At 70.9% G+C, this 49,917-nt stretch carries 43 protein-coding genes and 1 riboswitch; of the genes, 25 read left to right on the top strand and 18 right to left on the bottom strand.

Going from position 1 to position 49,917, the window contains the following annotated elements:
- Positions 1–118 precede the first annotated feature (118 nt).
- Positions 119–1,186 carry a tartrate dehydrogenase gene (locus RE027_RS15805; protein ID WP_368809235.1) on the bottom strand — a complete coding sequence of 356 codons (1,068 nt, stop codon included), beginning with the start codon at positions 1,184–1,186 and terminating at the stop codon, positions 119–121.
- A gap of 310 nt (positions 1,187–1,496) precedes the next feature.
- Here RE027_RS15805 and RE027_RS15800 point away from each other — a divergent pair, with 310 nt between their 5' ends.
- Together RE027_RS15800 and RE027_RS15795 are read left to right on the top strand one after the other, a co-directional pair.
- On the top strand, positions 1,497–2,918 hold the full coding sequence (locus RE027_RS15800) for an O-acetylhomoserine aminocarboxypropyltransferase/cysteine synthase family protein (RefSeq protein ID WP_368809234.1): 1,422 nt from the start codon (positions 1,497–1,499) through the stop codon (positions 2,916–2,918).
- Positions 2,915–3,409: a CoA-binding protein gene (locus tag RE027_RS15795; protein ID WP_368809233.1), complete on the top strand. Its 495-nt coding sequence runs from the start codon at positions 2,915–2,917 to the stop codon at positions 3,407–3,409. The genes RE027_RS15800 and RE027_RS15795 overlap by 4 nt, the downstream gene beginning before the upstream one ends.
- Positions 3,410–3,484: 75 nt before the next feature.
- Here RE027_RS15795 and RE027_RS15790 read toward each other — a convergent pair whose 3' ends face one another.
- Together RE027_RS15790 and ilvD are read right to left on the bottom strand one after the other, a co-directional pair.
- The gene (locus tag RE027_RS15790; RefSeq protein ID WP_368809232.1) at positions 3,485–4,963 is read right to left on the bottom strand and encodes an alanine/glycine:cation symporter family protein; all 1,479 of its coding nucleotides are present in this window, start codon (positions 4,961–4,963) and stop codon (positions 3,485–3,487) included.
- 205 nt (positions 4,964–5,168) lie between these two features.
- Positions 5,169–7,004, bottom strand: a complete 1,836-nt coding sequence (gene ilvD, locus RE027_RS15785; protein WP_368809231.1) for a dihydroxy-acid dehydratase — start codon at positions 7,002–7,004, stop codon at positions 5,169–5,171.
- A 226-nt stretch (positions 7,005–7,230) separates the two neighbouring features.
- Between ilvD and RE027_RS15780 the strand changes: the two genes are divergently transcribed.
- The 3 genes from RE027_RS15780 to RE027_RS15770 all read left to right on the top strand — a co-directional run bounded on the left by RE027_RS15780 (position 7,231) and on the right by RE027_RS15770 (position 10,601).
- Complete coding sequence (locus tag RE027_RS15780) at positions 7,231–8,757, top strand: gluconokinase (protein ID WP_368809230.1); 1,527 nt, start codon at positions 7,231–7,233, stop codon at positions 8,755–8,757.
- A 98-nt stretch (positions 8,758–8,855) separates the two neighbouring features.
- Complete coding sequence (locus RE027_RS15775; RefSeq protein WP_368809229.1) at positions 8,856–10,004, top strand: zinc-dependent alcohol dehydrogenase; 1,149 nt, start codon at positions 8,856–8,858, stop codon at positions 10,002–10,004.
- A gap of 15 nt (positions 10,005–10,019) precedes the next feature.
- A complete protein-coding gene (locus RE027_RS15770) occupies positions 10,020–10,601 on the top strand; it encodes a hypothetical protein (RefSeq protein WP_368809228.1) in 582 nt (193 codons plus the stop codon).
- 81 nt (positions 10,602–10,682) lie between these two features.
- Here the strand turns inward: RE027_RS15770 and RE027_RS15765 are convergent, their stop codons facing one another.
- The 4 genes from RE027_RS15765 to RE027_RS15750 form a co-directional block, all read right to left on the bottom strand.
- Complete coding sequence (locus RE027_RS15765) at positions 10,683–11,711, bottom strand: ion channel (RefSeq protein WP_368809227.1); 1,029 nt, start codon at positions 11,709–11,711, stop codon at positions 10,683–10,685.
- Positions 11,712–11,875: 164 nt separating this feature from the next.
- The gene (locus RE027_RS15760) at positions 11,876–13,066 is read right to left on the bottom strand and encodes an acetyl-CoA C-acetyltransferase (RefSeq protein ID WP_368809226.1); all 1,191 of its coding nucleotides are present in this window, start codon (positions 13,064–13,066) and stop codon (positions 11,876–11,878) included.
- Complete coding sequence (locus RE027_RS15755; RefSeq protein WP_368809225.1) at positions 13,063–13,770, bottom strand: CoA transferase subunit B; 708 nt, start codon at positions 13,768–13,770, stop codon at positions 13,063–13,065. The genes RE027_RS15760 and RE027_RS15755 overlap by 4 nt, the downstream gene beginning before the upstream one ends.
- A complete protein-coding gene (locus tag RE027_RS15750; RefSeq protein WP_368809224.1) occupies positions 13,767–14,504 on the bottom strand; it encodes a CoA transferase subunit A in 738 nt (245 codons plus the stop codon). Before RE027_RS15750 ends, RE027_RS15755 begins: the two co-directional genes overlap by 4 nt.
- A gap of 143 nt (positions 14,505–14,647) precedes the next feature.
- Between RE027_RS15750 and RE027_RS15745 the strand changes: the two genes are divergently transcribed.
- Positions 14,648–15,427: an IclR family transcriptional regulator gene (locus RE027_RS15745; protein ID WP_368809223.1), complete on the top strand. Its 780-nt coding sequence runs from the start codon at positions 14,648–14,650 to the stop codon at positions 15,425–15,427.
- Positions 15,428–15,458: 31 nt separating this feature from the next.
- On the opposite strand, the gene RE027_RS15740 is transcribed toward RE027_RS15745, so the two are convergent.
- Positions 15,459–16,214, bottom strand: a complete 756-nt coding sequence (locus RE027_RS15740; protein ID WP_368809222.1) for a 3-hydroxybutyrate dehydrogenase — start codon at positions 16,212–16,214, stop codon at positions 15,459–15,461.
- Between the two features lie 172 nt (positions 16,215–16,386).
- Positions 16,387–16,490: riboswitch (SAM riboswitch) on the top strand.
- Between the two features lie 12 nt (positions 16,491–16,502).
- Here RE027_RS15740 and RE027_RS15735 point away from each other — a divergent pair.
- The 4 genes from RE027_RS15735 (at position 16,503) to RE027_RS15720 (ending at position 22,470) form a co-directional block, all read left to right on the top strand.
- Positions 16,503–17,720, top strand: a complete 1,218-nt coding sequence (locus RE027_RS15735) for a cobalamin-independent methionine synthase II family protein (protein WP_368809221.1) — start codon at positions 16,503–16,505, stop codon at positions 17,718–17,720.
- 50 nt (positions 17,721–17,770) lie between these two features.
- On the top strand, positions 17,771–18,988 hold the full coding sequence (locus RE027_RS15730) for a cobalamin-independent methionine synthase II family protein (RefSeq protein WP_368809220.1): 1,218 nt from the start codon (positions 17,771–17,773) through the stop codon (positions 18,986–18,988).
- A 266-nt stretch (positions 18,989–19,254) separates the two neighbouring features.
- Positions 19,255–20,646: an MFS transporter gene (locus RE027_RS15725; RefSeq protein WP_368809219.1), complete on the top strand. Its 1,392-nt coding sequence runs from the start codon at positions 19,255–19,257 to the stop codon at positions 20,644–20,646.
- A gap of 141 nt (positions 20,647–20,787) precedes the next feature.
- Positions 20,788–22,470, top strand: coding sequence for a thiamine pyrophosphate-binding protein (locus RE027_RS15720; RefSeq protein ID WP_368809218.1), 1,683 nt, complete (start codon positions 20,788–20,790; stop codon positions 22,468–22,470).
- Positions 22,471–22,493: 23 nt separating this feature from the next.
- Here the strand turns inward: RE027_RS15720 and RE027_RS15715 are convergent, their stop codons facing one another.
- Entirely contained in the window at positions 22,494–22,877 is a 384-nt protein-coding gene (locus RE027_RS15715) for a DUF1622 domain-containing protein (RefSeq protein WP_368809217.1), read from the bottom strand.
- A 197-nt stretch (positions 22,878–23,074) separates the two neighbouring features.
- On the opposite strand from RE027_RS15715, the gene RE027_RS15710 reads away from it, so the two are divergent.
- The 4 genes from RE027_RS15710 to RE027_RS15695 all read left to right on the top strand — a co-directional run bounded on the left by RE027_RS15710 (position 23,075) and on the right by RE027_RS15695 (position 26,823).
- A complete protein-coding gene (locus RE027_RS15710) occupies positions 23,075–24,283 on the top strand; it encodes a thiolase family protein (RefSeq protein WP_368809216.1) in 1,209 nt (402 codons plus the stop codon).
- Positions 24,283–25,074, top strand: coding sequence for an enoyl-CoA hydratase/isomerase family protein (locus RE027_RS15705; protein ID WP_368809215.1), 792 nt, complete (start codon positions 24,283–24,285; stop codon positions 25,072–25,074). The genes RE027_RS15710 and RE027_RS15705 overlap by 1 nt, the downstream gene beginning before the upstream one ends.
- A 13-nt stretch (positions 25,075–25,087) precedes the next feature.
- Positions 25,088–25,957, top strand: coding sequence for a 3-hydroxyacyl-CoA dehydrogenase family protein (locus RE027_RS15700; protein WP_368809214.1), 870 nt, complete (start codon positions 25,088–25,090; stop codon positions 25,955–25,957).
- Positions 25,958–26,082: 125 nt separating this feature from the next.
- Positions 26,083–26,823 (top strand): tyrosine-protein phosphatase, encoded by a 741-nt coding sequence (locus RE027_RS15695; protein ID WP_368809213.1) that lies wholly within the window; start codon positions 26,083–26,085, stop codon positions 26,821–26,823.
- A 58-nt stretch (positions 26,824–26,881) separates the two neighbouring features.
- Here the strand turns inward: RE027_RS15695 and RE027_RS15690 are convergent, their stop codons facing one another.
- Positions 26,882–29,938: an NACHT domain-containing protein gene (locus RE027_RS15690; protein WP_368809212.1), complete on the bottom strand. Its 3,057-nt coding sequence runs from the start codon at positions 29,936–29,938 to the stop codon at positions 26,882–26,884.
- Between the two features lie 297 nt (positions 29,939–30,235).
- Complete coding sequence (locus RE027_RS15685; protein ID WP_368809211.1) at positions 30,236–30,646, bottom strand: PaaI family thioesterase; 411 nt, start codon at positions 30,644–30,646, stop codon at positions 30,236–30,238.
- A gap of 156 nt (positions 30,647–30,802) precedes the next feature.
- On the opposite strand from RE027_RS15685, the gene paaZ reads away from it, so the two are divergent.
- Both paaZ and RE027_RS15675 read left to right on the top strand, forming a co-directional pair.
- Complete coding sequence (gene paaZ, locus RE027_RS15680; RefSeq protein ID WP_368809210.1) at positions 30,803–32,893, top strand: phenylacetic acid degradation bifunctional protein PaaZ; 2,091 nt, start codon at positions 30,803–30,805, stop codon at positions 32,891–32,893.
- A 358-nt stretch (positions 32,894–33,251) separates the two neighbouring features.
- Positions 33,252–34,949 carry a gamma-glutamyltransferase family protein gene (locus RE027_RS15675; protein ID WP_368809209.1) on the top strand — a complete coding sequence of 566 codons (1,698 nt, stop codon included), beginning with the start codon at positions 33,252–33,254 and terminating at the stop codon, positions 34,947–34,949.
- 64 nt (positions 34,950–35,013) lie between these two features.
- On the opposite strand, the gene RE027_RS15670 is transcribed toward RE027_RS15675, so the two are convergent.
- From RE027_RS15670 to RE027_RS15660, 3 genes are all read right to left on the bottom strand, one after another.
- Entirely contained in the window at positions 35,014–35,637 is a 624-nt protein-coding gene (locus RE027_RS15670; protein ID WP_368809208.1) for a TetR/AcrR family transcriptional regulator, read from the bottom strand.
- A 109-nt stretch (positions 35,638–35,746) separates the two neighbouring features.
- Entirely contained in the window at positions 35,747–37,090 is a 1,344-nt protein-coding gene (locus RE027_RS15665; RefSeq protein WP_368809207.1) for a phenylacetate--CoA ligase family protein, read from the bottom strand.
- 1 nt (position 37,091) lies between these two features.
- Positions 37,092–37,586: a hotdog fold thioesterase gene (locus RE027_RS15660; protein ID WP_368809206.1), complete on the bottom strand. Its 495-nt coding sequence runs from the start codon at positions 37,584–37,586 to the stop codon at positions 37,092–37,094.
- A 200-nt stretch (positions 37,587–37,786) separates the two neighbouring features.
- Between RE027_RS15660 and paaA the strand changes: the two genes are divergently transcribed.
- The 7 genes from paaA to RE027_RS15625 all read left to right on the top strand — a co-directional run bounded on the left by paaA (position 37,787) and on the right by RE027_RS15625 (position 44,579).
- The gene (gene paaA, locus RE027_RS15655; RefSeq protein ID WP_368809205.1) at positions 37,787–38,803 is read left to right on the top strand and encodes a 1,2-phenylacetyl-CoA epoxidase subunit PaaA; all 1,017 of its coding nucleotides are present in this window, start codon (positions 37,787–37,789) and stop codon (positions 38,801–38,803) included.
- 2 nt (positions 38,804–38,805) lie between these two features.
- Positions 38,806–39,123 carry a 1,2-phenylacetyl-CoA epoxidase subunit PaaB gene (gene paaB / locus RE027_RS15650; RefSeq protein WP_368809204.1) on the top strand — a complete coding sequence of 106 codons (318 nt, stop codon included), beginning with the start codon at positions 38,806–38,808 and terminating at the stop codon, positions 39,121–39,123.
- Positions 39,120–39,947 carry a 1,2-phenylacetyl-CoA epoxidase subunit PaaC gene (paaC, locus tag RE027_RS15645; protein ID WP_368809203.1) on the top strand — a complete coding sequence of 276 codons (828 nt, stop codon included), beginning with the start codon at positions 39,120–39,122 and terminating at the stop codon, positions 39,945–39,947. Before paaB ends, paaC begins: the two co-directional genes overlap by 4 nt.
- Before the next feature lie 13 nt (positions 39,948–39,960).
- Complete coding sequence (gene paaD, locus RE027_RS15640) at positions 39,961–40,500, top strand: 1,2-phenylacetyl-CoA epoxidase subunit PaaD (RefSeq protein WP_368809202.1); 540 nt, start codon at positions 39,961–39,963, stop codon at positions 40,498–40,500.
- On the top strand, positions 40,500–41,660 hold the full coding sequence (gene paaE / locus RE027_RS15635) for a 1,2-phenylacetyl-CoA epoxidase subunit PaaE (RefSeq protein WP_368809201.1): 1,161 nt from the start codon (positions 40,500–40,502) through the stop codon (positions 41,658–41,660). Before paaD ends, paaE begins: the two co-directional genes overlap by 1 nt.
- A 73-nt stretch (positions 41,661–41,733) precedes the next feature.
- A complete protein-coding gene (locus RE027_RS15630) occupies positions 41,734–42,510 on the top strand; it encodes an enoyl-CoA hydratase/isomerase family protein (RefSeq protein WP_368809200.1) in 777 nt (258 codons plus the stop codon).
- Positions 42,511–42,596: 86 nt separating this feature from the next.
- Complete coding sequence (locus RE027_RS15625; RefSeq protein ID WP_368809199.1) at positions 42,597–44,579, top strand: M13 family metallopeptidase; 1,983 nt, start codon at positions 42,597–42,599, stop codon at positions 44,577–44,579.
- 34 nt (positions 44,580–44,613) lie between these two features.
- Here the strand turns inward: RE027_RS15625 and RE027_RS15620 are convergent, their stop codons facing one another.
- The 3 genes from RE027_RS15620 to RE027_RS15610 are packed head-to-tail and all read right to left on the bottom strand — an operon-like array spanning position 44,614 to position 47,375.
- The gene (locus RE027_RS15620; RefSeq protein WP_368809198.1) at positions 44,614–44,997 is read right to left on the bottom strand and encodes a DUF4190 domain-containing protein; all 384 of its coding nucleotides are present in this window, start codon (positions 44,995–44,997) and stop codon (positions 44,614–44,616) included.
- Positions 44,998–45,028: 31 nt separating this feature from the next.
- Entirely contained in the window at positions 45,029–46,564 is a 1,536-nt protein-coding gene (locus tag RE027_RS15615; protein ID WP_368809197.1) for a DUF2142 domain-containing protein, read from the bottom strand.
- Positions 46,565–46,568: 4 nt separating this feature from the next.
- The gene (locus RE027_RS15610) at positions 46,569–47,375 is read right to left on the bottom strand and encodes a carbon-nitrogen hydrolase family protein (RefSeq protein WP_368809196.1); all 807 of its coding nucleotides are present in this window, start codon (positions 47,373–47,375) and stop codon (positions 46,569–46,571) included.
- Between the two features lie 159 nt (positions 47,376–47,534).
- Between RE027_RS15610 and RE027_RS15605 the strand changes: the two genes are divergently transcribed.
- Both RE027_RS15605 and RE027_RS15600 read left to right on the top strand, forming a co-directional pair.
- Positions 47,535–47,921 carry a YidH family protein gene (locus tag RE027_RS15605; protein WP_368809195.1) on the top strand — a complete coding sequence of 129 codons (387 nt, stop codon included), beginning with the start codon at positions 47,535–47,537 and terminating at the stop codon, positions 47,919–47,921.
- Between the two features lies 1 nt (position 47,922).
- Entirely contained in the window at positions 47,923–48,282 is a 360-nt protein-coding gene (locus RE027_RS15600; RefSeq protein ID WP_368809194.1) for a DUF202 domain-containing protein, read from the top strand.
- A 24-nt stretch (positions 48,283–48,306) separates the two neighbouring features.
- Here RE027_RS15600 and RE027_RS15595 read toward each other — a convergent pair whose 3' ends face one another.
- On the bottom strand, positions 48,307–49,593 hold the full coding sequence (locus tag RE027_RS15595) for an adenylosuccinate synthase (RefSeq protein WP_368809193.1): 1,287 nt from the start codon (positions 49,591–49,593) through the stop codon (positions 48,307–48,309).
- Between the last annotated feature and the right edge of the window lie 324 nt (positions 49,594–49,917).

Below are 49,917 nucleotides of genomic sequence, written 5' to 3'. Positions count from 1 at the left end.
CCTCGCCCTCGGCCTCGTCATCTGACCCACACCCACAGGACCCCCGGTCGCCTCGCGGCCGGGGGTCCCGCACGACACCCGACCGCCCGACCCAGCCGGTGCCGGGCGGCCCACCGCCCTACGGAGCGGTGCTGCAGCGGGCCAGCACGGCCTGCGTGAACTCCTCGGTGCTCGCCGTACCGCCGAGGTCCCCGGTGCGGGTGCCGTCGGCCAGAGCCTGCTCGAAGGCGGACTCCAGGTGCCGGGCCGCCCCGTCCTCCCCCAGGTGGTCGAGCATCATGGCGGCGGCCCACATCGTGCCCACGGGGTTCGCGATGCCCTGCCCGGCGATGTCGGGGGCGGAGCCGTGCACCGGTTCGAACATGGACGGGTGGTTCTTCTCCGGATTCAGGTTGGCGCTGGGCGCCACGCCGATGGAGCCGGCGGCCCCGGCGGCGAGGTCGGAGAGGATGTCGCCGAAGAGGTTGGAGGCCACGACGACGTCGAGGCTCCGGGGCTTGAGCACCATCCGGGCGGCCAGCGCGTCGATCAGCACCTTCTCGACCGTCACGCCCGGGTACTCGGCGACCGTGGTCTCGACGACCTCGTCCCAGAAGGGCATGGTGTGGATGATCCCGTTGGACTTCGTGGCCGAGACGAGCCGGCCAGAGCGGTGCTGGGCCAGCTCGGCCGCGTAGCGGGCGATCCGGGTCACGCCCGCCCGGGTGAACACGGACTCCTGGACGGCCATCTCCTCGGGGCGGCCGCGGTAGAGCCGGCCGCCGATCTCGGAGTACTCCCCCTCGATGTTCTCCCGGACCACGACGAGGTCCAGCTCGTCCAGCCCGCGCAGCGGCGAGGTGACGCCGGGCAGGATCCGGATCGGCCGGAGGTTGACGTACTGGTGGAACTCCCGGCGGATCGGGATCAGCAGGCCCCACAGGGTCACGTCGTCGGGGATGTCCGGGGCCCCGACCGCGCCGAGCAGGACGGCGTCGCCGGAGGACAGCTGCTCGATGCCGTCGACCGGCATCATCCGCGCGTGCGCCCGGTAGTGGTCGGAGCCCCAGTCCCGCTCGCGCCAGCGCACCGTGAAGCCGTGCGCGTCCGCCAGGGCGTCGACGCAGCGCAGCGCGGCCGGCATGACCTCCTGGCCGATGCCGTCGCCGGCGATGACGTCGATGGTGTACTGCCGTGTGCCGGTCACAGGGAACCTCCGCAGCGTCGTCCGGACCGCGGAGGCGGGCGCGCTCCGCGACTGGTGCCGAGCATAGCCCGGCGGGACGGGCCGTCGCTCCCGGCTGGCGCTCCGGCACCCGGGGCCGCAGAATGGAGGGCAGCCATCCCGAGCGGCCGAGAGACCTGGATCGACGACGCCGCAGCAACCGTGGTCGACGTCGCAGACCGCACGGTGCTACCGCCAGGACCGATGGGGCAGCGCACTCCCGGGCCGTTCGCCGGGACGCCTCTCCGCACGGGACCGACCAGCGGCACCACTCGCACGAGGAGTCCTCCCCATGGCCGACCACCAGTTCGGGTTCCGCACCCGCGCCCTGCACGCCGGGGGCACCCCCGACGCCGAGCACGGCGCCCGAGCCGTCCCGATCTACCAGACCAGCTCGTTCGTCTTCAAGGACGCCGACGACGCCGCCAACCTCTTCTCCCTGCAGAAGTACGGCAACATCTACTCCCGGATCGGCAACCCCACCGTCGCGGCGTTCGAGGAGCGCGTCGCCTCCCTGGAGGGCGGCATCGGCGCCGTGGCCACCGCCTCCGGGATGGCCGCCGAGTTCCTGACCTTCGCCGCCCTCGCCCAGACCGGCGACCACATCGTGGCGGCCGGGCAGCTCTACGGCGGGACCGTCACCCAGCTGGACGTCACGCTGCGCCGGTTCGGGATCGAGACCACGTTCGTGCACGGCACCGACCCGGCGGACTACCGGGCGGCGCTGCGGCCGAGCACCAGGGCCGTCTACACCGAGGTCGTCGCGAACCCCTCCGGGGAGGTCGCCGACCTCGAGGGCCTCGCGGCGGTGGCCCACGCGGCCGGCGTGCCGCTCGTGGTCGACGCCACGATGACCCCGCCGTACCTGATCCGCCCGATGGAGCACGGCGCGGACATCGTGATCCACTCGGCCACCAAGTTCCTGGGCGGCCACGGCACCACGCTGGGCGGCGTCGTCGTCGAGTCCGGGCGCTTCGACTGGGGCAACGGGAACTTCCCGTCCATGACCGAGCCCGTGCCCTCGTACAACAACGTCTCCTGGTGGGGGAACTTCGGCGAGTACGGCTTCCTCACCAAGCTGCGCTCGGAGCAGCTGCGGGACATCGGCCCGTCCCTGTCCCCGCAGTCCGCGTGGAACCTGCTGCAGGGCGTCGAGACGCTGCCGCAGCGGATGGACGCCCACCTGGTCAACGCGAAGGCCGTGGCGCAGTGGCTGGCGGAGGACCCCCGGATCTCCTACGTGCACTATGCGGGCCTGCCCACCCACCCCCACTTCGAGCGGGCCCGGAAGTACCTGCCGCTGGGCGTGGGCTCCGTCTTCTCGTTCGGCGTGACGGCCACCGGCGAGCTGACGGGGCGCCAGGTCGGCGCGCGGTTCATCGAGAGCCTGCAGCTGGCCAGCCACCTCGCCAACATCGGCGACGCCCGCACGCTCGTGCTGCACCCGGCCTCCACCACGCACCAGCAGCTCAGCCCCGAGCAGCTGGAGGTGGGTGGGGTCGCCGAGGACCTCGTGCGCATCTCCGTGGGCCTCGAGGACACCGAGGACATCCTCTGGGACCTCGACCAGGCCCTGACCGCGGCGACCGGGCGCTCGCGCGAGGCCGCCGCACCGGCCGCCGGCGCCGACTCCGGCGCCGACTCCGGCGCCGACTCCGGCACCGAGGCCACCGCCGTCACCACCGCCGTCACCACCGAAGGAGCGCTCCGATGAGCACCGAGACCCGCACGTGGACCGGCCCCTCCGCCCCGGAGCGGCTGGACATCCTGCGCAGCACCGAGTCGATCGCGATCGTGGGGGCCTCGAACAAGCCCTCCCGCGCGTCCTACTTCGTGGCGACCTACCTGCAGTCCTCCTCCCCGTACCGGGTGTACTTCATCAACCCGGTGCTGGACGAGATCCTGGGGCAGCCGGTCTATCCGTCCCTCGCGGAGCTGCCGGAGACCCCGGACCTCGTGGACGTCTTCCGCAAGGACGGGGACCTGCCGGACGTGGCCCGGGACGCTGTCGACGTCGGCGCGAAGACCCTGTGGCTGCAGCTGGGCTCCTGGAACGAGGAGGCGGCGGGCATCGCCGAGGACGGCGGTCTGGACGTGGTCATGGACCGGTGCGTGAAGATCGAGCACGCCCGCTTCCACGGCGGCCTGCACCTGGCCGGTTTCAACACCGGGGTGATCTCCTCGAAGCGACAGGTCCTCGCCTAGCGCCGTCCCCGGAGCACGGAGAGGGGCCACCGGGATGCAACCCGGTGGCCCCTCTCCGTGGTCTCCGGGAGCGTGTCAGCGCGTCTTCACGAGCGCCTTCTCGTCCCAGTACGCGCGGGTGGTCACCACGTCGGTGCCGTCCCACGCGCCCAGCCCGGACAGGCCGGGGACGTCGCCGCTGTGGAAGATCGGCTCCACGCCCTGCCTGCGCTGGGCCTCGTAGTTCTTGAGCACCCGCACGGCCACCCCGGACAGCAGGACCAGGGCGACGAGGTTGATCGTGGCCATGACCGCCATGAAGAGGTCGGCCAGGGACCAGACGAGGTCCAGGGCCAGCACGGCGCCGGCGAAGACGAACACCAGCACGAGCACCCGGTAGGCGGCCATGGCCGCGGCGGAGCCGGTGAGGAAGCGGATGTTCGACTCGCCGTAGTAGTAGTTGCCGATCACCGAGGTGAACGCGAAGAGGAAGATCGCCACGGTGAGGAAGTGCACCGCCCAGCCGCCCAGCTGCAGGGCCAGCGCGGACTGGGTGAGGGACGCGCCCTCCCGGCCGCCGAACTCGGGGTTCGACAGCAGCACGATGAACGCGGTGATCGAGCAGACCAGCCAGGTGTCGAAGTAGACGCCGAGCGCCTGGAGGAAGCCCTGCTTGGCCGGGTGGGACACCGACGCGGTGGCACCGGCGTTGGGGGCGGAGCCCATGCCCGCCTCGTTGGAGAACAGCCCGCGACGCACGCCGGCGATCAGCACGCCGATCACGCCGCCGGTGACGAACTCGCGGAGACCGAAGGCGCCCTGGATGATCTGCCCGAACACGGCCGGGACCTGGCCGATGTTGAGCACGACCACGAGCAGGCCGAGCAGGATGTAGAGCACGGCCATGACGGGCACGACGACCTCGGTGACCGCGGAGATCCGGCGGATGCCGCCGAAGATGATCGCGGCGGTCAGGCCCACGAGCACGGCGCCGACGAGGATCCGGAACCACAGGGCCTCCGCGGCGGCGATGTCGATCCCGAGGGACCCGCCCAGGGCGTCGACGATCGAGTTCGACTGCACGGAGTTGAACACGAAGGCGTAGGTGAGGGTGATGACCACGGCGAACAGCAGGCCCATCCAGCGGGCGCCGATGCCGCGCTCCATGTAGTAGGCGGGCCCGCCCACGTAGCCGGTGGGCGCCTTGATCTTGTACAGCTGCCCCAGCAGCGACTCCACGAAGGCGCTCGCGGCCCCGATCCCGGCGATGAACCACATCCAGAACACGGCGCCCGGCCCGCCGACGCTGATCGCGATGGCGACGCCGGCGATGTTGCCCGTGCCCACCCGGGCCGCGGCGGACACGGTGAAGGCGCGGAAGGCGGAGATGCCCTTCTTGCCGTCCTCGGCCATGCCGGGCTTGTCCCGGAGCACCCGGAACATCTCCGGGACGAGCCGCAGCTGCACCACGCCGGTGCGCAGGGTCAGGTACAGGCCCACCCCGATGAGGATGACGAAGACCACGTTCCACACCCAGCCGCCGAGGGTGCCCACGAGATCGGTGACGAGTTCCATTCCAGCTCCGAACTGTGACGGACGGGGGTCCCCGGCGTGGGATCTGCGGGGCCCGCGTGTACGACGAGGGCGCCGCGGTTGCGCGCCCGGACGGAACTCTAGTTCAGGCGCACCGGCCCTCCGGACACGCGCGGTGGCCGGGAAGAACCGCGGCAGGCCACCGGGGAGACCCCGGTGGCCTGCCGCGGCGCCCTGGCGGAGCAGGTCAGTCGACCACGCGCACCGCGCCCCTGTCCGCGGAGGTGACCATCGAGGCGTAGGCGCGCAGGGCCTTGGAGACCTGGCGCTCGCGCGGCTTGGTGGGGTACCACGGCGCCGGGCCCCTGGCCTGGCGGCGGGCGGCGAGCGTGGCGTCGTCGACGTTCACGCGCAGCACCCGGTTCGCGACGTCGATCTCGATCTCGTCACCGGTCTCGATGAGGCCCACGGCGCCGCCGGCGGCCGCCTCCGGGGAGATGTGCCCGATCGAGAGCCCGGAGGTCCCGCCGGAGAAGCGGCCGTCGGTGATCAGCGCGCACTGCCGGCCCAGGCCGAGGCCCTTGAGGTAGGAGGTGGGGTAGAGCATCTCCTGCATGCCGGGCCCGCCCCGGGGGCCCTCGTGGGTGATGACCACGATGTCGCCGGGCTGGACGTTCTTGGAGAGGATCTCGAACACGGCCTCGTCCTGGGACTCCACCACGAAGGCCTTGCCGACGAAGTGGAAGAGCTCCTCGTCGATGCCGGCGGTCTTGATGACCGCCCCGTCCTCGGCGATGTTGCCGTAGAGGATCGCCAGGCCGCCGTCCTTCGTGTAGGCGTGCTCCGCGGAGCGGATGCAGCCGTCCTCGGCGTCGGTGTCCAGGGACTCGAACTCGTTGGCGGTGGAGAAGGCCTGGGTGGTGCGCACGCCGCCGGGCGCGGCGTGGAAGAGCTTCCGCGCGCGCTCCGAGGAACGGCCGCTGCGGATGTCCCACTCGTCGAGCCACGTGGCCAGGTCCGGGGCGTGCACGGTGTGCACGTTCTCGTTCAGCAGGCCGGCGCGGCGCAGCTCGCCGAGGATCGCGGGGATCCCGCCCGCGCGGTGGACGTGCTCGATGTGGAACCGGGTGGAGTTCGGCGCGACCTTGCACAGGCAGGGCACCCGGCGGGACAGGGCGTCGATGTCGGGCAGGGCGAAGTCGATCTCGCCCTCCTGGGCGGCGGCGAGGATGTGCAGGATCGTGTTGGTGGACCCGCCCATGGCGATGTCCAGGGCCATGGCGTTCTCGAAGGCGGCCTTCGTGGCGATGTTGCGCGGCAGCACGGACTCGTCGTCCTGCTCGTAGTAGCGGCAGCACAGGTCCACGACCCGGCGGCCGGCCTCCAGGAACAGCTCCTTGCGGGCCACCTGGGTGGCCAGCGTGGTGCCGTTGCCGGGCAGGGAGAGGCCGAGTGCCTCGGTGAGGCAGTTCATCGAGTTGGCGGTGAACATGCCGGAGCAGGACCCGCAGGTGGGGCAGGCGTTGCGCTCGATCTGGCCGAGCTGCTCGTCGGTGACGGACTCGTCGACGGCCATGGACATCGCGTCCACGAGGTCCAGGCGGTGCTCGACCACGCCCTCGACGGCCTCGCCGGACTCCATGGGCCCGCCGGAGACGAAGACCACCGGGATGTTCAGCCGCAGCGCGGCCAGCAGCATGCCGGGCGTGATCTTGTCGCAGTTGGAGATGCACACCAGGGCGTCGGCCCGGTGGGCGTTGACCATGTACTCCACGGAGTCGGCGATGATGTCGCGGGAGGGCAGCGAGTAGAGCATCCCGTCGTGGCCCATCGCGATCCCGTCGTCGACGGCGATGGTGTTGAACTCCTTGGCGACGCCGCCCGCCTCCTTGACCGCGGAGGCCACGAGGTCGCCCATGTCCTTGAGGTGCACGTGGCCGGGGACGAACTGCGTGTAGGAGTTGGCGATCGCGACGATCGGCTTCCCGAAGTCGTCGTCGCCCATGCCGGTGGCGCGCCACAGGGCGCGGGCACCGGCCATGTTGCGGCCGTGGGTCGAGGTGCGGGAGCGGAGGTGGGGCATGGCGCTGCTGCGTCTCCTTGGTCGAGGGGGTCCGCTGGGGCGGCCGGGCCCGGGGCGCTGGTCCGGGGCCGGCGCGACCCGGCCGGTCGGCGGAGGTCCGCCGTCCAGAATACGCGTCGCCGCGACCTCGTCTTGCTTCTCGGACGCGCGTCTCAGCATGTGGTCAGCGGAACGAGCCGCGCTCCTACACTGGGGCCACGACCCGACTCGCAGGAGGATGCGTCCCATGAGCAACCACTCGATACCCCCGCGGCCGGACGACGGCGCCGACTTCAGCGTGGATCTCGACGACGCGGTCGATCCCCTCGTGATGGCTCTCGACGTCGGCTCCACGGGGAGCCGTGGCGGACTGCACGACGCCACGGGCACCCCGGTGCTCGGCTACCGGCACAAGGTCGAGCACGAGTTCACCACCGGTGCCGACGGCACCTCCGTGATCGACCCCGACCAGGTCACCGAGGAGCTGGCCGGGATCCTCGACCTCGTCCTGGCCGACCCCGCGCTGCGCGGCCGGGTGGCCGGCGTGGCCCTGGACACCTTCGCGTCCTCGCTCGTGGGGGTGGGCACCGACGACGAGGCCGTCACCCCGTGCTTCACCTACGCGGACTCCCGGTGCGCGGAGCAGCTGGCGGCGCTGCGCGACGAGCTCGACGAGCCGTCGGCCCTGCAGCGCACCGGCGCCCGCCTGCACACCTCGTACCTGGCCCCGCGCCTGCGCTGGATCCGGGAGACCGACCCGCGGACGTGGGAGCGGGCACGGCGGTGGATGTCCCTCGGCGAGTACGTGCACCTGCGCCTGCTGGGGACCGCGCGCGCCGGGACGGCCACGGCCGCATGGACGGGCCTGCTGGACCGGCGCGCGGGCCGGTGGGACGAGCCGCTGCTGCTGGCCTGCGGCCTGGACGCCGAGCAGCTCAACCCCGTCGCCGACCCGCACGAACCCGTCCCGGGCGTCGCGGACTCCGTGGCCGAGCGGTGGCCCGCCCTCGAGGGGGCGCACTGGTTCGCGCCCGTGGCGGACGGGCTCAGCGCCAACCTGGGCTCGGGCGGCGCCGACGCCTCGACGCTGGTGGTCTCCGCCGCCACGTCGGGGGCCGCACGCGTGCTGCTGCACGAGATCCCGGAGCGGGTGCCCAACGGACTGTGGTGCTACCGCGTCGACGCGAACCGGTGCCTGCTGGGCGGGGCCCTCAACGACGTCGGGCGGGCGATCAGCTGGCTCGGGGACACTATCGCCCTGCCGGAGGACAGCACGCTCCAGGACGTCGCGGAGGCCGAGGTCGCCGATGACACCCCGGTGGTACTGCCCTTCTTCACCGGTGAGCGCTCGACCGGCTGGGCCGGCGGCGCCAGGGCGGTGCTGGCCGACGTGACCGCCTCGGCCACCGGCGCGGACCTGGCGCGCGGCGTGCTGGAGGGGGTGGCGGTCTCCTACGCGCGCGTGGCCGACCAGCTCGAGGACATCGCCGGCGGCGTGGCCCGCGTCGTGGCCTCGGGCAGCGCGTCCCAGGACGTGCCGGGGCTGATGCAGATCCTGGCCGACACCCTCGGCAAGCCCGTGGCACGGGCGGAGTTCAAGCGCGCGACGCTGCGCGGCACGGCCCTGCTCGCCCTGGAGAGCCTGGCCCCGGACGTCGAGCGGGCCCGGCCGCCCTACAGCCCGGAGTACGCGCCGGTGCCGGAGCGGGCCGAGCACTACGGGGCCGTCCGCGCCCGCTTCGAGGAGCTCTACGGCGCGGTCGTGGGCGACTGAGGAGAGACCGGCGCCCCGGGCCGAGGGGTTGACCGCGTCCCGGGACGGTGGAACGCTGACACCCATCAGCAGTGGGCTTACCAGTCGAGGCGGGTCGGATGCGAGCGATGGTGTACCGCGGACCGTACAAGATCCGGGTGGAGGAGCGGGACATCCCGCGGATCGAGCACCCGAACGACGCGATCGTGCGGGTCACCACGGCGGCGATCTGCGGGTCGGACCTGCACCTGTACCACGGGATGATGCCGGACACCCGGGTCGGGACGACCTTCGGCCACGAGTTCATCGGCGTGGTCCACGAGGTCGGTCCGTCGGTGCAGCACCTGGTGCCCGGCGACCGCGTCATGGTGCCGTTCAACGTCTACTGCGGGTCGTGCTGGTACTGCGCGCGGGGTCTGTACTCCAACTGCCACAACGTCAATCCGAACGCCACCGCGGTGGGCGGCATCTACGGCTACTCCCACACGTGCGGCGGCTACGACGGCGGCCAGGCCGAGTTCGTGCGCGTCCCGTTCGCGGACGTGGGCCCCTCGATCATCCCGGAGTGGATGGACGACGAGGACGCGGTGCTGCTCACCGACGCCCTGGCGACCGGCTACTTCGGGGCGCAGCTCGGGGACATCGCGGAGGGCGACACCGTCGTCGTCCTGGGCGCCGGTCCCGTGGGGCTGTTCGCCGCGAAGTCGGCCTGGTTGATGGGTGCCGGCCGGGTGATCGTGATCGACCACCTGGAGTACCGGCTCGAGAAGGCCCGGGAGTTCGCGCACGCCGAGACGTTCAACTTCGCGGAGTACGACGACATCGTGGTGGAGATGAAGAGGACCACGGACCACCTCGGCGCGGACGTCGTCATCGACGCGGTCGGGGCCGAGGCGGACGGCAACTTCACCCAGCACGTGACCGCGGCCAAGCTCAAGCTGCAGGGCGGTTCCCCCGTCGCGCTGAACTGGGCGATCGACTCCGTCCGCAAGGGCGGGACCATCTCGGTGATGGGCGCGTACGGGCCGATGTTCAGCGCCGTGAAGTTCGGCGACGCCCTCAACAAGGGACTGACCCTGCGGATGAACCAGTGCCCGGTGAAGCGCCAGTGGCCGCGGCTGTTCGAGCACATCCGCAACGGCTACCTCAAGCCCAGCGACCTCGTGACCCACCGCATTCCCCTGGAGCACATCGCCGAGGGCTACCACATCTTCTCGGCCAAGCTGGACGGCTGCATCAAGCCGCTCATCGTGCCGGGCGCCGGCTGAGGAAGGGCAGCGACCATGACCCCCACCCCCTACACCGCCGGCGAGCCGGAGCGTGCCGTCGACCGCGCGGCGCTGCGGGCCCGCATCCCCGGCTGGGGCGCCGACCTGGACCCGGCCGACCGCCCCTCCGTGCCGAAGCTGCGCTACGACCCGGGCGCGACCGGGGCCCACTGGGACGTGCCGGAACGCCAGGAGGAGCGGCGGCCCCGGGAGCGCTCGATCGAGCACGCGGAGCTCACCCCCGTCTTCGGCACGTCCTGCCCGCCCAAGGGCCTCTCCGGGGTGCTGCGCAGGCACGCCTACCGGAGGTACAGCGAGGCCCGGGCCGCGCACTGGGTGATCCTGCTGGCGGCCGACCGGGTGGACGCGTGGGAGAGCCATCTCGCCTCGTTCGCGAGCCCGCGCCCGGACAACCCGATCACCGAGACCGGGGTGCTCAGCGAGTTCTCGCGGCACGGCGTCTCGTCCCGGCTCGGCTCGACGCGCGCCGACCTCTCCCACACGTGGCTGGATCCGGTCGTCGTCGCGGGACCGTGGGTCCTGGCGGGCGGCGCCGTCGTCGCGGTGGGGCGGGCCCTGGCCCGGCGCCGCGGCTGAGCCGCGCGGGCGGACCGGCGCGCGGGCCCGTCGGCAGGGAGTCCTCCACCGGATCCGCCGGGGACGTCGACGACGGCGGCCTCAGGGCGTGCAGGACCTGACGATCTCCTCCGCGGAGAGCCGGCGCCCGCCCACGTAGTACAGCACGGAGCCCGCCGGCAGCGGGGAGTCCCAGCCGGGGCCGACCACCGCGCTGTCGGACCGGACGGCGAGCACGGTGGCGCCGAAGCTGCGCCCCATGGCCACCTGGACGTCCCCGAAACCCGTCCCCGCGAGCGCGTCGGGCAGCGGCGTGCTGTAGGTGTTGCGGCCGCCGTGGGTCATCAGATCGGCGTAGACCGCCGCGATGCCCGGGTCCTGCAGCTCCTCGGTGGCCATCCGCGGCGAGTGCCACTGCACGCACTGCACCTCGTCGTCGACGTAGGAGAAGTGGTGGGCGCGGGCCATGTCGCGCAGGGTCACGACGATGTGGGCGCCCTGGCTCACGTGGGCGACCGCCACGGTGAGCGTGAGCGCCTCGTTGTCGTCGTGGGCGTCGATGAGCACCCGGCGCGCACGGTGCAGACCGGCGCGGCGCAGCACGCTCTCCTCGGCGAGGTCGCCGCGGACGAAGCCGTGGTCGGGATGGTCCGGCAGCGGGTTCTGCGTCACCTCGTCCCAGGCGCAGAGCGCGATCGGCAGGATGCCGTCGGCGGTGAGCTCCTGGATGAGCCGCTCGGTGCGCCCGGGCGTGTAGCCGAGGATCACCACGTGGTCCGACATGCCGAGGTCGAGCTGGCCCTTCATGCGCTGTCCCTTCGCGTTCTCGATCGCCGTGGCGATCTTGGTGAAGAGGGTCGTCAGCGTGGCGATGCCCCCGATGATGACGTAGACGCCGACGAGGTGGCCGCCGAGCGTGGTCGGGAAGAAGTCGCCGTAGCCGACCGTGGAGGCGGTGACCACGAACCACCACCAGTAGTTCTCCACCGCGGTGATCGGGTTCTCGGACGGCTCCGCCCAGATCATCAGGGGCCAGCTGGTGAGGAAGACCGTGACGACGATGAGCAGCGGCAGCCCCCAGGCCCGTGCGGTGCCCAGACGGCGGACCAGGCGGGAGAGGAAGAACGGCACGGGTGGTCTCCTGTCTCTTCGCGGTCCTCGCACCGACCCTACGGGGGTCCGCGCCGGCCGGTGCGCCGGACGCGGCCCGGTGGACCGCGAGTGACCGCGTCCGGGGGAGTGACCACGGGATCCCGTGGGCACTCCCCTGGACGTGGTCGGTGGGCGGGGCCGGGTCAGCCGCGGTGGAGCAGCAGCGCCTCGCCCTGGCCGCCGCCGCCGCACAGGGAGACCGCGGCCCTGCCGGAGCCGCGACGGGACAGCTCGAACGCCGCGTGCAGGGCCAGGCGGGCCCCGGAGGCGCCGATCGGGTGGCCCAGGGCCACGGCCCCGCCGTGCAGGTTGGCCCTCTCGAGCGGGTAGTCGAGGTCGCGCAGGGACTGGATCAGCACGGACGCGAACGCCTCGTTGATCTCGATGAAGTCGAGGTCCTGCACGGACCAGCCGGCCTTCGCGACCGCGGCCTCGATGGCCCGGGACGGCTGCGAGTGCAGCGACGTGTCGGGCCCGGCGACCTGGCCGGGGGCGCCGACGACGGCGAGGTGGTCCAGCCCGTGGCGCTCGGCGTACTCACGGCTGGTCAGCACCACGGCGGCCGCCCCGTCGGACAGCGGCGAGGAGTTGCCGGCGGTGATGGTGCCGTCCTTCGCGAACGCCGGGCGCAGCCTCCCCATGGACCCGGCCGTGGCGTCCGGCCGGACCCCCTGGTCGGTGTCGACGACGAGCGGGTCCCCCTTGCGCTGCGGGATCGTCAGCGGGGCGATCTCGTCGCGGAAGATCCCCTCGTCCGTGGCCCGGGCCGCTCGCTGGTGGCTCTGCGCGGCGACCTCGTCCTGCTCCGCGCGGGAGATCTCCCGCTCGCCGTTGCCGGACTCGGTGAGCGAGCCCATGGACACGCACGCGGCGACGTCCACGAGCCCGTCCTTGGCCACGGCGTCCTCGAGCACGAGGTCGCCGTAGCTCTTGCCCTGCCGCACGCCCATGGCGAGGTGCGGGGCGTGGGTCATGGACTCCTGGCCGCCGGCCACGACGATCTCGGCCTCGCCCGCGCGGATCATCCGTGCGGCGTTGGTGATGGCCACGAGCCCGGACAGGCAGACCTTGTTCACGGTCTCCGCGGGCACGTGCAGGGGGATCCCGGCGGTGACGGCCGCCTGGCGGGCCGGGTTCTGGCCGGCGCCGGCCTGCAGGACGTGGCCCATGATCACGTAGTCGACCTGCTCGGGGGTGAGCCCGGCGCGCTCGAGCGCGCACGTGATGGCGTGGGCGCCGAGCTCGGCCGCGGTGAGGGACGCCAGCTGGCCCAGGATCTTGCCCTGGGGCGTGCGGGCGCCGGACAGGATGACGACGTCGGTCGGGGTGTTCATCGGTTCTCCTCGGCAGCAGCTGGTGCGGTGGGATCGGTCCCGGTGGGGACGGTGTCGGGGGTGACGTCCTGCAGGTCGGTGCGGAAGGACGCCTCGGTCTTCTCGCGGATCTCGTCCTCCGTGACCCCCGGGGCGAGGTTGCGCAGCACGAGTCCGCCGTCCTCGACGTCGAACACGCACAGGTCCGTGACGATGCGGTCCACCACGCGCACCCCGGTGAGCGGGAGGTCGCACTCGGTCCTGATCTTGGCGGAGCCGTCCTTGGTGACGTGCTCGGTCAGCACGACGACGCGCGGGGTGCCGGCCACCAGGTCCATGGCCCCGCCCATGCCCTTGACCATCTTCCCGGGGATCATCCAGTTGGCGAGGTCGCCGGTGCCGGAGACCTGCATCGCGCCGAGGATCGCGATCTTGACGTGCCCGCCGCGGATCATCCCGAAGGACGTGGCGGAGTCGAAGATCGAGGCCCCCGGCTGCAGGGTGATGGTCTGCTTGCCGGCGTTGATGAGATCCGGGTCCTCGTCGCCCTCGTAGGGGAACGGGCCCATGCCGAGCACGCCGTTCTCGGACTGCAGCACCACGTCGACACCCTCGGGCAGGTTGTTGGCCACGAGGGTGGGGATGCCGATGCCGAGGTTGACGTAGTCGCCGTCGGAGAGCTCCACGGCGGCGATCGCCGCCATCTCGTCGCGGGTCCAGCTCATGCCTGGTCTCCGTTCTGCTGGGCGGACCGCCCGGCCGGGCGGGGGCGGACGGTGCGCTGCTCGATGTCCTTGGGCGCGCCGCTGTACTGCGCGACGTGCTGGACGTAGACGCCCGGGGTCACGATGTGGTCCGGGTGGATCTCCCCGACCTCCACGAGGTGCTCGACCTCGGCGACGGTGACCTTCCCGGCGGTCGCGACGATGGGGTTGAAGTTGCGCGCGGTGTAGCGGTAGACGAGGTTACCGTCGGTGTCGCCGGTGTGGGCGTGGACCAGGGCGACGTCGGCGACGATGCCGCGCTCCTGCACGTAGGTCTCGCCGTCGAACTCGGCGTGCGGCTTGCCCTCGGCCACGAGGGTGCCCACCCCGGTCCTCGTGTAGAACGCGGGGATGCCGGCGCCGCCGGCCCGGAGCCGCTCGGCGAGGGTGCCCTGCGGGTTGAACTCGACCTCGAGCTCCCCGTCCAGGTACTGCTGGGCGAACAGCTTGTTCTCGCCCACGTAGGAGGCGAGCACCTTCGCGACCTGGCGGTTCTCGAGCAGCACCCCGAGGCCCTTCCCGTCCACGCCCATGTTGTTGGAGACCACGGTGAGGCCGGTGACCCCGGAGTCGCGGACCGCCTCGATGAGGTCCCGCGGGATCCCGCTGAGCCCGAACCCGCCCACGGCGAGCGTCATGCCGTCCCGCAGGTGCTGCGCCAGCAGCTCGGCGGCGTTGTCGATGACCTTGGACACCCTCGTCCCTTCCTGTCGGAGAACTGTGACCCAGGACTCAATCTAGGAATCCCCCACATACCGGTCAACCGGTCCGCCGGAATCCCGCGGGATCTCCTCATCATCCGGCCACGGGGCGCCCGGATGTCCATATAGTGGAGTCCATGACGGAGGAGGGCGGGGCGGGTGCGGGCACCCAGGTGGTCCACCGCGTGGCGCAGCTCCTGCGCGCCGTCGCGGGCCGGGAGCAGGGCGGCACCGTGGCGGAGCTCGCGGCGGCGACCGGTCTGACGCGCCCCACCGTGCACCGGCTGCTGACGGGCCTGGCCGACGAGGGGCTCGTGGACCGCCCCGCCGGCAGCGGTGCGTGGCAGCTCGGCCCGGAGCTCTACGTGCTGGGCGCGGTCGCGGCCCACCGCCACCCGATCCGGGAGCTGGCCGGGCCGTCGCTGCGCCGGCTCGCCGAGGCCACCGGCGAGAGCGCGTTCCTCTCGGCCCGCCGCGGGCCGGAGACGGTCTGCCTGGCCCGGGTGGAGGGCGCGTTCCCGATCCGCTCCCACGTCCTGTACGAGGGACTGCGGCTCCCGCTCGGGGTGGCCTCGGCGGGCCTGGCGGTCCTGGCCCACCTGCCGGACGCCGAGGTGGAGCGGATCCTGGCCGCCACGGCCGGTGCCCGCGCGGAGTGGGGTCCGTTGCACACCGCCGAGCGGATCCGGGGACTGCTCGCGGACGTGCGCCGGGAGGGCTTCGCCGTGAATCCCGGACTGATCGTGGAGGGCAGCTGGGGGATGGCCGCGGCGGTCTTCGACGCGACCGGCGCCCCCGTCTACGCGCTGAGCCTCACGGGGATCGAGCCACGCTTCGCCGGCGAGCGCCGCCAGCCCCTGGGCCGGGCCCTGCTCGCGGAGGCCCACCGGCTCTCCCGGGAGCTGGGCCACCGCTGAACAGGAGCGGCTGAGCAGGAGCGGCGGGCGCTCAGCGCGCGCTCCAGCCGCCGTCCATCGTGTAGGACGCGCCGGTGACCATGGAGGCGTGCGGACCGGCCAGCCACGCGACGAGACTGCCGACGTCCTCGGGCTCCACGAGCTTCTTCACCGGCGTCTCGCCGAGCATGATCCGCTCCACGACCTCAGACTCGGGGATCCCGTGCACCTTCGCCTGGTCCGCGACCTGCTTCTCGACCAGCGGGGTGCGCACGTAGCCGGGGTTGACGCAGTTGCTGGTCACCCCGTGCGCGGCGCCCTCCAGGGCCACGGTCTTGGACAGGCCCTCGAGGCCGTGCTTGGCCGCGACGTAGGCGCTCTTGTAAGGGGACGCGCGCAGCCCGTGCACGGAGGAGATGTTCACGACCCGCCCCCAGCCCTGCCCGTACATGTGCGGCAGGGCCGCGCGCACCAGCAGGAAGGGGCTCTCGAGCATGAGCACGAGGATCCGGTGGAAGTCCGCCGGGTCGAACTCCTCGATCGGGGAGACCTTCTGGATGCCGGCGTTGTTGACGAGCACGTCCACCTCGAGGCTCAGCCCGGCCAGCGCCGCGGTGTCCAGCAGGTCGACGGCCCACGCCCGCCCGCCGAGCTCGTCCGCGACCCGCTGCGCACCGGCCTCGTCGACGTCGGCCACCACCACGTGGGCCCCGGCGCCGGCCAGGGCGCGGGCCGCGGCCAGCCCGATGCCGCTCGCTCCCCCGGTCACCAGCGCGGTGCGTCCCTCGAGCCCGTTGTCCTGGAACATGGAGATCCTTCCGTCCGTCCGCCGTGCCCGCAGGGTCCGGGGCACCGGTCACCGTCACGGTATGTGATCCAGCGCACGACGGCGAGCAGCACCCGGCGCGTCACACGGCGTCATGCCCGTCACGCGGGTGTCGAATGGCGCAACATCCGGGCCGTGCGGTTGGATGGGGTCGTCACCATCCAGAGCGGCCGAGAGATCTGGCTCGACGACGCCGCAGCAACCCGGGCGGACGGACCCCGTCCTCGCCCCCGGTGCTACCGCCAGGACCGATGGAAAGGACAGCACTTCATGCTGCACAGCGCCGAGCGCATCCTCACGACCCACGCCGGGTCCCTCCCCCGCACCCCCGGGCTGCTCGCGGCCAACGAGGCCCGCATCTCGGGCGCGGCGAGTCACCAGGAGTTCGAAGCCCTGCTGCAGGAGGCCGTGGTCGACGTGGTGCGCCGCCAGCGCGAGGCGGGCATCGACGTCGTCAACGACGGCGAGTACGGCCACGCCATGACCCACTCCGTGGACTACGGGGCGTGGTGGACGTACTCCTTCGACCGCACGGGCGGGCTGGCGATCGTCGACGACAACGAGGCCGACGTCCCCAAGCGCTCCACCCCGGGCAACGTGGTGCTCACGAGCTTCCTGGACCGGCGGGACTTCGCCACGTTCCACGACGCGTACACGGACCCCTCCTCCGGCATCCACCTGGCCGACCCGGACCTGCCGCCGCCCGTCTTCCCGGCGGCGACCGGCCCGCTCTCCTACACCGGCCAGGCCGCGGTGGCCTCCGACGTCGCGGGCCTCACCGCCGCGCTGGGGGAGACCGGTGCGGCCGAGGGCTTCGTCGCCGCCCTCTCCCCCGGCTCCGCCGCCCGCATCGGCAACCACCACTACGGGAGCGAGGAGGAGTTCCTCTACGCCTGGGCGGACGTGCTGCGCGAGGAGTACACCGCGATCCTCGACGCCGGCCTGGTGCTGCAGATCGACGACCCCTCCATCGCCGAGTCCTGGGACCAGATCAACCCGGAGCCGGCCGTGGAGGACTACCGGCGCTTCGTCCAGGTCCGGGTGGAGGCCCTCAACCACGCCCTGCGCGGCCTGCCCCAGGACCGGATCCGCTTCCACCTGTGCTGGGGCTCCTGGCACGGCCCGCACACCACGGACCTCGAGTTCAGGCACCTGGTGGACCTGCTGCTGTCGATCGACGCGGGCGCCTACTCCTTCGAGGGCGCCAACGCCCGGCACGAGCACGAGTGGAAGGTCTGGGAGGACCACGCCCTGCCCGAGGGCAAGCTGATCCTGCCCGGCGTGGTCTCGCACGCCACCAACGTCGTGGAGCACCCCGAGCTCGTCGCCGACCGGATCGAGCGCTATGCGAAGCTCGTGGGCCGCGAGAACGTCATCGCCTCGACCGACTGCGGCCTGGGCGGGCGCGTGCACCCCCAGATCGCGTGGGCGAAGCTCGAGACGCTCGCCCACGGCGCCGAGATCGCCTCGCGCCGGCTCTGGGCCTGAGCGCCCCGACCGCACCCACCCCCGTCGCCCACCCCCCGAGGAGCACCTCCATGACCCTGCAGAACACCGACCGCGTGCAGACCACCCACGTGGGGTCCCTGCCCCGGACCCCGCGCCTCCTGGAGGCCAACCGGCAGCACACCGACGGCGCGATCACGTTCGAGCAGCTCACGGACGAGCTCGCCACGGGCGTCGAGGACGTCGTGCGGCGGCAGCGGGAGACCGGCGTGGACGTGGTCAACGACGGCGAGTACGGGCACACCATGTCCAGCGCCGTCGACTACGGGGCCTGGTGGAACTACTCCTTCTCCCGCCTCGGCGGGCTCACCCCCTCCGACGAGGACCGGTGGGCGTCCACGGAGAGGAAGCGGTCCTCCCCCGGCAACATCGTGCTCACGAGCTTCCCGGACCGCCGGGACCGCGAACGCTTCCGGGAGGCGTACGAGGACCCGTCGTCGGGCATCCTCACCGGGCGGTCCGCCACCACGCAGCCGAAGATCACCGGGCCACTGACCTACACGGGCCAGGAGGCGGTGGCCTCCGACGTCCGCAACCTCAAGGCCGCCATGGCGGCCACGGGCGCGGAGACGGGCTTCGTCGCGGCCCTGTCCCCCGGCTCCTGCGCTCGCGTGACCAACGAGTACTACCGGACCGACGAGGAGCTCCTCCACGCGTGCGCCGACGCGATGCGCGAGGAGTACCTGGCGATCACCGACGCCGGGCTGATCGTGCAGATCGACGACCCCTCCATCGCGGAGTCCTGGGACCAGGTCAACCCGGAGCCCACGGTGGAGGACTACCTGGCCTTCACCCGGCTGCGCGTCGAGGCGCTCAACCACGCGCTGCGCGGGATCCCCGAGGAGCAGGTGCGCTTCCACCTCTGCTGGGGCTCCTGGCACGGCCCGCACACCACGGACCTCGAGCTGCAGCACATCGTGGACCTCATGCTGACCATCAACGCCGGCGGCTACACCTTCGAGGGCGCCTCCGCCCGCCACGCCCACGAGTGGAAGGTCTGGAAGGACCACCCGCTGCCCGAGGGCCGCGTGATCATCCCCGGCGTGGTCTCGCACTCGACCAACGTCGTGGAGCACCCCGAGCTCGTTGCCGACCGGATCGAGCAGTTCGCCTCCGTGGTCGGCCGGGAGAACGTCGTCGCCTCGACCGACTGCGGCCTGGGCGGGCGCCTGCACCCGCAGATCGCCTGGGCCAAGCTGGAGTCCCTCACGACCGGCGCGCGCCTGGCCTCGGAGCGGCTCTTCGGCTGAGCCCCCACGGTGCGCCCACCGGGCCCGGTCCCCTCGGGGGCCGGGCCCGGCCCGTTCCAGTGGTCGGCAGCACCGGCGCGCGGTCCTCCCGAGCCGGCCCGGTTGGCCCTCCGTCACAATCCCGGGACAGGCCTCGACCACCCTGCCCCGGGGAGTGACAGGGATCACTTCGATCCGTAGGATGCCAGTCAACTACCGAACGTTCGGTTATTGAGCGTTGGGTTCCGCCGAGGACGTCGCCGTCCCCGACCCACACTGGAGATTCCATGGCGCACAACACCGCCGTCCCGTCCGGGCGGCACGAGATGTCCCGGGAGGAGCGCAAGGTCCTGGCCGGCACGCTCGTGGGCACGACCATCGAGTGGTACGACTTCTTCATCTACGCCCAGGCCGCGGCCTTCGTGCTGGCGCCGCTCTTCTTCGAGCCGGTCGGTCTGACCCAGGTCGCCGCGTGGGCCTCCCTGGGCATCAGCTTCCTGTTCCGCCCGCTCGGCGCGGTGGTCGCCGGGCACCTGGGCGACAAGTACGGCCGCAAGATCGTGCTGGTGCTGACCCTGGTGGGCATGGGCGCGGCGACGATGCTGATCGGGCTGCTGCCCACCTACGCCGCGATCGGCATCTGGGCCCCGATCTTCCTGGTGCTCCTGCGCATCATGCAGGGCTTCTCCGCCGGCGGCGAGTGGGGCGGGGCCGCCCTGATGTCGGTGGAGCACGCCCCGCGCAACAAGCGCGGGCTCTTCGGCGCCTACCCCCAGATCGGCGTGCCGCTGGGCATGCTGCTGGCCACCAGCTTCATGTTCGCCCTCACCTCGACGATGTCCCCGGAGGACTTCCAGGCCTGGGGCTGGCGCATCCCGTTCCTCTCCTCGGTGCTGCTCATCGTGGTGGGCTACCTGATCCGCAAGACCGTGGACGAGTCCCCGGTGTTCAAGGAGATGCAGCTGCGCAAGAAGGAGTCCTCGGCCCCGCTGGGCCAGCTGTTCAAGCACAACTCCAAGGAGGTCACCCTCGCGGCGCTGATCTTCGCCGCCAACAACGCCGCCGGCTACCTGGTCATCGCCTTCTTCGCCTCCTACGGGGCCAACGAGCTGGGCATGGCCCGGTCCCAGACCCTGATCGCCTCGCTGATCGGCGGGGTGGGCTGGCTGGTGTTCACGATGTTCGGCGGCTGGATCTCGGACCGGATCGGGCGGGTGCGCACCTTCCAGATCGGCTACGGGATCATCATCCTGTGGGCCGTGCCGATGTGGTTCCTGCTCGACACCGCCTCGCTGCCGCTGTTCGCCCTGGCCATCGTGATCCTCACCATCGGCCTGGGCCCCTCCTACGGGCCGCAGTCGGCGCTCTACGCGGAGATGTTCCCGGCTCGGGTGCGCTACTCCGGGGTCTCGATCGGCTACGCCTTCGGCTCCATCATCGGCGGGGCCTTCGCCCCGATGATCGCCCAGCTGCTGCTCAACGAGACCGGGATGTCCTGGACCATCGGGGTCTACATCGCCGGCCTGGCCCTGGTGTCCTTCATCGCGGTGTCCATGGTCCCGAAGAGCATCCAGGAGATCGACCTGCACGTCCAGGACGTGCACCAGGACTACGTCGCCGAGCACCCCGGGGCCGCCGAGATCCTCAGGAGCGCGCAGGCCGCCGAGAAGCGCGACTGAGCACCCCGTCCCACCGACCGGAGCCGCCCGCCGGCACCCCCACGGGTGCCGGCGGGCGGCTCCGGCTGCGACGGCACCCTCCGAGCACACCCCGCTCCCCGCCGAGGAGCCCGCACCGGGGCCCCGCCGAAAGGACCCACCGTGACCACCGACCTCCTGCCGCCCGCCGTGCCCGCCACCGTCTCCACCGCGGTGGCCGACGTGCTGGCCGAGCGCACCGACCACCTGTTCGGGCTGATGGGCAACGGCAACGCCCACCTGATCAGCTCCCTCACCTCCCGCGGCTTCGGCTTCACCTCCGCCCGGCACGAGGCCGCCACCGTCGCCATGGCCGACGCCTACCACCGCGCCACCGGCCGGGTCGGGGCCGCCACCACCACCTACGGCGCCGGCTTCACCAACACCTGCACCGCCCTGGCCGAGGCCCGGCTGGCCCGGATCCCCCTGGTCCTGGTCGTCGGCGACGCCCCCACCACGGGGCGGCGGGCCTTCGACATCGACCAGACCGGTGCCGCCGCCGCCGTCGGGGTCAGCACCCTGGTCGCGACCCCGGACAACGCGGCCGCCATCACCCACCGGGCCTTCGACCTCGCGCGCCGGACCGTCCAGCCCGTGGTCCTGGCCATCCCCTACGACTTCGCCACCGCGCCGCTCACCGGCCGGTCCGAGCTGGACCCGCTGCCGGCCAAGCCCGCCCGCACCGCCACCGGCGAGGAGCTGGACCGCATTGCCGGCGTCCTGCGCACGGCCTCCCGGCCCCTGGTCCTGGCCGGGCGCGGGGTGTCGCTGGCAGATGCGGCCACCCCGCTCAAGGAGCTCGGCGACCGTCTCGGCGCGCTGTTCATGACCTCGGTGATGGCCGCCAACATCGTCGACAGCCCGTGGGACCTCGGCATCGCCGGCGGCTTCACCCGCGCCCACCGGCTGGAGCTGGCCCGGCAGGCGGACGTCGTGCTGGTGGCCGGGGCGTCCCTGAACAGCTTCCAGTCCCGCTACGGCACCCTCTTCGCCGAGGGCACCCGGGTGATCCGCATCGACAACGAACCCGAGTCGGCGGTGACCCACCCCGCCGTGACCGACTACGTGCGCGCGGACCTGGGCCCGTGCCTGGCCGCCCTCACCGGGCGGATCCCCGCCGCCGCCCCCGAGCGCACCTGGCGGGGATCCGCCCCCGAGGTCGCCACCGCCGGATTCCGGTCCCCCGACCCCGTGGAGGACCCGGCCGAGTTCGGCCCCGACGGCCGGCTCAACCCCCGTGCGGTGGTCGCCGCCCTGGAGCACGTCCTGCCGAAGGAGCGGTCGGTGGTGATGGACGGGGGCCATTTCATCGGCTGGGCCCCGATGTACCTGTCGGTGCCCGACCCGCAGGCGATGGTGCTGGTCGGCACCGCCTTCCAGTCCATCGGGCTGGGCTTCGGCTCCGCGGCCGGGGTCTCGGTGGCCCGCCCCGAGCGCACCACCGTGTTCGTCACCGGTGACGGCGGTGGGCTGATGGGCCTCGCGGACTTCGAGACGTTCCTGCGCGCCACCCGGCGCGGAGTGGTCGTGGTGCTCAACGACTCCGCCTACGGCGCGGAGCTGCACCAGTACGCCTCCCAGGGCCTGGACCCCACCGCGATGCTCATCGACGAGGTCGACTTCGCCGCGATCGGCCGCGCCCTGGGTGCGGCGGGCACCAAGGCCCACTGCCTCGCCGACCTCACCGCCCTGCAGGACTGGCTGGACGGCCACCAGGAGGGCGTCTTCGTCCTCGACGTCGCCATCTCCCAGAAGGTCGTCGCCGAGTTCATGACCGCCTCCCTCACCGCCGGCAGGAGGCTCTAGCCGCACCCGGTGACCGGGTGCAGCTAGGACGTGGCGGCCGCGGGCTCCGGGGCGTCACCCTCCGGTTCCTTCTGCCACGGCCACCGTCCGCTGATCTCGAGCTCCAGGGACCAGCTCAGGAAGGTACGGATGAGGACGATGAGCGCGAGCACCCCCACGGACTCGTAGGTGGGCGTGATGGCGACCGTGCGGATGATGTCGGCCGCCACGAGCAGCTCCAGGCCCAGCAGGATCGACCGGCCCAGCCGGCGGCGGTACAGGGTGTAGACCTCACGCCCCTGGCTCCGCCGGCGCAGGAGCGCGCCGACCGCGAGCAGCGTCGCGACCACCGCCCCGATGACGATGGCAGCGACCCCTGCCGCGTCGACGGCCTTGCCCACCGTCTCCATGATCTCGTTGAACGTCATCGTGCACCTCCTCCGGCGTGCTGCGCCGGCTCGACCGATCCAGGAGGCCAGGATGCCACGGGACTCGGGCACCGGAGCGGGCAGGCACTGTTGACCCCGCGGGCACGCCCGTGGGATTGTTTGATGAACGAACGGTCGGTTATTGCCGGGCACCGTCGCCCGCGGCCGACCCTCCCCGTCGCGACAGGAGTTCCGCCATGTCCTCAGCCCCTCAGGCCTTTCTCGTCAGTGGCGTGCGTACCCCGGTGGGCCGGTACGGCGGCGCGCTCTCGGGCGTGCGCCCGGACGATCTGGCCGCCCTGGTGGTCGGCCGCGCGGTCACCGACGCCGGGATCGATCCGCACGAGGTGGACGAGGTCATCCTGGGCAACGCCAACGGCGCCGGGGAGGACAACCGCAACGTGGCCCGCATGGCCTGGCTGCTGGCCGGTTTCCCGGACACCGTCCCGGGCATCACGGTCAACCGGCTGTGCGCCTCGGGGCTGTCGGCGATCATCATGGCCTCGCACATGATCAAGGCCGGTGCCGCCGACGTGGTCGTCGCCGGCGGGGTGGAGTCCATGTCCCGGGCCCCCTGGGTGATGGAGAAGCCCTCCACGGGCTTCGCCAAGCCCGGGGAGGTCTTCGACACCTCGATCGGCTGGCGCTTCACCAACCCGCAGTTCAAGAAGCAGGAGAAGATGACCTACTCGATGCCGGAGACGGCCGAGGAGGTGGCGGTCGTGGACGGCATCTCGCGCCAGGACGCCGACGCGTTCGCCGTCGCCTCCCACGAACGCGCGATCGCCGCGATCGACGCCGGCCGGTTCAGCCCCGAGATCGTGCCGGTGACCGTCAGGGGCCGCAAGGGTGCGGAGACGGTGGTGGACACCGACGAGGGGCCCCGCCCGGGCACCACCATGGAGGTGCTGGCCAAACTGCGCCCGGTGGTGTCCCACGGCTCGGTGGTCACCGCCGGCAACTCCTCCTCCCTCAACGACGGCGCCTCGGCGGTGCTGGTGGTCTCGGAGCGGGCCGCGCAGAAGTACGGGCTCGCTGCCCGGGCCCGGATCGTGGACGGCGCCTCGGCCGGGGTGGCCCCGGAGATCATGGGTCTGGGCCCAGTGCCGGCCACCGAGAAGGTCCTGGGCCGCACTGGGTGGGGCATCGGTGATCTCGGTGCGGTGGAGCTCAACGAGGCCTTCGCCAGCCAGTCCCTGGCCTGCATCCGCCGCCTGGGCCTGGACCCGGGTGTGGTCAACAACGACGGCGGGGCCATCGCCCTAGGCCACGCCCTCGGCTCCTCCGGCTCCCGACTGGTCGTGACCCTGCTGGGCCGGATGGAGCGCGAGGGCGCCGAGCGCGGGCTGGCGACCATGTGCGTGGGCGTGGGCCAGGGCACCGCGATGCTCGTGGAAAAAATCTGATGGCCGGCGACAGCCTCCGGGGGGAGTTCACCGCGCTGCGCCTGGAGGAGCGCGAGGACCGCCTGCATGTGGTCCTGGACCGCCCCGCCGTGCGCAACGCCATCGACGCGACCATGGTCGAGGAGCTGCACACCGTGTGCGACCACCTCGAGCGGGCCCCCAAGATCCTGCTCCTCTCGGGCACCGAGGTGAACGGCAAGGGGGTCTTCGCCTCCGGCGCGGACATCGCCCAGCTGCGCGAGCGCCGCCGCGACGACGCCCTGCAGGGGATCAACTCCCGGATCTTCGACCGGATCCACAAGCTGCCCATGCCCGTGATCGCCGCGATCGACGGCTACGCCCTGGGCGGCGGCGCGGAGCTGGCCTACGCCGCGGACTTCCGGATCGCGACCCCGCACCTGAAGATCGGCCAGCCGGAGACCAACCTCGGCATCGTCGCCGCGGCCGGCGGGCTGTGGCGGCTCAAGGAGCTGGTCGGGGAGCCGGTCGCCCTGGACATCCTGCTCGCCGGGAGGATCCTCGACGCGGACGAGGCCCTGGCCCTGCACCTGGTCACGGAGCTGCACGAGCCGTCCGCGCTCGTGGGCGCGGCGCACGCGCTCGCCGACCGGATCGCCGCCCAGGACCCCCTGGCCGTGCGCATCTCCAAGCGGGTCTTCGCGGCCCCGCCGTCCGCCCACCCCCACATCGACGAACTGGCGCAGGCCGTGCTCTTCGAGTCGCAGGCCAAGTTCGACCGCATGCAGGCCTTCCTGGACCGCAAGAAGACCTCGCAGAACCAGCAGAAGTAGGAGCATTTCCACGATGACCGAGAAGCACGCACTGGCCGTTCCCGCCGTCGTCGGGGTCCTGGGCGGAGGACGCATGGGCGCGGGCATCGCCCACGCCTTCCTGCTGGCCGGGGCGGAGGTGACCGTCGTGGAGCGCGACGGGCCGGCCGCCGAGGCCGCGCAGGAGCGGATCGAACGCGACCTGGCCAGGTCCCTGGAGCGCGGGGCCGTGGACGGCAACCTCGACGAGTGGTCGCAGAAGCTGACCCTGTCCGTGGACCACACCGACCTCGCCGGGTGCGAGCTCGTCGTCGAGGCCGTCCCGGAGGCCTGGGAGCTGAAGGTCTCGGCCCTGCAGGAGGTCGAGCGCCACCTGCCGGCCACGGCGTGGCTGGCCACCAACACCTCCTCGCTGTCGGTGGACGGGCTCGCCGAGCAGCTGGAGCGCCCGCAGCGGTTCTGCGGGCTGCACTTCTTCAACCCGGTGCCGGCCTCCAAGCTCGTGGAGGTCGTGAACTCCCAGCACACCGGGCAGGAGCTGCGGCAGCTGTCGGTGCAGTGGGTCGAGGGTCTGGGCAAGACCGCGGTGGTCGTCAACGACGCCCCCGGCTTCGCCTCCTCCCGCCTCGGGGTGGTGATCGCCCTGGAGGCGATCCGCATGGTCGAGGAGGGCGTGGCCTCCCCGGCGGACATCGACAACGCCATGGTGCTGGGCTACCGGTTCCCGGTGGGCCCGCTGGCGCTCACCGACATCGTGGGCCTGGACGTGCGCCTGGGCATCGCGGAGTACCTCGCCTCCGAGCTCGGCGAGCGCTTCGCCCCGCCGCAGCTGATGCGCGACATGGTCGCCCGCGGCGAACTCGGCCGCAAGAGCGGACAGGGCTTCTTCACCTACGACCAGTAGCACTTCCTCCCCTTCCACCGAGCTCACCGGCTCCGCCCGAGGTCGCAGCGCCGGCGCCCGGGCGGAACCGGGAGGTTCGTGCCACCGGAGAGGGCGTCGTCGGACGCGGGCCCTATGGTGGGGGCATGGACGCACTGCCCGGGACCCCGGCCGCATGGGACGGGGCGGTCAACGCCCGGCGGCTGGCCGGGGACGTCTGGCGGATGGGCCGCTCCGAGCGGCTGACCGGCGCGGGCTGGCGCGCCGCGGCCGCGGACGGGGTGCGCACGGTCGTGGACCTGCGCAACGCCGGCGAGCGCCGCCGACGGGACACCGACCCCGTGGACGAGCCCGCCGCCCGGGCCGGCATCACGGTCCTGCATCACCCCACGGAGGACCCCGGGCACCCCGAGTTCCCCCGGGTGGGCACGCCCTACCTGAACCACCCCCGCGGCTACCGCGAGTACCTGCGGCTCTTCCCGGGCCCGATCGCCGACGCGGTGCGCGCGGTGGCGACCGCCGAGGGCGCCGTGGTGGTGCACTGCTCCGCCGGGCGGGACCGGACCGGGGTGCTGGCCCTGCTGCTGCTGGGTCTCGCCGGGGCTCCCCCGGAGCGCCTGCTGGCCGAGGACGAGGCGGCCGCGCGCGGGATCAACGAGTGGCACCGGGTCTCCCCCGTGCCGCACCCGGTCGAGCGCCACCACCCGGAGGAGGAGATGGCCGCGCTGCTCGCGGGGCGGCGGGCCGCCCTCGCGGAGCTGCTGGCCGAGCTCGACGCCGAGCGCTATCTCCGGGACGCAGGGGTGCCCGCCGTGGAGCTCGCGGCCCTGCGCCACCGGCTCGCCACCGCCGCAATTGGGAAAGCACCCGCACACCCAAATGCATAGAAAAAGCTATGCGCGACTTACGCTCCGTCCACTTCATATCGCAAAGCACCGGACATAATTAACCGATGCGCTCCCAAAAATCATCGATGCGAGAATCCGGTTCAAAGTTGCCATTGCCATCGAGCAATATCCCCGGAGCTATGCTAAACGAAACAAACATTTTTGCCGGACCTGAAGCATTAATCTGCCGCATCTTACCCGCACCTGATTCCACTAAAGCATGCACCATATTAGGCCAAGCATCGGAAACAGGTTGTTCCATCCACTTTTCCGCATCTCGTCCTGGCTTGTAAGTTTTTTTCTCCACAACGAGTGCCGCTTTTTGGGACACGCGCATACGGTTAAGTACGCGCTTTGTGAACTCCACGCTCGGAGAAACTTGCAATCCGACAATTCTTTCCCTAATATCTTCAAGACCCGTAAAACCGCAGCTCATAAGATAATCCAGAATCTGGATCTGCGAATCGAGCAAGTGCTTGACCACTCCTTGCTCATCCTCTACGACAAGAACCCCAACCCTGAACCCATTGATCCAAGCAATGGATCCATCAGATAATTTGAATTCCGCCGATTCGCCGATAAGGGTAAGATGCTCGACATCCGAGCCATCGAGTACGAGTTCGACTCCGCTTCGGAAGGACATTCGAAGCTTTTTAGCGCGAGAGCTGACCAGAATTAGCCGCCCCGCAGCAGCCTCGCCAATATACAGGGTCATAGCATTAATATTCAACATTTCGTGATTTAGTTGAATGCCCCCCGGCATAACTAAGGCCACAGACAAAAGAAGTCCCAAGTTACTGGAAAGAACGCCGTCGATAGATCCCCCGACTCCCCCGAGCCTACCCAGCAATTGCGAGTTTCGCTGATTTGACATCTCTTCGGTCAGCAGACCACGCACAACGTGCTCTGGCAACACGGAGCGCTCTAGTTCTTTCCGGACCACATTTGTCGACCAACCCGAATCTTCAAATTTTTTTAATAGCGACCGTAAAAGGAACTCATTAAAGTAGACTGGGTGCTCAAAACCGAACATTACGAGATCATCGTCCCGCCTTACCTCTAAGCCACACAAAACCTGCAGTCGAGCATCCAGGTCCTTATCGTGGCCCTCAAACTCCTCTATTTCCAATGCCGATTGAGCGCAGAGATTGAAGTCAGAAAGACTAATTCGTTCAACACCGTCCTCGAACATGAGCTCGGCCGCTTGTTCAAATATGTCGCCGAGCGCGGCAGGACTTATCTCCCGCACGCGCGAGTTGCGCAACTTGCCGATCTCCCGCTCGAAGTACTTGTCGATAAGAATTCGAGCCAGAGATCCTTCGGTAAACTTCGCGTCACTATCGGCACTTTTAATCCACTCGACAAATACGAGGTAGAAAAACGGGCTACGCAGAAGCTCCATGTCGCTTACAGGAATAGATTCTAACGGAAAGCCATTCCCGAGATCATAGGTCAGCCCCTGCTCCACCTCCTCCGGCAGCCAATTGAGAAGACGTACAAGGTAGTGCTCCGGACCCGACTGACGTAGTAGTTGAGCCCCCTCAAGACTAGCTCGGTACTGATTTGCCAAATATGAGGATCTTGCGGAAATCATGACCGTTCCGCTAGAACCCAGAGAATCCAAGAACGGTTCCATAACTCCCAGCGCGTCCTTGTATCCGACGCCCCCCAAAAGTTCATCAAAACCATCGATAAGTAGAACTGCCAGACCGTTTCGACACAAGCAAGCCAGTTGACCAGAGGCTCCAAGCATTAACTCATTGAAGTAGCTGTTTATCGCATCCGCAAGGGTCTTAAGAGGAATACCCGAGCAGTCCATGTAAATATAGAGAGGATATTCTTCCTCTTTTTCTAAAACTTCCGCCAGCCGTTCCCATGCAGTCTCGACTAGGGTATGAGTTTTACCCACACCCGCCTCACCCGTAAGGAAGAAAACTTGTGGTGTTGCCGTCCTCTTTTTTACTGCTTGATCGAGAGCCTCCCGCATTTCCCTTGCCGAACTGAGGCGCTCGGACCTACCCAGTTCAAATGAATGGTCAATGTCTTGAAATCGTCGGGGGACTTTCGACATATAGGAGTCAAACCCATTAAAACCGAACTCGCTCACACCTCGAGCAATATTATCCTGTCGCACCGACTCCAGCATTTGCTTTAAACGCTCGCGAAGAACTTGCCAACTAGCAATATCCTTTATGAACTCCACGTAGTTGTTGTCGATTTTATCGGCGCCGGTGAGAGGTCGCCATAGTCGTCGATTAGACCCTTGCTCAATACTGAAAACATCCCTACGATTCTCCCAGCCTTGACTGGTCCTCAGCTTCCAAGACACAGTAAATAATGCATTGTTCTCGGCAATGTCAAAGCGGGGGCTCGGAATTTTTTCAGCAAAAGGTGCTATATCTTTCTTTACGGCCGAATGAAATCTGCGAATTTCTGCTACCATATCTGCATATTTCGAATCTTCGGGCAGCACCTCCCGCAATGCGGAGTGAATATCCCGAGACTCGGAGGTTACGACCGCAGAAAATTCCGGAATTTGTGCGTCCAATGTCTGATAATCTACGTCGTAGTCACGTCCTCGCACCTCGAAACCGTCATAAAAGCCAAGAACCCCGGAGCTGTGACTCACAGCAACAAGTGGATTGAGTACTCCAACAACGCACCAGCCTGTTTCTTCTTTTCCGCTGATCTCCCATCGCGAAAAGAAGTACTTAACACTTTCGTGAACTTCTTGCAGTAAGCGACTCGCTTGGGCGCTGTAGGCGTAGGCCGCCGAAGGTTCCACCGCGCCATGACTCAAGGAGTTGCGCCACTCGCGCACCGTCTTGTCGCCGAGCCCGGTTTCGCTCGCTTTGCACTGAATGCGAACCATTTCGATAAATTTAGGATCTGCACCTGGTCGCCCTGCCAATTGATGGAGCAAACCGAGGTAGGCTCCGTACCCCGACTTGCTGGGAATTTTGAGCGGTGGCATCCCCAACGCGGCAGATTGCGGGTAGTTGGCAAGGCAGAACGTTAAGCGCGCCAATGACTCAAAGTAGGCCATTGATTCCCTTAAGGAATAGGCATGGCTCCCCTCCGCGAAAGGAGCGGGCAACTGAGGGATTGTAATCATGCGAGCCTCCTGGCCGTTCGGGATGAGACGATCCTGCTTGTCCGTCGGGCCTCGATGGGTGATTCACGATTCGCTTCATTACGGACTATACGTGATCATATGCCCTTGCTCTCGACGCCATAGGGAGTGAAAACCAAGTGACCTTAGAAAGCACTGGCAACGCACATGGTCACATCGATGTCCGCGTAGCCACGAAACTGTGCGTTGCCTGAGTCTGCCTCTCAGGCCCGTAAGTATTGTTTCCGTGTCGGGTACCGATGCAGCGCTTGCATACCCAACGCTATAGCGGTCGGCACATTAATCTCGGTCTTTGAGGAAGTTCGTGATCCGCACGGTGCACAGCCGGGTGCCGTCCTCGTGCGCGATCACCACCTCATGACAGGTCAGCGAGCGGCCGAGCTGCAGGGCCGTGGCCGTGGCCGTCACGGTGCCGTCGCGGGAGGAGCGGTGGTGGGTGGCGTTGACGTCGACCCCCACGGCGACCTTGCCCAGAGTGGACGCGTGGATGACGGCCGCCCAGGAGCCCACGGCCTCCCCGAGCGCCACCATCGCGCCGCCGTGCAGCAGGCCCAGCGACTGCCGGTTGCCCTCGACGGGCATCGTGGCGACCACGCGCTCGGCCGACTCCTCCAGGACGGTCACGCCCATCTTCTCGTCCAGCTCGCCCAGCACGATCCGCCAGGGCTCGTGGTTCTCGCTCGCGGTCATGGCGCTCCTCGGTGGCAGGTCCCCGGAGCGCAGGTCCACAGTGGCCCCGGGGTGTGACGTAGGCTATCGTGGTCATAATACCGAACGATCGGTCAGGATGCCGGGCCGGGATCGACTCCCGCCCCGGCACGCACCCGAGCGAAAGGACCACGCACCGTGGCAGCACAGACCCGGACCATCCTCCCGAGCTACCTGCGGGGCCGGTGGTGGACGCCGGAGAACCCGCAGCGGGTCGCGGAGGTCACCGACGCCTCGACCGGCGAGGTCGTGGCGTGCGTGTCCACCGACGGCATCGACATCGCCTCCGCCGTGGAGTACGGGCGGACCGTGGGCCAGCAGTCCCTCGGGGAGCTCACCCTCCACGAGCGGGCGCTGAAGCTCAAGGAGCTCGCGCAGCACCTCACCGAGCGCAAGCAGGAGCTCTACGACCTCTCCTACGCCACGGGGGCCACCCTCAAGGACCACTTCTTCGACGTGGACGGCGGCATCGGCACCCTCTTCACGTTCTCCTCCAAGGGCCGGCGCGAGCTGCCCAACGCCAACGTCGTCGTGGACGGCGCCGTGGAGCAGCTCTCGAAGGACGGCTCCTTCCTCGGGGAGCACATCTACACCCGGATGCCCGGCGTGGCCGTGCAGATCAACGCGTTCAACTTCCCGGTGTGGGGTTTCCTCGAGAAGTTCGCGCCGTCGTTCATCGCCGGCATGCCCACCGTGGTCAAGCCCGCGACGCCCACCGGCTACGTCACCGAGGCCTGCGTGCGCCTGATGGTCGAGTCCGGCATCCTGCCCGAGGGCTCCCTGCAGCTGGTGTCCGGCTCGGCCCGGGACCTGCTCGACCACCTGGACTACCGCGACCACGTGGCCTTCACCGGCTCCGCCGGCACCGCGGAGTCGCTGCGCCACCACGACAACGTGCGCACCGGCGGGGTGCGCTTCACCGCCGAGACGGACTCCCTCAACGCCGCGATCCTCGGTCCGGACGCCACGCCGGACACCCCGGAGTTCGAGGCTTTCGTGAAGGCCGTGTTCGTGGAGATCACCTCGAAGGCCGGGCAGAAGTGCACGGCCATCCGGCGCGTCATCGTCCCGCAGGACCGTGTGGAGGACGTCGTCGCGGCCGTCGCCGAGCGCGTGCAGCAGCGCGTGGTCATCGGCGACCCCCGCACCGAGGGCGTCACCATGGGCGCACTGGCCTCCAAGGAGCAGCAGGGCGAGGTCCGCAGGGCCGTGGAGCGGCTCGTGGCCGCGGGCGGCACCGTCCGGCTCGGTGGCCCCGACGGCTCCGTGGGCGGGGCCGACGCCGAGGCGGGCGCGTTCTTCCCGGTCACGCTGCTGTCCTTCGACGACCCGGAGACCCCCGAGGTGCACTTCGTCGAGGCCTTCGGCCCGGTGACCTCGGTGCTTGGCTACACCGATGTCGACGACGCCGTGCGGCTCGCCGCGCTGGGCGGCGGCTCGCTCGTGGCCACCGTGTGCACGAACGACGGCGCGACCGCCGCCCGCTTCACCGCCGGCATCGGCTCCCACCACGGGCGCGTGCACTTCCTCAACCGTCAGGACGCCAAGACCTCCACCGGCCACGGCTCGCCCATGCCGCACCTCGTGCACGGCGGTCCGGGCCGGGCCGGCGGCGGCGAGGAGCTGGGCGGCGTGCGCGGCATCAAGCACTACATGCAGCGCACCGCGATCCAGGGCCCCCCGGACATCCTCACCGCCGTGACGGGTGTGTGGCACCGGGGGGCGGCGGCGCACACCGTGACCCGGGAGGCGGTCGAGAACGGCACCGGCGAGCACCCGTTCCGGAAGTCCCTGGAGACCCTGCGGATCGGCGACCAGTTCGCCTCCGAGCTGCGCACCGTGACCCTCGAGGACATCACCGAGTTCGCGGACCGGACGGGGGACAGGTTCTACGCGCACACCGACGAGGAGGCCGCCACGGCCAACCCGTTCTTCCCGCGCCGGGTGGCCCACGGCTACCTGCTGGTCTCCTGGGCGGCCGGGTTGTTCGTGGACGCCGCGCCGGGCCCCGTCCTGGCGAACTACGGACTGGAGAACCTGCGGTTCCTCACACCGGTGACCTACGACGACGCCTTCAGGGTGACCCTGACCGCCAAGCAGATCACCCCTCGCGTGACCGACGAGTACGGCGAGGTCCGGTGGGACGCGATCCTGCACAACCAGCACGACGAGATCGTGGCGACCTACGACGTGCTGACCCTCGTGGCGAAGACCTGGCCGGCCGCCTGAGCGGAACGCCCCTGAGCTGACCGCGGACGGCCCCGGCATCGGCCGGGGCCGTCCGCGTGCCAGGAGCTCGCCGTGACGTGGGGCCCGAGGGCCGGGACGCAGCCTGTTGCACCCGTTCCGCCCGGTGCTAGCCTGGGCACCACGCTGCCCGGACCCCCACGCGTGCCGTCGCCGTTCCACCGGCGGACCGCGGACGGGGACCACGGCCGGAGGAGACGCGATGCGCCGGAGTTCGAGCCCAGCCCGTGCAACGGCCATCGGCATGCTGTGCCTCCTCGCCCTGTCGGGATGCACGCCTCCCCCGGAGAACGGTGCGGGAATCACCCCCGGTCCGACCGGCGCCGAGGCCTCCGCACCGATGACGCCGGGAGGAACGCCGGAGCCCGGTGGGACCACCGCCCCGGATGCGCCCGAGGACCGCTCACCGCACGCGCAGGCGGTGGTGTCCTCGCACGAGCTGGCGACCGCGGCGGGAACGGAGATCCTCGAGGCCGGCGGCACTGCCGCCGACGCCGCCGTCGCGGTCGCCGCCGTGCTGAGCGTGGTGGAGCCCTTCTACTCGAGCGTGCTCGGCGGTGGCACGTGGGGGCTGTACTACGACGCCGACCCGGACGAGGTGACGAGCCTGGACGGCGTGGGCCCGGTCGGCAGCGCAGCGACGCTCGACGACTACCGGCCCCGGGCCGGTGACTTCGGCATGCACCAGGCCATCCTCCCCGGCGCCTGGGACGGGTGGATGCTCTGGCTCGAGGAGTACGGCGAGCTGGAACTCGGCGAGGTCCTCGCGCCGGCGATCGCCGTGGCCCGGGAGGGGTACCCGGTGAGCTCCGAGATGACCTACTGGCTGACCCTGGAAGAAGCGAACATCCGGCAGAGCCCGGTCATGACCGACCTCTACATCCGCGACGGCGACCTGCTGGACACGGGCGACACCGTGTACCAGCGGGACATGGCCGATACCTTCGAGGACCTGGTGGCGGCGTACGACGGCGCCGCCGACCGCTCCACCGGGATCCAGGCCGCCCGGGACCACTTCTACCGTGGGCCCGTCGCGGAGGCCGTCGTCGCCTTCTCGGAGCAGAACGGCGGATACCTCACGCTGGAGGACTTCAGCAGCTTTTCCGCACAGATCGTCGAGCCGATATCCATCGACTACGGCGAGGACGTCACGGTGTACCAGAACCCGCCCAACAGCCAGGGCATCACCATGCTGCAGGCCCTCAACATCCTCCAGAACGACGACTTCTCCGGCCGGTCCCCCGACGACCCCGACGTGGTGCACCTGCAGGTCGAGGCCATCAAGCTCGCCTTCGCCGACCGCCATGCGCACGTGGGCGACCCCGAGCGCACCGACGTCCCCGTGGACGAGCTGCTGTCGGACGAGTACGCCCGGAGCCAGCGGGCACGCATCGACATGGACCGTGCCGCCCGCTGGCCGATCGACAGCGGGCTCGACCGGCAGGCATCGGACACCACCACGTTCCACGTCACGGACCGCTCCGGCAACGCTGCCGCCGTGACCACGAGCCTGGGCGGCCAGTTCCTGGTGGTGGGCGACACGGGGATCCACATCAACGAGCGCATGAGCTTCATGTCGCTCGACGAGGGCAACGTCAACGCCGTGGCGCCGGGGGCCACGGTGCGGCACACCTCCGCCCCCTTCATGGCTCTGCGCGCCGGCCGGCCGTATCTCCTCGGCGGCAACACCGGCATCGACACCCAGACCCAGGGGCAGCTGCAGCAGTTCATGAGTGTGGTGGAGTTCGGCATGACGCCCCAGCAGGCGGTGGCGCAGCCGCGCTTCGTCAGCACGGCCTTCCCCGCGTCCAACCACCCCTACGAGGCCGACAACACCCTCCAGGTGGAGCCGGCCTTCCCCGAGGCAGCGGTCCAGGAGCTGCGCCGCCGGGGTCACGAGGTGACCGTGGGGGCGGGCATCGTCGGCACGGCGAACATGCTCGCCGTCGACGCGGACGGGACGGAGGCCCGGCTGGGGGTGGAGCCGCGCAACGAGACGGCCGGCGGGACGGTGCTGCCGGGGCCGTCGAGCCGGTAGCACCGTCCACGGCCGGTGGCGGCACGAACCCGCCCGGTCGCGCCCCGTCGAGCCGGTTCCCGGCTCAGGGGGCGCGCAGCCCCGAGAACGCGAACGCGACCACGGTGTCGGCCAGGGCGTCGGAGGCCCTGTCCGGGTCCGGCCGGTACCAGTCGACGATCGAGTTGATCATGCCCAGGAGCAGGCGGGAGGCGGAGCGGCCGCTGATGTCGTCGCGCAGGCCGCCCTCGGCCTGGGCCTGCTCGATGAGCGCGGCCACCTGCCGGGTGACGGAGCGGCGGCGCTCCAGCGCCCGGGTCTCGACCTCGGAGTTGCCCCGCAGCCGCAGCAACAGCGTCACGTAGGGCATCTGCTCCACGAGCACGCGCACGGTCCCCCGGATCACGTGCTCCAGCCGCTCGACCGCCGGCACCTCCATGCGCTCCGTCGAGGCCAGGACCTCCTCGAGGGCGTCCAGGGCGCGCCCCAGGGCCTGCTCGAGGATCTCCTCCTTCGACTCCACGTGGTGGTAGATCGCCGACTTGGAGATGCCCAGGTGCCGGGAGAGCGTGCCCATCGAGGTGGCGTCGTAGCCGTGGACGTTGAACACCTCCACGCAGACACCCAGCAGCGTCTCGCGGTCGTAGCCGGGCCGGCCGCGGCGCGGCGCCGCGCTGTCCGGGAGTGCGGACGCCGGTGGGTGGGACATGAGGACCTCGATCTCGGTGGGGCGGGGAGGGTCGGGCAACGATCTTATGACGCGGCGAGCCCCGCGGCGATCTCGGGGGCTCGCCGCGGAGGACGTCAGGAGCCTCGGTTCACCCCTTGTCCCGGAGGTCGTAGACGCGGCGCAGCTTGCCGGAGGACCGGGCGAGGGTCCCCGGCTCGGCGATCCGGATCGAGGCGGAGGAGCCGATCCTCGTCTTGATGGCGTGCACCAGCTGCCGGCCACCGGCCTCCGCCGCCTCGACGGTGGCCTCCTCGCGCCGCTCGATGTTGATGGTCATCTGGTCCATCCGGTGCGGGCGGGTGATCTCCAGCGTGAAGTGCGGGCTCAGCACGGGGACCTGCAGGGCGAGCTCCTCGATCTGGGAGGGGAACAGGTTGACCCCGCGCAGGATGATCATGTCGTCGGAACGGCCCGTGATCCGGCCCATCCGCCGGTGCCCGGGCCGGTGCGTGCCGGGGAGCAGGCGGGTGAGGTCGTGGGTGCGGTAGCGGATGATCGGCAGGGCCTCCTTGGTGAGCGTCGTGAACACGAGCTCACCGGGACGGCCGGTCCCCTGGACCTCGTCCGTGAACGGGTCGATGATCTCCGGGCGGAAGTGGTCCTCCCAGATGTGGGAGCCGTCCTTGGACTCGGCGGACTCCCCGGCCACGCCGGGCCCCATGACCTCCGAGAGGCCGTAGATGTCGCACGCGTCGATCCCGAAGGTGGTCTCGATCTCCCGGCGCATCTCCTCGGTCCACGGCTCGGCGCCGAGCACGGCGGTGCGCAGCGAGGTCTCCCGGGGGTCGAGGCCGAGCTCCTTGAAGCCGTCGGCGATGGTCAGCAGATAGGTGGGCGTCGAGAGGACGACCTGGGGCTCGAAGTCCCGGATCATCTGGACCTGCTTCTCCGTCTGCCCGCCGGACAGCGGGATCACCGCGCAGCCCAGGCGCTCGGCGCCGTAGTGCGCGCCGAGCCCGCCGGTGAACAGGCCGTAGCCGTAGGCGTTGTGCACCTTGTCCCCGGGCCGCACGCCCGAGAGGCGGAAGCACCGGGCCACGAGGCCCGCCCAGGTGCTGATGTCGTTCTCGGTGTAGGCGACCACGGTGGGCCGGCCGGTGGTGCCGGAGGAGGCGTGGATCCGGCGGACCTGGCTCATCGGCACCGCGAGGGCCTCGAACGGGTACGCCTTTCGCAGGAACTCCTTGTCCGTGTACGGGAACAGCCGGAGGTCCTCGAGCTCCCGGAGGTCGCCCGGGTGCACGCCGTGGGCGTCGAAGAGCTCCGCGTAGGCGGGGACGTTCTCGTAGGCGTGGTGCAGGGTCCAGCGCAGGCGCTCGAGCTGGAGGGACTCCACCTGGTCCCGGCTCATCGTCTCCTCGGGATCCGGCTGCGACCGGTCCGCGGGGGCCGGTGCGGGGGTGTGGGGGTTGGGCACGGAGCACTCGGTCACCTCAGGCCTCCTCGGACTGCTGGGCGGCCGGCTGGGCGGTCTGCAGGACGGGCTGCCCGGCCGGCTCCGGGACCGGCGCCGCGGCCGCCCGGAGGGCGGGGTTCGGGACGGTGCGGCTGCGGCCGCGGAACTCGGCGACGAGCCGCCCCTCGGCCGTGACCTGGATGTCGTAGACGCCGCTGCGCCCGTTCCGGGCGCGCACGGTGCCGACGGCGGTGAGCTCCTGCCCCCGGTGGGCGGAGGCGATGAAGTTGATGTCCACCCCGGAGGCCACCGTGATGGTGCTGCCGTCACCGGCGGGGTCGTTGCACGCGAGGGCGAAGCAGGTGTCCGCGAAGGCGAAGACCATGCCGCCGTGGGCGATGCCGAACCCGTTGAGCATCTCCTCCCGCAGCGTCATGCGGATCTGGGCGTGGCCGTACTCCGCACGGTCCACGGTGATGCCCATCCAGCGCGAGGTGTGGTCCCCCGCGAGGATCGGATGGTCCTGGGACATGTGCTGCTCCTCACACTTCACGACCGAATGTTCAGTAGACAATCTCACTCCGGACCCCGTGTCAACCCACACCGCCCTGGCGACATCAAGTCGCAGCCTGTTGACGCGACCCCTCGCCGACTTATATCCTGAACGAACGGTCAGTTAGTCGCGCGCGGCCTTCCCGCTCCGCGGCGCCATCTCGTCGGAAGAGGGACACCATGACTACGCAGAACAGCGGCCTCCACGCCGTGCCCGCCACGGACCCGGCCGAGCAGGCCGAGCTGGACCGCGCCGGTCAGGAGCACTTCGACCGCATCATCGCCGAGGACTCCCGCATCGAGCCGCGCGACTGGATGCCCGTCGCCTACCGCAGGACGCTGGTCCGCCAGATCTCGCAGCACGCGCACTCCGAGATCATCGGGATGCAGCCGGAGGGCAACTGGATCTCCCGGGCCCCGTCCCTCAAGCGCAAGGCCATCCTCATGGCCAAGGTCCAGGACGAGGCCGGCCACGGGCTGTACCTCTACTCCGCCGCCGAGACCCTGGGCACCCCGCGCTCCGAGCTCAACCAGCAGCTGCTGGACGGCCGGGCCAAGTACTCCTCGATCTTCAACTACCCGGCGCGCACCTGGGCCGACATGGGCGCGATCGGCTGGCTCGTGGACGGCGCGGCGATCGCCAACCAGGTCCCGCTGTGCCGGGCCTCCTACGGGCCCTACGGTCGCGCGATGGTGCGCATCTGCAAGGAGGAGTCCTTCCACCAGCGCCAGGGCTGGGAGATCCTCTACGAGCTCTCCCACGGCACCCCCGCGCAGAAGCAGATGGCCCAGGACGCCGTGAACCGCTTCTACGGCCCCTCCCTGCAGATGTTCGGGCCCCCGGACGACGACTCGCCCAACTCGAAGCAGTCCATGGCGTGGAACATCAAGCGCTTCTCCAACGACGAGCTGCGCCAGCGCTTCGTGGACATGATCGTCGAGCAGGCCGCGGCGCTCGACCTCACCCTCCCCGACCCGGACCTGAAGTGGAACGAGGAGCGCGGCCACTACGACTACGGGCCGCTGGACTGGGACGAGTTCAAGGCCGTCGTGGGCGGCAGGGGCCCGTGCAACCTCCAGCGCATGCAGCGCCGCCGCCAGGCGCACGAGGACGGCGCGTGGGTCCGCGAGGCCGCCGCCGCCTACGCCCGCAGGACCGCCCCGGAGCGCGCCTCCGCCGAACTCATCGGAGCCTGAGCATGAGCGAGAACCACGAGAACACCGTCGGCGCCGCCTCGGACGAGTGGCCCCTGTGGGAGGTGTTCGTGCGCTCCTCGCGCGGGCTCTCCCACGTCCACGCCGGCTCGCTGCACGCCCCGGACGCCACGATGGCCGTGCGCAACGCCCGCGACCTCTACACCCGCCGCAACGAGGGCACCTCCGTGTGGGTCGTGCCCTCCGAGGCCGTCACGGCGTCGGACCCCGACGCCAAGGGCGCGTACTTCGAGTCCGCGCAGGGCAAGAGCTACCGCCACGCCACGTACTACACCAAGAGCGAAGGGGTGAAGCACCTGTGAGCTACGCATCCCACGAGTCCGCCACGAGGATCAGCGCGGGCACCGCGATCACGGCGGAGGACATCCAAGAGGGCGGCGCGAAGGCCCCCGAGGACGTCGCCCGCTACGCCCTCCAGCTGGGTGACGACGCCCTGATGCTCGCCCAGCGCCTCGGCTGGTGGATCGCCCGCGCCCCGGAGCTCGAGGAGGACATCGCGCTGGCCAACATCGCCCTGGACCTGCTCGGGCACGCCCGCTTCTTCCTCACCTACGCCGGCACCGCGTGGGGGAAGAGCGAGGACGACCTCGCCTACTTCCGCGACGAGGAGGAGTTCCGCTCGTGCCGCCTCGTGGAGCAGGAGAACGGCGACTTCGGGCAGACCATCGCCCGGCAGCTGATCTTCTCCTGCTACCAGTACGAGCTCTACCGCCGGCTGGTCCGTTCCAGCGACCCGACCCTCGCGGCCATCGCGGAGAAGGCCCTCAAGGAGGTCGGGTACCACCAGGACCACGCGGGACAGTGGATCCTGCGCCTGGGCCTCGGCACGGAGGAGTCCGAGCGCCGCGTCCAGGCCGGCCTGTACTACATGTGGCCCTACGTGGACGAGCTGTTCCACGACGACGAGCTCGTCGACGCCCTCGGGGACGCCGCTGTGCGCCCGTCCTCCCTGCGCGCCGACTTCGACCGGCGGATCGCGGCGGTCCTCGACGAGGCGGGGCTGTCCGTCCCCGAGGTCCTGGGCGCCTACGGCGGGGACCGTTCCGGGCAGTTCAGCGAGCAGCGGGGCCACATCCTCGCCGAGATGCAGGTGCTGGCGCGCCGGCACCCCGGCGCCACCTGGTGAGGAGGTGACGACGATGACCGAGCACGAGCGGACGGACCGCACGCGGGTGACCGGCCGGGAGCTGCGCCCCGCGGACGAGGCCTCCGCCCGCGTCTGGGACGTCGCCGCCGAGGTGAACGACCCCGAGATCCCGGTGCTCTCCATCGCCGACCTCGGCATCCTGCGGGACGCCCGGGCGGAGGAGGGGCGCGCCGTCGTCGTCATCACCCCGACCTACTCCGGGTGCCCGGCGATGGAGACGATCACCACGGACGTCACCCGGGCGCTCACCGCGCGGGGCTACGACGACGTGCGGGTCGACCTCGTGCTGCACCCGGCGTGGACCACCGACTGGATGAGCGAGGACGGTCGGCGCAAGCTCGACGAGTACGGCATCGCCCCGCCCACCGGCCGCTCCGCCGCCGGCCCCGTCCGGCTGGGCCTCACCGTGAAGTGCCCGCGCTGCCACTCGCTGGACACCCGCGAGCTGACCCGCTTCGGCTCCACCGCCTGCAAGGCGCTCCACGTCTGCAACGAGTGCCTGGAACCCTTCGACTACTTCAAGGTGCACTGATGACCGAGATCACCGCCCCGGCCCGGCGCCGGGCCACGTTCAACACCCTCGAGGTCTCCCAGGTCCGCAGGCTCACGGCGGACTCGGTCGAGGTCGCCTTCGCGGTGCCCCCCGAGCTCGTGGACGACTACGACTACCTGCCCGGGCAGTACGTGGCGCTGCGCGCCCGCATCGACGGGCAGGAGGTCCGCCGGTCGTACTCGATCTGCGCGGAGCCGAAGCCGGGCGAGGTCCGGGTGGCGATCAAGCAGGACCTCGGCGGTGTCTTCTCCACCTGGGCCAACGAGTCCCTGAAGGCCGGCGACAGGCTCGACGTCATGAACCCGCAGGGCGCGTTCACCTCCAAGCTCGGTCTCACGAGCATGAACGACCCCGAGAAGCTCGCCGCCGAGGAGGTCTCCCGGAACGCCTCGGTGCACCTCGTCGCCTTCGCCGCCGGCTCGGGGATCACGCCGATCATGGCGATCGCCAAGGCGGTGCTGCGCGCCTCGAGGACCTCGACCTTCGACCTCGTCTACGCCAACCGCTCCGCCATGGAGGTGATGTTCGCCGAGGAGCTGGGAGACCTCAAGGACAAGTACCCGTCCCGCCTGGCGATCCACCACGTCCTCTCCCGGGAGCAGCGGATCAGCCCGCTGATGTCCGGGCGGATCGACGAGGACAAGCTCCAGGACATCCTGGACGAGGTGCTCCAGGTGGACAGGACCGACGAATGGTTCCTGTGCGGTCCCTTCGAGCTGGTCCAGATGTGCCGGGACACCCTCGCCGAGCGGGGCGTGCCGGAGGACAGGATCCGCTTCGAGCTGTTCAGCACGGGCCGCCCCGAGAACCCGCAGGGCCAGCAGGGCCGGGCGGTCCGGGCCGACCCCTCGGACGAGCGCCACGAAATCACGTTCACCCTCGACGGGCTCTCCAGCTCGATCGAGTCCCCGAAGAACGCCCACGAGACCGTGCTCAACGCGGCCCTGCGGGTCCGCCCCGACGTCCCGTTCGCCTGCGCCGGCGGGGTCTGCGGCACGTGCCGCGCGAAGGTCGTCGCCGGGGAGTTCGAGATGGAGGAGAACTACGCCCTGGAGAAGGACGAGGTCGAGAAGGGCTACGTCCTGACCTGCCAGACCCGCCCCACCTCCGGGCAGCTGGTCGTCGACTTCGACGCCTGAGCCGCGCCGGCCGGGCCCGCGCCCCGGACCCCCGCTCCACCACCCCCGTCCCCGACCCCACCCAGGAGCAGCCGTGATCGACCTGACCATCGACGGATCCGTGGCCGAAGTGGTGCTGAACGCGCCCGGGAGGATGAACGCGCTGGACGAGGCGGCGCTCGCCGAGCTGGGCGAGGCCTACGCCGAGGCCGGGCGGGCCGGCGTCCGCGCGCTCGTGCTGCGCGGCGAGGGCCGCGGCTTCTGCGCCGGCCGGGACATCTCCGCCGTGGAGCCCGCCACCGACGACGCCTACGGGTACCTCGCCGGGAAGGTCACCCCGCTGCTGCGCGCGATGAGCCGCTTCCCCGCCCCGACGTTCGCCGCCGTCCAGGGCGCCTGCCTCGGCGTGGGGCTCGGGCTGGCGATCGCCACGGACGTGGTCTACGTGGCCGACGACGCGAAGATCGGCTCCCCGTTCGCCGCCCTCGGCGCCACCCTGGACTCGGGCGGGCACGCCCTGTTCACCGAGCGCCTCGGCGCCCACCGGACCCTGGACCTGATCTACACCGCCGAGCTGATGAGCGGGCAGGAGGCCGTGCGCTCCGGGCTGTTCAGCCGCTCGGTGCCCCGCGAGGAGCTGCTCGAGCTCACCCGGGCCAAGGCCGCCGCGGTGGCCGGGGGAGCCACCGGGGCGTTCCTCGCCTCCCGGGAGCTCGTGGCGCAGATCCGCGACGAGCGCCTGGGCCTGTGGGAGTCGGTGGAGCACGAGAACCGGGTGCAGGGCGAGCTGTGCCGCAGTGCCGACTACGCCGAGGGCTTCGCCGCGTTCCAGCAGAAGCGCCGGCCCCGGTTCACCGGCGAGCGGGTCTGACCGGGCGCGGCGCGGGTTGAGCGGCGCGGGTTAAGCGGTCGGGGAAAAGGCCTGCCGCGCCGCCGGGTGCCGGTTAACGTGGGGCCATGACTTCTACGGCGACCTCCTCGGTGTTCGACCTCTCCGGCTTCGACCGCTCCGTCCGGCCCCAGGACGACCTCTACCGGCACGTCAACGGGACCTGGCAGCGCCGGACCGAGATCCCCGACGACAAGCCCTCGGTGGGGGCGTTCATCGAGCTGCGGGACCAGGCCGAGGCCGCCGTGCGCGAGCTCATCACCCGGGCCCGGGCCGGGGACCCGGAGTCGATCGAGTCCAAGATCGCGAACCTGTACGCGTCTTTCATGGACGAGGCGCGGATCGAGGCCCTCGGGGCCACGCCGCTGGCCCCGGACCTCGCCGAGATCGACGCCGTGGCGGACGTCCCGGACCTGGTGCGCCACCTCGGCCGGATGATCCGCCGCGGCGCGGGCGGGCTCGTGGGCGTGGACGTCGACGCAGACCCGGGCGACCCCGAGCGCAACCTCGTGTTCGTCGGCCAGTCCGGGCTCGGCCTGCCCGACGAGGAGTACTACCGGCACGAGCAGCACGCCGCGATCCGGGAGAAGTACCAGGACCACGTGCGGTCCATGCTCGCCCTGGCGGGTGTGGCGGACGCCGACGAGCAGGCCCGCGCGGTCGTGGAGCTCGAGACGCGGATCGCCTCCCACCACTGGGACAAGGTCACGGTCCGGGACCTCACCCGGATGTACAACCCCATGAGCTTCGAGGAGCTGGCCGGGGCCACCACGGTCCTGGACTGGGCCCTCCTCGCGGACGGCGCGGAGCTGCCGGTCTCGGCGCTGCGCACGGTGGTCAACGCCCAGCCGTCCTTCTTCACGGGCGTCGAGGAGCTGCTCGTCGACGAGCTGCTGCCGGCGTGGCGGGCCTGGGCCCGGTGGCACCTGGTCTCGTCCCGCGCCTCCTACCTGTCCTCGGCGTTCGTGGAGGAGGACTTCGCGTTCTACGGCACCGTGATCTCCGGGACCCCCCGGCTCAAGGACCGGTGGAAGCGCGGGGTGGAGCTCGTCAACGGTGTCCTCGGCGAGGCCGTGGGAGAGCTCTACGTCGCAGCGCACTTCTCCCCCACCGCCAAGGAGCGGATGGACGAGCTGGTGGCGAACCTCCTGGAGGCCTACCGGGTCTCGATCATCGGGCTGGACTGGATGACGGAGGAGACCCGCCAGGAGGCGCTGAAGAAGCTCTCCCAGTTCACGCCGAAGATCGGCTACCCGGAGAAGTGGAAGGACTACTCCCCGCTGCGGATCGACGTCGACGACCTCGTGGGCAACCGCGTCCGCACCACGGAGTTCCGGCTCGCGGAGCTGGTCCGCAAGGCCGGGCAGCCGGTGGAGCGGCACGAGTGGCTGATGACCCCGCAGACGGTCAACGCCTACTACCATCCGCTGCGCAACGAGATCGTCTTCCCGGCCGCGATCCTGCAGCCCCCGTTCTTCGACGAGGACGCCGACGACGCCGTGAACTACGGCGCGATCGGCTCCGTGATCGGCCACGAGATCGGTCACGGCTTCGACGACAAGGGCTCCACCTGCGACGGCGACGGCCGGCTGCGCAACTGGTGGACCGACGCCGACCGCCGGGCGTTCGAGGAGCGCACCGCGGAGCTGGTGCGCCAGTACGACCGGCTGGTCCCGGAGCAGCTGCAGGCCGAGGGCACGAGCGTCAACGGGGAGCTGACCCTGGGCGAGAACATCGGGGACCTGGGCGGGCTCACGATCGCGCACAAGGCCTGGCGGATGTCCCGCGAGCAGCACGGCGACGCCGGACCGGGCGAGCCGATCGACGGCTACAGCCCCGAGCAGCGGCTGTTCCTGTCCTGGGCCTACGTGTGGCAGCAGAAGTCCCGCGACGAGGCGCTGCGCCACCGCATCGCCACCGACCCGCACTCCCCCAACGAGTTCCGGGCCAACCAGGTGGTGCGCAACGTCCCCGCCTTCTACGAGGCCTTCGGGGTCGGGGAGACGGACGCGCTGTGGCTGCCGGAGGCCGAGCGCGTCAGCATCTGGTGAGGCCGGGGCCCGGGCGCCCGCTCCGGGCCCCGGCTCAGCCGCCCCCGCCGGAGCCGATCAGGAACGCGACCGCCACCAGCCACAGCACGAAGAAGAGCACCAGGACGGCGAGCAGGACGGTGCCGACCCAGCCGAGCACCCGCCCGGGCGTGGCCGGGGTGCCGAGCTTCTCGGCCTCCCTGGCCTGCCAGATCGCGAAGGGCCCCAGCAGGGGCAGCACCACCACGCCGAGGATGCCGAGGATCAGCGCCGTGTCGGCGTGGCTGCGGCCCCTGGCGAAGCGGTCCGCCTGCCACGGCGGGGGCGGGCCCCACAGCGGGGGCGGGCCCCACGGGGGTGGCGGGCCGTAGCCGCCGGCGGGCGCGGACTCGCCGGGGACGTCCGGGCGCGGCGGGGAGTCGGAGCGGTCGTCGTCCACGGGATCCTCCAGGGGTGGTCGGTGCGGTCGGTCAGGGAAGCGCGGAGTGGCCCGTGATGTGGACCAGGGTGGCGTAGCCGGCCACGGCCAGCGCGGCCGAGAGCGGCACGAGCACGAGGACCATGGTGTCCACCCGGCGCAGGCCCTCCGGCGTGGCGGGGAACCGTGCCCGCACCAGCGGGAGCAGCGTCCCGAGCAGCAGCAGGGCGAGCGGGACGAAGTACCGGCCCTGCACGCCGTTGACGATCCCGGACTCCACCGGGGCGAAGCTGAGGTAGAGGGTGCCGAAGATCGCCGCGACGTTGAGCAGCAGCACCACCGCGAACCACGTCGCGACCCGCCGCGGGGCGACCCCCTGCGGGCCGTGGAAGAACGCGGCGCCCACGGCGACGAGCCAGCACACCGCGCCGACGAACGGCCCGTTGACGTTCCTGCCCAGCCCGTAGCCCATCTGGCTCACGAAGCTGGCCGCGTAGTCCCAGTCCAGGGTCAGGACGGTCCGCGCCGCCACGCCCAGGACCGCGACCGGCTCGCTCAGCACGAAGGCCAGCTGGTCGTCGGGACGCACCGTGTGCCGCTCCTCCGGGCCGCGCAGGATCCCCATCGCCTCGGTGGTCCCCGCGGCCAGCCACATCCACCCCGCGAAGCCCAGCAGGGTCAGCAGCAGGCACCCGGTGAGCACCAGCCGGGCCGCCACCGGCCGCCCGTCGCGGCGGCGGGGCAACGGGTACTTCCGGGCCGGGACCGCCAGCAGCAGCAGGGACAGCACGACATAGGTGGGCTTCATCAGCGGGAGGGCGACCGCGCTCGCGAGCAGGACCGCCAGCTCGGGCCGCGTGAGAGGGGCACCGGAGCGGTCGAGCACGGTCGCGCGCAGCACGAGCGCGGTGAACGTCAGGACGACGGCGTTGGTCACCGAGTCCGCGGAGATCACCGCCGACTGGTAGAGGGCCGTGGGCAGCAGCGCCACGCAGAAGCCCACCCAGAGGAAGCGGCTGCCGCGCAGGGCCCAGAGCCCCGCGGCGGCCACGCCCGTGTAGGCGAGCACCTGCAGCATCCGCATCAGGATCCAGGCCCCGCCGACGCTGAGCTCCGACGCGGTGGCGATCCGCGCCCCGAGGGCCGAGGGCAGGTAGGGCACGGGCGAGTACGCCGCCGTGTTGGCGAACGACGTCCGCGCGTGCTCGCCCGCGAGGGGTGCGGCGAGCGCCTGCGCACGCTCCTCGGTCGCCGCGTACAGGGCGTCGGAGCCGCGCTCCCTGGCCCCCGGCGGCCCGCCGTGCCCGGACATGAACTCCAGCGCGGTGGCCGGCACGGAGCCGCCGTAGACGGGGTAGGGGCCGTCGTCGGGCAGCCGCTCGGGGGCGAGCCCGCCCTGGGAGATCTGGTAGGCCCGCTTGAAGTGGGAGCCCTCGTCCGGGCCCCAGGCCGCCGGGACCAGCACGGCGAAGACCGTCCCGAAGAGCAGGGACAGCCCGGCGAACACCGCCACCACGGTGCGGGCCCGCAGGTGCGGGCGGACGGTGTCCTCGGGGGTCTCCCCGGAGCCCAGGACCGCCGTGGCCACCGCCTCAGTCCTCGTCGGCGGGCAGCAGCTCCGCGGGGCCGAAGCGGCGGTTGGCGAGCACGGGCACGGTCTCGCGCACCTCGTCGATCCGCTCGGCGGTGACGTCGGCGGTGAGCACGGCCTCCTCCTCCCCGGCCTCGGCCACCACCACGCCGAGCGGGTCGAGGACCGCGGAGCGGCCGACCGTGTGCTGGGCGCAGGTGTCCGCGGCCGCCACCCAGACGGTGTTCTCGATCGCGCGGGCCTTGAGCAGCGCCTGCCAGTGGTCCACCTTGTGCTCCCCGGCGAACCACGCGGCGGGCACGGTCAGCAGCTGGGCCCCGGCGTCGACGACGGCGCGGCAGATCTCGGGGAAGCGCAGGTCGTAGCAGGTGATCATGCCGACCGAGAGCTCACCGATCCGCACCACGGTCACGCCCTTGTCCCCCGGCCGGATCCGGTCGGACTCCCGGTGGCTGAAGGCGTCGTAGAGGTGGAGCTTGCGGTACGTGCCGAGGATCGCGCCCTGCGCGTCCACGGCCACGAGCGTGTTGTAGGGCCGGCCGTCGGCGGAGGCCTCGTAGCCGCCGGCGATCACGGCGACCCCCGTCCGCGCGGCCAGGAAGGACAGCTGCTGGACGAATCCGGACCAGCCGCGCAGCACCAGCTCCTCGAACTGCTCCCCGATGAGCCGCTCGGAGAACATGGCCTCCTCGGGGAACACGACGAGCTCCGCGCCGTCGGAGACCGCCTCTCCGGCCAGCCGGCGCATGGTCTGCAGGTTCTCGGCCGTGTCCGCGGTGGGCGCGAACTGTCCGACGGCGATCTTCACGGTCTCTCCTCGGGTGCGACGGTGGGTCGGGGCGCCCCGGCGTCGTGCGCCGCCGGCGCCGCTGCGCCCACTCTAACCGCCGCCGCGCACCGACGGGGCCCGGCCGGGACGACGTGCCAGGATGGACCCCGGAACGGCCGGGCGAGCGGAGGGCGGACGATGGACGAGCAGCCGGGGACCCGGGCACGGGGCAGGACCGCTCGGTGGCTCCTGGGCGGCGGCCAGGAGCCGGACCCCCGGTTCACCCTGGCCAACGAGCGCACCTTCCTCGCCTGGATCCGCACGTCCCTGGCGTTCCTGGCCGGCGGCATCGCGGTGGAGGCCTTCACGGCCGAGGTCTTCGACGAGCCCGTGCGCACGTTCATCGCCGTGGTGCTGCTGGCCCTGAGCATGTTCGTCAGCGCGGGCGCCGCGTTCCGGTGGCTCGGGGTGGAGCGCAGCATGCGCCACCGGGCACCGCTGCCGCTGCCCCTGATCGCCCCGCTGCTCGCGGTGGGCGGGGCGGTCGCCGCCGGGGTGCTCGTCGTCGTCGTGCTGCAGGGCTGAGATGCCGCGCCCGCCGAGCCGCCGGCCCGCGCCGCCGTCGGAGCCCCCGCACCCCGACCCGGGCCTGCAGCCCGAGCGCACCACGATGGCCTGGGGCCGGACCCTGCTGTCCTTCGTGGTGGTCTCCGCCGTCTTCCTGCGCTGGCTCCCCCAGCACGGGCCGTTCGTGCTGGTCCTCTTCGGGCTGGCGGTGCTCACGGCCTGTTCCATCTACCTGACGCAGCGGTCGCGGTACGCGCGCAGCGCCCGCGGCATCGCCCGGGAGGTGTCCGCCCCCGAGTCCGCGGCGGTGCTGGCCACCGCGCTCGCCGTGCTCGTGCTCGGCGCGCTCGGGATCTGGGTGGTGCTGGTGCTCGTCTGAGCCATCCCCCTCCGTGGGGAGGGCTCACACGATGAGGTCGCGCACCACGATGGTGTCGTCGCGGTCCGGGCCCACGCCGATCGCGGAGATCCGGGTGCCGCTCATGGCCTCGAGCGCCTCGACGTAGGCGCGGGCGTTGGCCGGCAGGTCCTCCAGGGAGCGGCAGCCGGTGATGTTCTCCTCCCAGCCGTCGAAGTACTCGAGGATCGGCTTGGCGTGGTGGAACTCGGTCTGGGTCATCGGCATCTCGTCGTGCCGGACGCCGTCGACGTCGTAGGCCACGCACACCGGGATCTGCTCGATGCCCGTGAGGACGTCGAGCTTGGTGAGGAAGTAGTCGGTGAAGCCGTTGATCCGGGAGGCGTGGCGGGCCATCACGGCGTCGTACCAGCCGGTGCGGCGCGGCCGGCCGGTGTTCACGCCGAACTCGCCGCCGGTGGTGCGCAGCTGCTCGCCCATCTCGTCGAAGAGCTCCGTGGGGAACGGGCCGGCGCCCACCCGGGTGGTGTAGGCCTTGATGATGCCGATCGCCCGGGTGATCCGGGTCGGGCCGATCCCCGAGCCCACGGACGCGCCGCCCGCCGTCGGGTTGGAGGAGGTCACGAACGGGTAGGTGCCGTGGTCCACGTCGAGGAAGGTGGCCTGGCCGCCCTCCATGAGCACGACCCTGCCCTCGTCGAGCGCCTGGTTGAGGAGGTAGGTGGAGTCCACGATCATCGGGGCGAGCCGCTCGGCGTAGCCCAGGAAGTACTCCACGACCTCCTCGACGTCGATGTCCCGGCGGTTGTAGAGCTTGACCAGCAGCTCGTTCTTCTGCCGCAGCGCGCCCTCGATCTTCTGCCGCAGGATCGACTCGTCCAGGACGTCCTGGACGCGGATGCCGAGCCGGCCGACCTTGTCCATGTAGGCCGGGCCGATGCCGCGCCCGGTGGTGCCGATCGCCCGCTTGCCGAGGAAGCGCTCGGTGACCTGGTCCATCGTCTGGTGGTACGGGGCCACGAGGTGGGCGTTCGCGGAGATCCGCAGCCGGGAGGTGTCCGCCCCGCGCGCCTCGAGGCCGTCGATCTCCTCGAACAGGGCCTGGGGGTTCACGACGACGCCGTTGCCGATCACGGGGACGGCGTTGGGGCTCAGGATGCCGGCCGGCAGCAGCTTGAGCTCGAACTTGTCGCCGCCCACCACCACGGTGTGCCCGGCGTTGTTGCCGCCGTTGGGCTTGACCACGTAGTCGACGCGGCCGCCGAGCAGGTCGGTGGCCTTGCCCTTACCCTCGTCGCCCCACTGGGCGCCGACGATCACGATTGCTGGCATTGAACGACTCTCCTGCCTGGATGACGCGGGACCTCGCCCGCGGGGCCCGGCGGAGGTTGACACCGGCCGGACACGACAACGCCCCTGCGTCGGCCCGGTCCTGTCCGCACGCTCGAGGCGGCGCCGCGCCGGCAGGAAGAAGGCCCAGGGGCTCGTACCGTGCAAGTCTAGCGGTCCGTGACCCGGGGCACGCATCCGGGCTCGCCGTCCCGGGGGGGGGGGGGGGGGGGGGGGCGGGGGCCGATACCCTCTGTGCCCATGGTTTCTCCTTCCCCCCCGACCCCACCGGGGTCCGCCCCGGAGGCCGCGGCCCCGCGGCCACCG

Source organism: Kocuria sabuli, assembly GCF_040981185.1.
In the GTDB taxonomy this organism is placed as follows: Bacteria; Actinomycetota; Actinomycetes; order Actinomycetales; family Micrococcaceae; genus Kocuria; species Kocuria sabuli.
Note: the sequence above shows the minus strand (reverse complement) of the source record. Positions and strands in the feature narration are given on the sequence as shown.

Coding starts and splice junctions, on each gene's coding strand:
- RE027_RS15800 (WP_368809234.1), top strand. CDS start 1,497: ATGGCCGACCACCAGTTCGGGTTCCGCACCCGCGCCCTGCACGCCGGG.
- RE027_RS15795 (WP_368809233.1), top strand. CDS start 2,915: ATGAGCACCGAGACCCGCACGTGGACCGGCCCCTCCGCCCCGGAGCGG.
- RE027_RS15790 (WP_368809232.1), bottom strand. CDS start 4,963: ATGGAACTCGTCACCGATCTCGTGGGCACCCTCGGCGGCTGGGTGTGG.
- ilvD (WP_368809231.1), bottom strand. CDS start 7,004: ATGCCCCACCTCCGCTCCCGCACCTCGACCCACGGCCGCAACATGGCC.
- RE027_RS15780 (WP_368809230.1), top strand. CDS start 7,231: ATGAGCAACCACTCGATACCCCCGCGGCCGGACGACGGCGCCGACTTC.
- RE027_RS15775 (WP_368809229.1), top strand. CDS start 8,856: ATGCGAGCGATGGTGTACCGCGGACCGTACAAGATCCGGGTGGAGGAG.
- RE027_RS15770 (WP_368809228.1), top strand. CDS start 10,020: ATGACCCCCACCCCCTACACCGCCGGCGAGCCGGAGCGTGCCGTCGAC.
- RE027_RS15760 (WP_368809226.1), bottom strand. CDS start 13,066: ATGAACACCCCGACCGACGTCGTCATCCTGTCCGGCGCCCGCACGCCC.
- RE027_RS15755 (WP_368809225.1), bottom strand. CDS start 13,770: ATGAGCTGGACCCGCGACGAGATGGCGGCGATCGCCGCCGTGGAGCTC.
- RE027_RS15745 (WP_368809223.1), top strand. CDS start 14,648: ATGACGGAGGAGGGCGGGGCGGGTGCGGGCACCCAGGTGGTCCACCGC.
- RE027_RS15740 (WP_368809222.1), bottom strand. CDS start 16,214: ATGTTCCAGGACAACGGGCTCGAGGGACGCACCGCGCTGGTGACCGGG.
- RE027_RS15735 (WP_368809221.1), top strand. CDS start 16,503: ATGCTGCACAGCGCCGAGCGCATCCTCACGACCCACGCCGGGTCCCTC.
- RE027_RS15730 (WP_368809220.1), top strand. CDS start 17,771: ATGACCCTGCAGAACACCGACCGCGTGCAGACCACCCACGTGGGGTCC.
- RE027_RS15725 (WP_368809219.1), top strand. CDS start 19,255: ATGGCGCACAACACCGCCGTCCCGTCCGGGCGGCACGAGATGTCCCGG.
- RE027_RS15715 (WP_368809217.1), bottom strand. CDS start 22,877: ATGACGTTCAACGAGATCATGGAGACGGTGGGCAAGGCCGTCGACGCG.
- RE027_RS15710 (WP_368809216.1), top strand. CDS start 23,075: ATGTCCTCAGCCCCTCAGGCCTTTCTCGTCAGTGGCGTGCGTACCCCG.
- RE027_RS15705 (WP_368809215.1), top strand. CDS start 24,283: ATGGCCGGCGACAGCCTCCGGGGGGAGTTCACCGCGCTGCGCCTGGAG.
- RE027_RS15700 (WP_368809214.1), top strand. CDS start 25,088: ATGACCGAGAAGCACGCACTGGCCGTTCCCGCCGTCGTCGGGGTCCTG.
- RE027_RS15695 (WP_368809213.1), top strand. CDS start 26,083: ATGGACGCACTGCCCGGGACCCCGGCCGCATGGGACGGGGCGGTCAAC.
- RE027_RS15690 (WP_368809212.1), bottom strand. CDS start 29,938: ATGATTACAATCCCTCAGTTGCCCGCTCCTTTCGCGGAGGGGAGCCAT.
- RE027_RS15685 (WP_368809211.1), bottom strand. CDS start 30,646: ATGACCGCGAGCGAGAACCACGAGCCCTGGCGGATCGTGCTGGGCGAG.
- RE027_RS15675 (WP_368809209.1), top strand. CDS start 33,252: ATGACGCCGGGAGGAACGCCGGAGCCCGGTGGGACCACCGCCCCGGAT.
- RE027_RS15670 (WP_368809208.1), bottom strand. CDS start 35,637: ATGTCCCACCCACCGGCGTCCGCACTCCCGGACAGCGCGGCGCCGCGC.
- RE027_RS15660 (WP_368809206.1), bottom strand. CDS start 37,586: ATGTCCCAGGACCATCCGATCCTCGCGGGGGACCACACCTCGCGCTGG.
- paaA (WP_368809205.1), top strand. CDS start 37,787: ATGACTACGCAGAACAGCGGCCTCCACGCCGTGCCCGCCACGGACCCG.
- paaB (WP_368809204.1), top strand. CDS start 38,806: ATGAGCGAGAACCACGAGAACACCGTCGGCGCCGCCTCGGACGAGTGG.
- paaD (WP_368809202.1), top strand. CDS start 39,961: ATGACCGAGCACGAGCGGACGGACCGCACGCGGGTGACCGGCCGGGAG.
- paaE (WP_368809201.1), top strand. CDS start 40,500: ATGACCGAGATCACCGCCCCGGCCCGGCGCCGGGCCACGTTCAACACC.
- RE027_RS15625 (WP_368809199.1), top strand. CDS start 42,597: ATGACTTCTACGGCGACCTCCTCGGTGTTCGACCTCTCCGGCTTCGAC.
- RE027_RS15605 (WP_368809195.1), top strand. CDS start 47,535: ATGGACGAGCAGCCGGGGACCCGGGCACGGGGCAGGACCGCTCGGTGG.
- RE027_RS15600 (WP_368809194.1), top strand. CDS start 47,923: ATGCCGCGCCCGCCGAGCCGCCGGCCCGCGCCGCCGTCGGAGCCCCCG.
- RE027_RS15595 (WP_368809193.1), bottom strand. CDS start 49,593: ATGCCAGCAATCGTGATCGTCGGCGCCCAGTGGGGCGACGAGGGTAAG.